The organism is Kribbella sp. NPDC051936, assembly GCF_040680955.1.
GTDB lineage: Bacteria > Actinomycetota > Actinomycetes > Propionibacteriales > Kribbellaceae > Kribbella.
Genome location: NZ_JBFAXS010000004.1, coordinates 114,072 through 170,730, shown reverse-complemented (window position 1 = coordinate 170,730; position 56,659 = coordinate 114,072). Strand labels below are relative to the sequence as shown.

53 protein-coding genes and 1 pseudogene (2 of these 54 only partly in view) are annotated in these 56,659 nt (G+C 70.3%); 12 read left to right on the top strand and 42 right to left on the bottom strand.

All coding sequences use genetic code 11. The features are described from left to right. The 9 genes from AB0L64_RS14835 to rimP all read right to left on the bottom strand — a co-directional run. Positions 1–509, bottom strand: the 5' portion of a protein-coding gene (locus AB0L64_RS14835; RefSeq protein ID WP_363710665.1) for an NAD-dependent protein deacetylase. The gene continues 388 nt to the left of window position 1, outside the view; 509 of the gene's 897 nt are visible here — the first part of the coding sequence; it begins with the start codon at positions 507–509; its stop codon lies off the left edge, out of view. Between the two features lie 22 nt (positions 510–531). Further along, positions 532–1,389, bottom strand: coding sequence for an LLM class flavin-dependent oxidoreductase (locus AB0L64_RS14830; protein WP_363710664.1), 858 nt, complete (start codon positions 1,387–1,389; stop codon positions 532–534). Positions 1,390–1,400: 11 nt separating this feature from the next. Next, positions 1,401–2,171, bottom strand: a complete 771-nt coding sequence (locus tag AB0L64_RS14825; RefSeq protein WP_363710663.1) for a methyltransferase domain-containing protein — start codon at positions 2,169–2,171, stop codon at positions 1,401–1,403. 21 nt (positions 2,172–2,192) lie between these two features. Continuing rightward, positions 2,193–3,083, bottom strand: coding sequence for a tRNA pseudouridine(55) synthase TruB (gene truB / locus AB0L64_RS14820; RefSeq protein WP_363710662.1), 891 nt, complete (start codon positions 3,081–3,083; stop codon positions 2,193–2,195). Between the two features lie 8 nt (positions 3,084–3,091). Beyond that, positions 3,092–3,529, bottom strand: a complete 438-nt coding sequence (gene rbfA, locus AB0L64_RS14815; RefSeq protein ID WP_363710661.1) for a 30S ribosome-binding factor RbfA — start codon at positions 3,527–3,529, stop codon at positions 3,092–3,094. A gap of 108 nt (positions 3,530–3,637) precedes the next feature. Further along, on the bottom strand, positions 3,638–6,787 hold the full coding sequence (gene infB, locus AB0L64_RS14810) for a translation initiation factor IF-2 (RefSeq protein ID WP_363710660.1): 3,150 nt from the start codon (positions 6,785–6,787) through the stop codon (positions 3,638–3,640). A gap of 181 nt (positions 6,788–6,968) precedes the next feature. Next, positions 6,969–7,262 (bottom strand): YlxR family protein, encoded by a 294-nt coding sequence (locus AB0L64_RS14805; RefSeq protein ID WP_363710659.1) that lies wholly within the window; start codon positions 7,260–7,262, stop codon positions 6,969–6,971. Between the two features lie 35 nt (positions 7,263–7,297). After that, on the bottom strand, positions 7,298–8,290 hold the full coding sequence (gene nusA, locus AB0L64_RS14800; protein WP_355689997.1) for a transcription termination factor NusA: 993 nt from the start codon (positions 8,288–8,290) through the stop codon (positions 7,298–7,300). A gap of 1 nt (position 8,291) precedes the next feature. Beyond that, positions 8,292–8,813 (bottom strand): ribosome maturation factor RimP, encoded by a 522-nt coding sequence (gene rimP / locus AB0L64_RS14795; RefSeq protein ID WP_363710658.1) that lies wholly within the window; start codon positions 8,811–8,813, stop codon positions 8,292–8,294. Between the two features lie 152 nt (positions 8,814–8,965). On the opposite strand from rimP, the gene AB0L64_RS14790 reads away from it, so the two are divergent. Together AB0L64_RS14790 and AB0L64_RS14785 are read left to right on the top strand one after the other, a co-directional pair. After that, on the top strand, positions 8,966–9,517 hold the full coding sequence (locus AB0L64_RS14790; protein WP_363710657.1) for a cell division protein FtsK: 552 nt from the start codon (positions 8,966–8,968) through the stop codon (positions 9,515–9,517). Next, positions 9,514–9,927, top strand: coding sequence for a ferritin-like domain-containing protein (locus tag AB0L64_RS14785; RefSeq protein WP_363710656.1), 414 nt, complete (start codon positions 9,514–9,516; stop codon positions 9,925–9,927). Before AB0L64_RS14790 ends, AB0L64_RS14785 begins: the two co-directional genes overlap by 4 nt. Before the next feature lie 189 nt (positions 9,928–10,116). On the opposite strand, the gene AB0L64_RS14780 is transcribed toward AB0L64_RS14785, so the two are convergent. The 5 genes from AB0L64_RS14780 to hisD form a co-directional block, all read right to left on the bottom strand. Beyond that, positions 10,117–11,508, bottom strand: coding sequence for an alkaline phosphatase PhoX (locus AB0L64_RS14780; protein ID WP_363710655.1), 1,392 nt, complete (start codon positions 11,506–11,508; stop codon positions 10,117–10,119). A gap of 92 nt (positions 11,509–11,600) precedes the next feature. After that, positions 11,601–12,242, bottom strand: a complete 642-nt coding sequence (gene hisH, locus AB0L64_RS14775; RefSeq protein ID WP_359933495.1) for an imidazole glycerol phosphate synthase subunit HisH — start codon at positions 12,240–12,242, stop codon at positions 11,601–11,603. Further along, positions 12,239–12,838: an imidazoleglycerol-phosphate dehydratase HisB gene (gene hisB, locus AB0L64_RS14770; protein ID WP_363710654.1), complete on the bottom strand. Its 600-nt coding sequence runs from the start codon at positions 12,836–12,838 to the stop codon at positions 12,239–12,241. The genes hisH and hisB overlap by 4 nt, the downstream gene beginning before the upstream one ends. Beyond that, positions 12,835–13,953, bottom strand: a complete 1,119-nt coding sequence (locus tag AB0L64_RS14765) for a histidinol-phosphate transaminase (protein WP_363710653.1) — start codon at positions 13,951–13,953, stop codon at positions 12,835–12,837. The genes hisB and AB0L64_RS14765 overlap by 4 nt, the downstream gene beginning before the upstream one ends. Then, the gene (gene hisD / locus AB0L64_RS14760) at positions 13,953–15,278 is read right to left on the bottom strand and encodes a histidinol dehydrogenase (protein WP_363710652.1); all 1,326 of its coding nucleotides are present in this window, start codon (positions 15,276–15,278) and stop codon (positions 13,953–13,955) included. The genes AB0L64_RS14765 and hisD overlap by 1 nt, the downstream gene beginning before the upstream one ends. A gap of 103 nt (positions 15,279–15,381) precedes the next feature. On the opposite strand from hisD, the gene AB0L64_RS14755 reads away from it, so the two are divergent. The 3 genes from AB0L64_RS14755 to AB0L64_RS14745 are packed head-to-tail and all read left to right on the top strand — an operon-like array spanning position 15,382 to position 16,632. Continuing rightward, entirely contained in the window at positions 15,382–16,053 is a 672-nt protein-coding gene (locus tag AB0L64_RS14755; protein WP_363710650.1) for an LON peptidase substrate-binding domain-containing protein, read from the top strand. A 40-nt stretch (positions 16,054–16,093) separates the two neighbouring features. Continuing rightward, positions 16,094–16,330, top strand: coding sequence for a YlcI/YnfO family protein (locus tag AB0L64_RS14750; protein WP_359933486.1), 237 nt, complete (start codon positions 16,094–16,096; stop codon positions 16,328–16,330). Beyond that, positions 16,330–16,632 (top strand): type II toxin-antitoxin system PemK/MazF family toxin, encoded by a 303-nt coding sequence (locus AB0L64_RS14745; protein WP_359933484.1) that lies wholly within the window; start codon positions 16,330–16,332, stop codon positions 16,630–16,632. Before AB0L64_RS14750 ends, AB0L64_RS14745 begins: the two co-directional genes overlap by 1 nt. Here the strand turns inward: AB0L64_RS14745 and ilvD are convergent. Continuing rightward, positions 16,629–18,479 carry a dihydroxy-acid dehydratase gene (gene ilvD, locus AB0L64_RS14740; protein ID WP_363710649.1) on the bottom strand — a complete coding sequence of 617 codons (1,851 nt, stop codon included), beginning with the start codon at positions 18,477–18,479 and terminating at the stop codon, positions 16,629–16,631. The genes AB0L64_RS14745 and ilvD overlap by 4 nt on opposite strands. A gap of 125 nt (positions 18,480–18,604) precedes the next feature. On the opposite strand from ilvD, the gene AB0L64_RS14735 reads away from it, so the two are divergent. From AB0L64_RS14735 to AB0L64_RS14725, 3 genes are all read left to right on the top strand, one after another. Next, positions 18,605–19,462, top strand: a complete 858-nt coding sequence (locus tag AB0L64_RS14735) for a helix-turn-helix domain-containing protein (RefSeq protein WP_363710648.1) — start codon at positions 18,605–18,607, stop codon at positions 19,460–19,462. Between the two features lie 10 nt (positions 19,463–19,472). Further along, a complete protein-coding gene (gene recQ, locus AB0L64_RS14730; RefSeq protein WP_363710647.1) occupies positions 19,473–21,308 on the top strand; it encodes a DNA helicase RecQ in 1,836 nt (611 codons plus the stop codon). Between the two features lie 80 nt (positions 21,309–21,388). After that, entirely contained in the window at positions 21,389–21,958 is a 570-nt protein-coding gene (locus tag AB0L64_RS14725; RefSeq protein WP_363710646.1) for a dihydrofolate reductase family protein, read from the top strand. A 19-nt stretch (positions 21,959–21,977) separates the two neighbouring features. On the opposite strand, the gene AB0L64_RS14720 is transcribed toward AB0L64_RS14725, so the two are convergent. After that, positions 21,978–22,847: a LysR substrate-binding domain-containing protein gene (locus AB0L64_RS14720; protein WP_363710645.1), complete on the bottom strand. Its 870-nt coding sequence runs from the start codon at positions 22,845–22,847 to the stop codon at positions 21,978–21,980. A gap of 101 nt (positions 22,848–22,948) precedes the next feature. Between AB0L64_RS14720 and AB0L64_RS14715 the strand changes: the two genes are divergently transcribed. Both AB0L64_RS14715 and AB0L64_RS14710 read left to right on the top strand, forming a co-directional pair. After that, a complete protein-coding gene (locus AB0L64_RS14715) occupies positions 22,949–23,650 on the top strand; it encodes an SDR family oxidoreductase (protein ID WP_363710644.1) in 702 nt (233 codons plus the stop codon). A 10-nt stretch (positions 23,651–23,660) separates the two neighbouring features. Beyond that, positions 23,661–24,422: an SDR family NAD(P)-dependent oxidoreductase gene (locus AB0L64_RS14710; RefSeq protein ID WP_363710643.1), complete on the top strand. Its 762-nt coding sequence runs from the start codon at positions 23,661–23,663 to the stop codon at positions 24,420–24,422. A 1-nt stretch (position 24,423) separates the two neighbouring features. Here the strand turns inward: AB0L64_RS14710 and AB0L64_RS14705 are convergent, their stop codons facing one another. From AB0L64_RS14705 to AB0L64_RS14655, 11 genes are all read right to left on the bottom strand, one after another. Then, on the bottom strand, positions 24,424–24,795 hold the full coding sequence (locus AB0L64_RS14705; protein ID WP_363710642.1) for a VOC family protein: 372 nt from the start codon (positions 24,793–24,795) through the stop codon (positions 24,424–24,426). Positions 24,796–24,918: 123 nt separating this feature from the next. Beyond that, complete coding sequence (locus AB0L64_RS14700) at positions 24,919–26,787, bottom strand: DUF3352 domain-containing protein (RefSeq protein ID WP_363710641.1); 1,869 nt, start codon at positions 26,785–26,787, stop codon at positions 24,919–24,921. Between the two features lie 48 nt (positions 26,788–26,835). Further along, on the bottom strand, positions 26,836–27,453 hold the full coding sequence (locus AB0L64_RS14695; RefSeq protein ID WP_363710640.1) for a hypothetical protein: 618 nt from the start codon (positions 27,451–27,453) through the stop codon (positions 26,836–26,838). Between the two features lie 33 nt (positions 27,454–27,486). Further along, positions 27,487–31,035 (bottom strand): DNA polymerase III subunit alpha, encoded by a 3,549-nt coding sequence (dnaE, locus tag AB0L64_RS14690; protein WP_363710639.1) that lies wholly within the window; start codon positions 31,033–31,035, stop codon positions 27,487–27,489. Between the two features lie 196 nt (positions 31,036–31,231). Continuing rightward, positions 31,232–31,558, bottom strand: coding sequence for a hypothetical protein (locus AB0L64_RS14685; RefSeq protein WP_363710638.1), 327 nt, complete (start codon positions 31,556–31,558; stop codon positions 31,232–31,234). Next, complete coding sequence (locus AB0L64_RS14680) at positions 31,558–33,198, bottom strand: alpha-amylase family glycosyl hydrolase (RefSeq protein WP_363710637.1); 1,641 nt, start codon at positions 33,196–33,198, stop codon at positions 31,558–31,560. The genes AB0L64_RS14685 and AB0L64_RS14680 overlap by 1 nt, the downstream gene beginning before the upstream one ends. Positions 33,199–33,349: 151 nt before the next feature. Further along, positions 33,350–35,662, bottom strand: a complete 2,313-nt coding sequence (locus AB0L64_RS14675; protein WP_363710636.1) for a LuxR C-terminal-related transcriptional regulator — start codon at positions 35,660–35,662, stop codon at positions 33,350–33,352. Between the two features lie 90 nt (positions 35,663–35,752). Then, a complete protein-coding gene (locus AB0L64_RS14670; RefSeq protein ID WP_363711134.1) occupies positions 35,753–36,661 on the bottom strand; it encodes an RluA family pseudouridine synthase in 909 nt (302 codons plus the stop codon). A gap of 14 nt (positions 36,662–36,675) precedes the next feature. Continuing rightward, a complete protein-coding gene (lspA, locus tag AB0L64_RS14665; RefSeq protein ID WP_363710635.1) occupies positions 36,676–37,272 on the bottom strand; it encodes a signal peptidase II in 597 nt (198 codons plus the stop codon). A 23-nt stretch (positions 37,273–37,295) separates the two neighbouring features. Then, positions 37,296–37,988 carry a TraR/DksA C4-type zinc finger protein gene (locus AB0L64_RS14660; RefSeq protein WP_359933454.1) on the bottom strand — a complete coding sequence of 231 codons (693 nt, stop codon included), beginning with the start codon at positions 37,986–37,988 and terminating at the stop codon, positions 37,296–37,298. A 185-nt stretch (positions 37,989–38,173) separates the two neighbouring features. Beyond that, positions 38,174–38,449, bottom strand: coding sequence for a DUF167 domain-containing protein (locus AB0L64_RS14655; RefSeq protein WP_359933452.1), 276 nt, complete (start codon positions 38,447–38,449; stop codon positions 38,174–38,176). A gap of 277 nt (positions 38,450–38,726) precedes the next feature. Between AB0L64_RS14655 and ileS the strand changes: the two genes are divergently transcribed. Continuing rightward, on the top strand, positions 38,727–41,876 hold the full coding sequence (ileS, locus tag AB0L64_RS14650) for an isoleucine--tRNA ligase (RefSeq protein WP_363710634.1): 3,150 nt from the start codon (positions 38,727–38,729) through the stop codon (positions 41,874–41,876). Positions 41,877–41,960: 84 nt separating this feature from the next. On the opposite strand, the gene AB0L64_RS14645 is transcribed toward ileS, so the two are convergent. The 7 genes from AB0L64_RS14645 to AB0L64_RS14615 form a co-directional block, all read right to left on the bottom strand. Beyond that, entirely contained in the window at positions 41,961–42,437 is a 477-nt protein-coding gene (locus tag AB0L64_RS14645; RefSeq protein ID WP_363710633.1) for a MarR family winged helix-turn-helix transcriptional regulator, read from the bottom strand. Positions 42,438–42,703: 266 nt separating this feature from the next. Further along, positions 42,704–43,453 carry a DivIVA domain-containing protein gene (locus tag AB0L64_RS14640; RefSeq protein WP_355480080.1) on the bottom strand — a complete coding sequence of 250 codons (750 nt, stop codon included), beginning with the start codon at positions 43,451–43,453 and terminating at the stop codon, positions 42,704–42,706. 135 nt (positions 43,454–43,588) lie between these two features. Beyond that, positions 43,589–43,894 (bottom strand): YggT family protein, encoded by a 306-nt coding sequence (locus AB0L64_RS14635; protein WP_363710632.1) that lies wholly within the window; start codon positions 43,892–43,894, stop codon positions 43,589–43,591. Positions 43,895–43,932: 38 nt separating this feature from the next. After that, complete coding sequence (gene sepF, locus AB0L64_RS14630) at positions 43,933–44,496, bottom strand: cell division protein SepF (protein WP_363710631.1); 564 nt, start codon at positions 44,494–44,496, stop codon at positions 43,933–43,935. 81 nt (positions 44,497–44,577) lie between these two features. Next, positions 44,578–45,291, bottom strand: a complete 714-nt coding sequence (locus AB0L64_RS14625) for a YggS family pyridoxal phosphate-dependent enzyme (RefSeq protein ID WP_363710630.1) — start codon at positions 45,289–45,291, stop codon at positions 44,578–44,580. Further along, positions 45,288–46,019 (bottom strand): peptidoglycan editing factor PgeF, encoded by a 732-nt coding sequence (gene pgeF, locus AB0L64_RS14620; RefSeq protein WP_363710629.1) that lies wholly within the window; start codon positions 46,017–46,019, stop codon positions 45,288–45,290. Before pgeF ends, AB0L64_RS14625 begins: the two co-directional genes overlap by 4 nt. 9 nt (positions 46,020–46,028) lie before the next feature. Then, complete coding sequence (locus AB0L64_RS14615; RefSeq protein WP_363710628.1) at positions 46,029–47,012, bottom strand: S41 family peptidase; 984 nt, start codon at positions 47,010–47,012, stop codon at positions 46,029–46,031. Positions 47,013–47,069: 57 nt separating this feature from the next. Here AB0L64_RS14615 and AB0L64_RS14610 point away from each other — a divergent pair, with 57 nt between their 5' ends. Continuing rightward, complete coding sequence (locus AB0L64_RS14610; RefSeq protein ID WP_363710627.1) at positions 47,070–47,588, top strand: ArsR family transcriptional regulator; 519 nt, start codon at positions 47,070–47,072, stop codon at positions 47,586–47,588. A gap of 639 nt (positions 47,589–48,227) precedes the next feature. On the opposite strand, the pseudogene ftsZ reads toward AB0L64_RS14610, so the two are convergent. The 8 genes and pseudogenes from ftsZ to murF form a co-directional block, all read right to left on the bottom strand. After that, positions 48,228–49,253, bottom strand: a pseudogene (ftsZ, locus tag AB0L64_RS14605) (cell division protein FtsZ); the annotation flags it as partial. A 101-nt stretch (positions 49,254–49,354) separates the two neighbouring features. Continuing rightward, positions 49,355–50,095 (bottom strand): FtsQ-type POTRA domain-containing protein, encoded by a 741-nt coding sequence (locus AB0L64_RS14600; protein WP_363710626.1) that lies wholly within the window; start codon positions 50,093–50,095, stop codon positions 49,355–49,357. Positions 50,096–50,113: 18 nt separating this feature from the next. Continuing rightward, the gene (gene murC, locus AB0L64_RS14595; RefSeq protein WP_363710625.1) at positions 50,114–51,574 is read right to left on the bottom strand and encodes a UDP-N-acetylmuramate--L-alanine ligase; all 1,461 of its coding nucleotides are present in this window, start codon (positions 51,572–51,574) and stop codon (positions 50,114–50,116) included. Continuing rightward, positions 51,571–52,659: an undecaprenyldiphospho-muramoylpentapeptide beta-N-acetylglucosaminyltransferase gene (gene murG, locus AB0L64_RS14590; protein WP_363710624.1), complete on the bottom strand. Its 1,089-nt coding sequence runs from the start codon at positions 52,657–52,659 to the stop codon at positions 51,571–51,573. The genes murC and murG overlap by 4 nt, the downstream gene beginning before the upstream one ends. 22 nt (positions 52,660–52,681) lie before the next feature. Further along, positions 52,682–53,929 carry a putative lipid II flippase FtsW gene (gene ftsW, locus AB0L64_RS14585; RefSeq protein ID WP_359933427.1) on the bottom strand — a complete coding sequence of 416 codons (1,248 nt, stop codon included), beginning with the start codon at positions 53,927–53,929 and terminating at the stop codon, positions 52,682–52,684. 4 nt (positions 53,930–53,933) lie between these two features. After that, the gene (gene murD / locus AB0L64_RS14580) at positions 53,934–55,367 is read right to left on the bottom strand and encodes a UDP-N-acetylmuramoyl-L-alanine--D-glutamate ligase (RefSeq protein ID WP_363710623.1); all 1,434 of its coding nucleotides are present in this window, start codon (positions 55,365–55,367) and stop codon (positions 53,934–53,936) included. Then, on the bottom strand, positions 55,364–56,446 hold the full coding sequence (mraY, locus tag AB0L64_RS14575) for a phospho-N-acetylmuramoyl-pentapeptide-transferase (protein ID WP_355480101.1): 1,083 nt from the start codon (positions 56,444–56,446) through the stop codon (positions 55,364–55,366). Before mraY ends, murD begins: the two co-directional genes overlap by 4 nt. Continuing rightward, positions 56,443–56,659, bottom strand: the end of a protein-coding gene (gene murF / locus AB0L64_RS14570; RefSeq protein WP_363710622.1) for a UDP-N-acetylmuramoyl-tripeptide--D-alanyl-D-alanine ligase. Its footprint extends 1,175 nt past the window's final position; the window shows 217 of its 1,392 coding nt (coding positions 1,176–1,392); its start codon lies off the right edge, out of view — the gene reads right to left on this strand; its stop codon occupies positions 56,443–56,445. Before murF ends, mraY begins: the two co-directional genes overlap by 4 nt.

Below are 56,659 nucleotides of genomic sequence, written 5' to 3'. Positions count from 1 at the left end.
GTGAACGCCTGGTTGGCCGCCCGGAGGCGGCGGTCGAGGACCTCGCGCGCCGACGTCGTACCGCAGTCCAGGCAGATCACGCGATCGAGGTTGCCGTGCAGCTCGACGACGTCGCGGGCGCCGGCCGCCTGGTGCAGGCCGTCGACGTTCTGGGTGATGATGCCGCTCAGGTACCCGCGGGCCTGGAGGGCGGCGACGGCACGGTGGCCGTCGTTCGGCGCGGCGCGGGCGATCGTGCGCCAGCCGAGGTGGCTGCGCGCCCAGTACCGCTGCCGGGCGGCCTCGGTCGCGGTGAAGTCGCCGTACGTCATCGGGGTGTGCGTGCGCAGGCTCCCGGTCTCGCCCCGGTAGTCCGGTATCCCCGACTCGGTCGAGATCCCGGCGCCGCTCAGGACGACGACCCGCCCGGCGGCCACGATGTCCGCGACCGGGCCGACATCCGTCCGGCCCGGCTCCAACGCCAGCACTTCCGGGCCCGGGGCCCACTCCAACGTCGGACGAGAACGCACCACTCCAGCGTACGGTGCGGAGTCAGTCGACGCGGGGCGGACCGGCCCTGAGCCGGCGCTCGGCGGCCGCGCGGACCTCGGCCGGGTCCATCGACGACCAGTCCGCGTCGATCCACCAGGTCGCACCCGCGTCGGCCCACGGGCGGACCGTGGCAGCCGGATCCGGGTCGTCGGCGGAGGTGGAGCCTTCGGCAACGATCTCGTACCCGTCCATGCTCAGGCCGTGACCGGCACGCTCGCGGCGGATCCACTCGACGCCTTCCCCCAGGAGCGCCGGTGTCCACTCGCCGCGCTCCTGGCCCGGCGCCACGACGTAGTTGGGCAGCCAGCCGTCCTGGAGCGCGGCCCGGCGCATCGACTTCGGCCGCGGCCAGGCCCCGACCACCCAGGTCGGGATCCGCGGCTGCTGGACCGGCGGCGGCGGTGCGGGCGGCATCAGCGCTGCGACCTTCGCCGAGCGGTAATGCCGGCCGGTGAACTCGAACGGCTGGTCACGCCACAGGTGCTGCAGCATCTGCAGCGACTCGTCCATCAGCTCCGCCCGGACCTTGCGCCCCGGGTCGTCCTCGAACAGCCAGAACCGCTCGTCGCCCGACACGCCCAACCCGACGGCGAGGATCACCCGGCCGCCGCTCAGGTTGTCGACCGTCGACGTCTGTCCCGCCACGTCCCACGGCTTGCGGCGCGGCAGTGGCGTGAGCATCGTCCCCAGCCTGATCCGCTCCGTCGTCATCGCCGCGGCGCCGAGCATCACCCAGGCGTCGATGCCCCAGATCGACTCCCACACGAAGAACCCGTCCCAGCCGTGCTCCTCGGCGAGCACCGCCAGCTCGGCCGCGTCCCGCGCATCGCCGTACGCCATCACGAACCCGTATTTCATGCCACTGCACGCTAACCTGCCGCACCGACAGATTTCGTCGCATGCAGCAGACGGGTGGTGACCTGGCGGGTGGTGAGCAGGTGCGACAGCTTGCGGCCCTGCTCCTCGGACTCGCGCCAGGCCCGGTCGCTCCGGTGCTGCTTCCGCAGCATCTCGTCCACCTGGTCCGCCTTCAGGACCCACTCGGTGGGCGTTGTTCGGTTCGGCGCCTCGGTCAGCGCCCGCAGGGTCAACCCGGCCCCGGCGATCAGGTCCCGCAGCTCGTCCGCCTCCGGGAACTCGTTCCCTTTCGGTACGGCGCTGTGCAACGCAGGATCCGCCACCAGCACGGTCATCCCGAGCGAGCCGCCCGGCCGCAGCACCCGCGCGATCTCGTGCAGCAACACCTGCTTCTCGTGCACCGTGCACAGCACCCCGACGCACCAGGCCACGTCGAACTGCCCGTCGCCGAACGGCAGCGCCTCCCCGCGTGCCCGGACCGCGTCCCACCCGAACATCCGCCGCGCCGCGCGGCAGGCCGCCTCCATCGGCTCGACCAGCGCCGCCCGGGCCCCGTACGTCTGCGCGACCCAGGCGGCCGCTCCGCCCACCCCCGCGCCGACATCGACCAGCGCTGTCTCGGGACCCACGCCACAGGCCTGAGCCAGCCAGTCGAGCACCGCCGGGTCCCCGCTCCCCCGGCAGCCCGCGACGATGGCGTACTCCGGCCCGAGTTCGTCGACGACGTCAGCGGTCCACTCGGCCACCACGCCGAACTCGGCCGTCAGCTCCTCGTGGCTCATGTCTCCCGGTACCCAGGAGCATCAGCTGACGAAGACCGCCGTCGGCTTGGCGAGCGGGCCGTGCGGCTCGTACAGGGCGAGGAACGTGCCGTCGGGGGCGAACATCGCGGTCTGACCGGCCTCCAGGTCGAGGCCCGGCAGCGGACGGCCCGTGCGGATCGCGGCCGACTGCGCCTCGTCCGCGTCGAATCGCGGGAAGGTGCCGGCGGCAACGTCCGCGATCGGCAGCCAGTCGAACGACTTCGCCAGCGACTCCAGCGAATGCGCGGCGGCCAGGCCGAACGAGCCGACCCGGGTGCGCCGCAGCGCGGTCAGGTGACCGCCGACGCCGAGGTCCGCGCCCAAGTCCCGCGCGAGCGCGCGGATGTACGTCCCGCTGGAACAGTCCACCGACACGTCGACGTCGATCCCGTCCGGGGCGACCCGCACGTCCAGCACGTCGTACCGCGAGATGGTCACGGCGCGCGCCTTGAGCGCGACCTCCTCGCCCGCGCGCACCCGCTCGTACGCCCGCTTCCCGTCGACCTTGATCGCGGACACCTTCGACGGCACCTGCGAGATCTCCCCGCGGTACGCCGCGACGGCCGTCGAGATCGCCTCGGCCGTCACGCCGTCGACCGCGGCGGTGGTGAGGATCTCGCCCTCCGCGTCGTCGGTCGTCGTGGTGGCGCCGAGCCGGATCGTCGCGTCGTAGGACTTGTCGGCGAGTTGCAGGTGGCCGAGCAGCCGGGTTGCCCGGTTCAGGCCGACGACCAGGACGCCGGTCGCCATCGGGTCCAGGGTGCCGGCGTGACCGACCTTCCGGGTGCCCGCCAGCCGGCGGATCCGGGCGACGACGGTGTGCGAGGTCATCCCGGCCGGCTTGTCGACGACCACGATCCCGTCCGACGCCGCCGTGAACTCAGAGCTCAACGCCGGCCTCAGTCCTGCTCGTCCTCGTCGTCGTCCTTGTGCTTGTACGGGTCGGCGTCACCGGCCGGCTTCGCGCCCGCGGCGGCCTTGGCCACCTCGGCGTCGGCCGTCCGGGCTTTCTCGAGCAGCTCCTCGATGTGCCCCGCGGTCTCCGGGACAGCGTCCAGGAAGAACGCCACGCTCGGCGTGTGCCGCAGCCCGAGCGCCTTGCCGACCTCGCTGCGGATCAGGCCGCGCGCCGACTCCAGCGCGGCCGCGGTGCTCGCCCGCGCCTGCTCGTCGCCGTACACCGTGTAGAAGACGCTGGCCTCGCGCAGGTCGCCGGTCAGCCGGGCGTCCGTCACCGTGACGAATCCCAGCCGCGGGTCCTTGACCCGGCGCTCGAGCAGCTCCGCGACGAGCACCTGGATCCGGTCGGCCAGCTGCTTCGCCCTTGCTTCACCCATCAGGGCTCACTCCCTCATTCATGAACAACGTCCGGAGAGACCGTGGTCTCTCCGGACGCTACTCCTAGGTGACCCAGGGCCGGGTCACCGCCTGCTGTCATTGCACTGTCAGCTGCGCGGCTTCTCGCGGAGCTCGAACGCCTCGACGACGTCGCCGATCTTGATGTCGTTGAAGTTGTTGATGGTCAGACCGCACTCGAAGCCCTCGCGGACCTCGGACGCGTCGTCCTTGAACCTCTTCAGCGACGACAGCTCGGTGTTGTCGAGGACGACCGAGCCGTCCCGGATCAACCGGACCTTCGCGTTGCGCTTGATCAGGCCGCTGGTCACCCAGCAACCGGCGATGTTGCCCACCTTCGAGGAGCGGAAGATCTCGCGGATCTCCGCCTGGCCGAGGGTGACCTCCTCGTAGATCGGCTTCAGCATGCCCTTCAGCGCGGCCTCGATGTCGTCGATCGCCGAGTAGATGACCGAGTAGTACCGGACATCCACGCCCTCGCGCTCGGCCAGGTCACCGGCCTTGCCCGCCGGCCGCACGTTGAAGCCGATGATGACGGCGTTCGACGCGATGGCCAGGTTGACGTCGTTCTCGTTGATCGCACCGACACCGCGGTCGATGATCCGCAAGGACACCTCGTCGCCGACCTCGATCCGGACCAGGGCGTCTTCCAGCGCCTCGACCGAACCGGACACGTCGCCCTTGAGGATCAGCAGCAGCTCCTGGGTCTCGCCCTTCTCCATCGAGGCCATGAAGTCCTCGAGGGTCCGGCGAACGCGACGCTTGGCGTTGGCGGCCGCCCGCGCACGGGCTTCCCGCTTCTCGGCGATCTGCCGCGCGCGGCGGTCGTCGTCGACCACCAGGAACTTGTCACCCGCTCCCGGCACCGCGGTCAGACCGAGCACCAGGACCGGACGCGACGGAGTCGCCTCCTCGACGCTGTTGCCGTGCTCGTCGAGCATGGCCCGGACCCGGCCGTACGCCGGACCGACCACCATCGAGTCGCCGACCCGGAGCGTGCCGCGCTGCACGAGCACGGTCGCCACCGGACCACGGCCCTTGTCGAGGTTCGCCTCGATCGCGATGCCCTCGGCGTGCATGTGCGGGTTGGCCCGCAGGTCCAGCGCCGCGTCCGCGGTCAGCACGACGCCCTCGAGCAGGCCGTCGATGTTGATCCGGGACTTCGCCGAGACGTCGACGAACATCGTGTCGCCGCCGTACTCCTCGGGCACCAGGCCGTACTCGGTCAGCTGACCGCGCACCTTGGCCGGGTCCGCCGCCGGGACGTCGATCTTGTTCACCGCGACCACGATCGGGACACCCGCCGCGCGGGCGTGGTTCAGCGCCTCGATCGTCTGCGGCATCACGCCGTCGTCGGCCGCGACCACCAGGATGACGATGTCGGTGGCCTGCGCACCACGGGCACGCATGGCGGTGAACGCCTCGTGACCCGGGGTGTCGACGAAGGTGATCGCCCGCTGCTCGCCGTCGACCTCGGTGGTCACCTGGTACGCACCGATGTGCTGGGTGATACCGCCGGCCTCGTCGGCCACGACGTTCGCCATCCGGATCGCGTCCAGCAGCTTCGTCTTACCGTGGTCGACGTGACCCATCACGGTCACCACCGGCGGCCGCGGAGCCAGGTCGCCCTCGTCGCCCTCGTCGTTGCCGAACTCGATGTCGAAGGACTGCAGCAGCTCGCGGTCCTCGTCCTCCGGCGAGACGATCTGGACGTCGTAGTTCAGCTCGGTGCCGAGCAGCTCGAGAGTCTCCTCGTTCACCGACTGGGTCGCGGTCACCATCTCACCGAGGTGGAACAGCACCTGGACCAGCGACGCCGGGTCGACGCCGACCTTCTCGGCGAAGTCCGTCAGGGACGCGCCGCGAGGCAGCTTCACGACCTCGCCGTCACCGTGCTTGACGCGCACGCCGCCGACGGCCGGAGCCTGCATGTTGTCGAATTCCTGGCGCTTGGCCCGCTTCGACTTACGGCCGCGGCGCGCCGGACCGCCCGGACGCCCGAAGGCGCCCTGCGTGCCGCCACGGCCGCGGTTGCCCGGACCCGGACGGCCACCGCCGCCACCGGGCGGGCCGCTGGGGCCGCCGCCACCCGGACGGAAACCGCCGCCACCGCCGCCGCCACCGCTGCGCGGACCGGCACCCGGACCGCCGCCGGGACGACCGCGGCCGCCACCGCCGGGACCGCCGGAGCCGCCACCGGGACGACCGGTGAACGTGCCGGCCGAGGACTTCGGCATCATCGCCGGGTTCGGACGCGGGGCGCCCGGCACACCACCTGAACGCGGACGGTCGCTGCCGCCACGCTCGCCGCCACGCTCACCGCCACGACCCTGCGGCGGACGCGGAGCCATCCCGGCCGGGCTCGGAGCGCCCTGCCGGTCGCCGCCGCCACCACCCGGGCCGGGGCGCGGTCCACCGCGCTGCATGCCCTGGGTCGAGCTGAACGGGTTGTTGCCCGGACGCGGAGCACCCGGACGCGGGCCGCCGCCACCCTGGCCGCCCGGACGAGGCGCACCGGGACGCGGGGCACCCGGACGGGGCGCACCCGGACGCGGGCCGCCGCCCGGACCGCCCGAACCACCCGGACGCGGGCCGGAACCCTGGCCGCCCGGACGCGGGGTCGCACCCGGCGCGGCCGGACGCGGACCCGGACGGGCCGCGGAGTCGCCGCCGGTCCGGCGCGGAGCCGGCGCCGGAGCCGCCTGCGCGGCCGGAGCCTCGAACGACGGGGCCGCCGGGGTCTCCGCCTTCGCCGCCGGAGCGGACTCGGCCGGAGCGGACGCGGCAGGAGCCGGCTCCACCGGAGCGGTCTCCTGGCGCGGACCCGGCTTCGGGCCCGGACGCGGACCCGGCTTGGCACCCGGGGCCGGAACGGACTTGACCGGCGCGGCCTCGGCCGCGGGCGCCTCGGCGGCCGGAGCCGGCTCGGTGCGCACCTCAGCGGCCGGCGCGGGGCGCTCGGCCGGAGCCTTCGGGGTCGCCGGCTGGGCCGGCTTCGGCGCCGGCGCGACCGGTGCGGTCGCCTGCGGCGCGGCAGACGTGCTCGCGGCGGCCTTCTTGGCCGCGCGCTTCTTCGGCGGGTTCTTCTCGAACTCCTCCGCCAACCGCCGAACGACAGGAGCCTCGATGGTCGAGGATGCCGATCGGACGAACTCGCCCATGTCGTTCAGTCTGGTCAGAACGACCTTGCTGGTAACTCCGAGCTCCTTCGCGAGCTCGTAGACCCGGACCTTTGCCACTACTCTCCCTCTGGTCCGAGCCTGGGCGCGGACCGTTAGTTGACGTACGTGCTCATCGCTTTGCACTCATCGGTAGACACTCATCGAGTGGTCATGAGTCGATGACCCGCCTTCATGTCGGTCACGGACGATCCGGTCGGACCGCCGCGGACGGCCTGCCGGCCGCCATTTGCACTGCTTCTTACTTATCACGCTGCGCGACGTGGTCCCGCAGCCCGGTCACGTCGAGCGGCCCCGGGACCCGGAAGGCCCGTGGGAACGCCTTGCGCCGGACGGCGAGGTCGAAGCACTCGGTCGTGGGGTGCAGGTGCGCCCCGCGTCCGGGTGCCCGGTGCCCGGGATCCGGAAGGACGAGCCCTCCGGAAACCGTCATCCGCAGCAGGTCAGCCGGACCGGATCGCTTCCGGCACCCGATGCAGGTGCGCTCCCGAGGCTTGCCTGGGCGCGCGTCTGCCGTCTCTGTCACGTGTTTCATGGGTGTGGTTGCGACTCAGTCGACCGACCGAGAGATCAGTCTACCTTCTCGCTCTCGGCAGTCACATCGGTATCCGGGCGGATGTCGATCCGCCAGCCGGTGAGACGGGCGGCCAGGCGGGCGTTCTGCCCCTCCTTGCCGATCGCGAGCGACAACTGGTAGTCGGGTACGACGACGCGCGCCGCACGGGCCGCGGCGTCGACCACCTCGACAGACGTAACCTGCGCCGGGGACAGCGCATTCCCGACGAACGTCGCCGGATCGTCGCTGTGGTCGATGATGTCGATCTTCTCACCGTGCAGCTCGTGCATGATGTTGCGCACCCGCTGGCCCATCGGCCCGATGCAGGCGCCCTTGCCGTTCACCGACGGGTTCAGAGTCCGGACCGCGATCTTGGTCCGGTGACCAGCCTCACGGGCGATCGCGGTGATCTCGACGGTGCCGTCGGCGATCTCCGGGACCTCCAGCGCGAACAGCTTCTTCACCAGGTTCGGGTGGGTGCGGCTGACGGTGATCTGCGGGCCCTTGAAGCCCTTCCGGACGCCGACGACGTACACCCGCAGGCGGGAGCCGTGCTCGTACTTCTCCCCCGGCACCTGCTCGGGCGCCGGCAGCACGGCCTCGATCTTGCCGAGGTCGACCATCACCGAGCGCGGGTCGCGGCCCTGCTGGACGACGCCGGAGACGATGTCGCCCTCCTTGCCGGAGAACTCGCCGTACCGGACCTCGTCCTCGGCGTCGCGCAGCCGCTGCAGGATGATCTGCTTGGCCGTGGTGGCCGCGATCCGGCCGAAGTCGGCCGGAGTGTCGTCGTACTCCCGGGCCAGGGTGCCGTCCTCGGCGAGCTCGCGGGCGAAGACGGTCACGTGCCCGGTCTTGCGGTCCAGCTCGGCGCGGGCGTGCTGCTGCGCGCCCTCGGTGCGGTGGTACGCGACCAGCAGCGCCTGCTCGATCGCCTCGACGACCACGTCCAGGGAGATGTCCTTCTCCCGTTCCAGCGACCGCAGCACGGCCATGTCGATGTCCATGTCAGTTCTCCTCCACCGTGCCGTCGGCAGGTGTTTCTGGTTCGTCGTTGCCGGCAGCCCGGTTGAACTCGATCTGGACCTTGGCCTTGGCCACGTCGGCGTAGGCGACACTCTGCCGCTTGCCGTCGACGTCCAGTTCGGCCGCCTCGTCGGAGGCGGACTTGATCCGGCCTGTCACTTTGCCGCCCGCGGTCAGCGTGACCGCGACCAGCCGGCCGGTGTTGCGGCGCCAGTGCCGGGGCAGGGTGAGCGGGCGGTCGACGCCGGGGCTGGAGACCTCCAGCGTGTAGGCGCCCTCGCCCATGATGTCGTCGGCGTCGAGCGCCTTGGAGACGGCCCGGGTGACCTCGGCGACGTCGTCGAGACTGATGCCGCCGTCCCGGTCGACCAGGACGCGCAGCAGGCGGCGGCGCCCGGCCGGGGTGATGTCCGCGGCCTCCAGGTCGCAGCCGAACTGCTCGACGATCGGCCGCAGGAAGTTCTCGAGGCTCGTGGTGTCCGTGTGGTCAGTCCGTCGGCTCACAGTTTGACCTGCCTCTCTCTCCAGTTGTGCACCCGTCACCGCCCCGGCGGTCGCGCCAAGGGCAGTAGCCCACCATATCCGGCCGACGCCCCGATCCCTGTCACCGCCTCGTCCCAGGCGGTCGTGGGCGCGTCACCAGGTATCGTTCCGCCGTGCCTGAACGCCGCCTGAGCCGACGTACCGTCTTCGTGACCGCTGCCCTCGTACCGGGCGCGGCCGCGCTGAGCGGCTGCAAGGACGACCCTGCCGCCGGGGCCGGTACGCCGGGTGCCGTGAACGGCAAGCCGTCGACGTCGCAGGGACCGGCGGAGGAGACGCCAACCGTCGATCCAGCGGTCGTCGCGGCTCTCAGCGGCGCTGCGACCCTGGTGACTCAATTGTCCCAGCTCTACGCAACCGCCGCCCGCAGGTTCCCCGCGCTGCGGGCCCAGCTCGCCGCCGGCGCGAAGTACCACGTGAGCCACCTGGCGAAACTCAAGGAGACCCAGGGCGTGGCCGCGCAGGCGACGAAGACCGCGGTCCCGGCGAGTTCGCAGGCCGCGCTGGCCGCGATCGCCAAGCAGGAGAAGGCCGCCGCCGTCGCCCACGCGGCAGCCGCGGCCAAGCTGTCCGGCGCGCCCGCTCGCCTGCTCGCCGAGATCGCCGCCGCCGAGACCCAGTTGGGCACGACCCTGGCCCCCGCCAAGAAGAAGGACAACACGTGAACCAGGTGGAAGCCCTCCAGGCGGCCCTCGCGGGTGAGCATGCGGCGCTGTACGGCGTCGGCGTGGCCGGGGGCAAGCTGAGCGGCGCCCGGTTCCGCGCGGCGAACGACACGTTCGAGAGTCACCGCGACAATCGCGACCGCCTGAGCGCGCTGCTGGTCGCCGCCGGTGAGACCCCGGTCGCGGCCGAACCGGCGTACGACCTTCCCCTCGCGGTCAACACCGCCGCCACCGCGAGCGCGCTGATCCTGATCATCGAGCGCCGGATCGCGGCGGTGTACGGCGACCTCGTGGAGGCCGCCGAACAACCGGCCGTCCGCGCGTTCGCGATCGAGAGTCTGCTCGCGGTCGCCGCCAGCCAACTCACCTGGGGCGGCGCGCCGGTCGCCTTCCCCGGCGCGACGCCCTAGCCCGGCCCGAACCGCGCGCACCGCCACAACCCACCGGCCAACCGCACCATCGAACACGAGGGCTCTCCACGCGTGTTGGGGGTTCTCCGGTGGTATACGAGCGAAGAACCCCCAACGGGGACGGATATCCCCTCGTGTGACTGGCCTGCAGGCGGCAGGACACAGGTGGGCGGGTGGGGTGGAGGGCAGTTAGCGCCGCCGGCGCCAGGGGCCGGTGATGGCGTAGGTGATGCCGGGGTTGTAGACGTTGAAGAACATCGTTCGGCCGTCGGCGGAGAAGCCGACACCGGACAGTTCGCCGTACTCCGGGTCCTCCGGCGTGCCGAGGTTGACGCGGTTCCGGGCGAACTTGAAGACCTCGCCGTCCTCCGTGGTGCCGAGGATGTGCTGCTCGCCGAGGCCGTCCTCGCACATCATCAGCCCGCCGTACGGCGACATCGTGATGTTGTCCGGGGCGTCGAACTCGGGGTCGTCGGAGCCCGGCTTCGGACGGGTGAAGATCACCTCGAGACGGAGCGTGCGCTTCCGCGGGTCCAGCTTCCACACCTGGCCGTCGTGGTCGACCTTCGGGCCGAGCTCGGTCCGCGCGAACGACGACACGAAGTACACGCAGCGGTCCAGGTCGCCCCACCAGCAGCCCTCGAGCTTGTAGCCGCCGGTGATCGGCTTGGCGTAGTCCTGCGCGCGGACCGACTCGGTCTTCGCCAGCGGATCCGGCACCGTCACCCACTGGACGTCGTGGAACTCCGCACCCGCCTCCTGGACCACCGAGAGGTCCGGCAGGCCCGGGACGTGCATCGCCTGCAGCTCGCCGCCGGCCCGCAGCGAACCCCAGCCGCCGCGCGGCCGGTTCGGCAGGAAGCGGTAGAAGCCGCCGAGCGGGGCGACGAACGCGTCCTCGGTCTCGTAGACGATCCCGGTCCGCGGGTCGATCGCGACCGCCTCGTGCTGGAAACGGCCCATCGCGGTCAGCGCGAACGGGCTGACGTTGCGGCGGTCGTCGTACGGGTCGACCTCGAAGATGAAGCCGTGGTCCTTCGTGTAGCCGCTCTGACCGGCCTTCAGCTCGGTCTCCTCGCAGGTCAGCCAGGTACGCCAGGGCGTGGGACCGCCGGAGCAGTTGATCGCCGTACCGCCGAGGCTGACGAACTCCTTGGAGGCCGCATTGTGCCGATCGACCGCCAGCGTGCTGGTGCCGCCCGCGGCGGCCGGGTCGTACGTCCGCTCGGCCGGCGCGACGACCTTGATCTTCGAGGTCGGGCTGCACTCGTGGTTGCGGACGAGGCGGGAGCCGCCGTCGCGGTCCGGGAACACGCCCATTCCGTCGAAGCGGCTCGGCGTCGGGAGTCCGTCCGGCCGGACGGTGCCCTCGCGGGACAGGATCTTGTAGCTGAACCCGCGCGGCAGGTCGAGCATGCCGTCCGGGTCCTCGATCAGCGGGCCGTAGCCGATCTTCGGGCCGGACGTACCAAGTGCCGGCTGCGCCGTGTACAGCGCGTCGACCGAACCGGCCACACTGACCGCGACACCCGCCGCGGCCGCACGGCCGACGAACTGACGCCTGGACAAAGAACTGGTCATGGGGCGGTCTCCCTAGCTCGACGACAAGCAGTGGTGACCAGTGAACGTACGGTAAACAACAACCCAACGGCAAGTGAACGCGTGTCACTCATTCACAGCGAGCGGACCCAGTTCTCCAGCAGCGTCGCGCCGGCGTCGCCGGACTTCTCCGGGTGGAACTGGGTGGCCGACAGCGGGCCGTTCTCGACCGCGGCGACGAACCTGTCCCCGCCGTACGTCGTCCAGGTGACGCGCGGCGTGACGGACTCGCGGGTGTCGGTCAGCTCCCAACTCCGCACGCCGTACGAGTGCACGAAGTAGAACCGCTCCTTCTCCAGCCCGTCGAAGAGCGTCGTGCCGGACGGTACGTCGACCGTGTTCCAGCCCATGTGCGGGACCGGCTCCCCGTCCACCGGCTGGAGGCGCTCGACGGTGCCGGGCCACTGCTCGCAGCCCTCGGTCTCGACGCCGTGCTCGATGCCGCGGGTGAACAGGATCTGCATGCCGACGCAGATCCCGAGCACCGGACGGCCGCCGGTCAGCCGCCGGTCGACCGCGACGTCGCCGCGGACCGCCTTCAGCCCGGTCATACACGCCTCGAAGGCGCCGACGCCCGGCACCAGCAGACCGTCGGCGTCGCACGCCGCGTCGAAGTCCGCGGTCACGGTGACGTCCGCGCCGACCCGCCGCAGCGCGCGCTCCCCCGACCGGATGTTGCCCGAGCCGTAGTCCAGGAGCACGACCTTCTTGCTCACAGAGCACCCTTGGTGGACGGGATGCCCGGCTGCCGCGGGTCGAGCTCGGCAGCGGCCCGGAGCGCGCGGGCGAAGGCCTTGAACTGCGCCTCGACGATGTGGTGCGGGTCGCGGCCGGACAGCACCCGGATGTGCACGCAGATCGCGGCGTTGAAGGCCAGCGTCTCGAAGACGTGCTGGGTCAGCGAACCGGCGTAGTCGCCGCCGATGATCGCGTACACCTGCCCGTCCGGCTCGCCGGTGTGCACGCAGTACGGACGGCCGGACAGGTCGACGGTGCAGTGCACCAGCGCCTCGTCCAGCGGCACGGTCGCGTCGCCGAAGCGGCGGATCCCGCGCTTGTCGCCGAGGGCTTCCTTGAGCGCCTGCCCGATCCCGATCGCGGTGTCCTCGACCGTGTGGTGCGCGTCGATCTCCAGGTCGCCGACCGTGTTCACGTGCAGGTCCAGCAGCGCGTGCTTGGCGAGCGCGTTGAGCATGTGGTCGTAGAAGCCGACCCCCGTGGAGATGTCCGCCCGGCCCTCGCCGTCGAGGTTCAGCTCGACGAGGACCTTCGACTCGCTCGTCTCCCGATCAACCCGCGCAGTGCGGCTCATGACAACCTTCCTACGTCGCTCTTGAGGATGCGCTCCAGCGAGGCGCGGAACGCGGCCATCTCCTCGCCGGTGCCGATCGACACCCGCAGCCAGCCGTCCGGGCCGGTCTCCCGGATCAGGACGCCGTCGTCGAGCAGCGCCTGCCAGACCGCGTGCCGGTCCGCGAACGTGCCGAACAGGACGAAGTTGGCGTCCGAGTCGACCGCGCGCAGCCCGAGCGACCGCAACCAGTCGACGGTCTCGTCGCGCTCGACGCGCAACTGCTCGACCCGGCCGAGCAGCTCGTCGGAGTGCCGCAGGGCGGCCCGCGCGACCGCCTGGGTCACGGCGGACAGGTGGTACGGCAGCCGGACGATCCGCAGCGCGTCCACGAACTGCTTGCTGGCGGCAAGGTACCCGACCCGGCCGCCGGCCATCGCGAACGCCTTCGACATCGTCCGGGCGACGGCGAGATTCGGGTACGACGGCAGCAGGCTGACCGCGCTCGGCGTCCCGGTGCGGCGGAACTCGGCATACGCCTCGTCGACCACCACGACCGCGCCGTGCGCGGCGGCGTGCGCGACGATCGCCTCGGTCACGTCGATCGGCAGCGCCGTCCCGGTCGGGTTGTTCGGCGAGGCGAGCAGCACGACCGACGGGCGGTGCCGGGAGATCGCGGCGATCGCCTTGCTCCGGTCGAGCGTGAAGTCCTCGGCCCGGCGGCCGGTGACCCAGGCGGTGTTCGTGTCCCGCGCGTACTCCGGGTACATCGAGTAGGTCGGCGCGAACGACAACGCCGTGCGGCCGGGGCCGCCGAACGCCTGCAGGACGTGCAGCATCACCTCGTTGGACCCGTTCGCCGCCCAGAGCTGCTCGGGCTCCAGGTGCGCCCCGGACTCGCGGGCCAGGTACGCCGCGAGGTCCGCGCGCAGCCCGAGGAACTCGCGGTCGGGGTACCGGTTCATGCCGCGAGCGGCCTCGGTCACCGCGGCGGCGATGTCGGCGACGGTCGCCTCGCTCGCCGGATACGGGTTCTCGTTGACGTTCAGCAGCACCGGGACGTCGAGCTGCGGGGCGCCGTACGGCTCGAAGCTCTTGAGCTCCTCGCGGATCGGCAGCCCGTCGAAGCGGCCCATCACTGCTCCTCGGGGAATCGGACGGAGACCGCGGCGCCGTGGCCGGGCAGGTCCTCGGCGTCGGCGAGCGTGACCACGTGACCGGCGACCTCGCGCAGCGCGTCGCGCGAGTAGTTCACGACGTGCACCGCCTTGAGGAAGCTGCGCACCGACAGGCCGGACGAGTGGCACGCGCAGCCGGCCGTCGGGAGCACGTGGTTCGACCCGGCGCAGTAGTCGCCGAGCGACACCGGCGACCAACTGCCGACGAAGATCGCTCCGGCATTGGTGATCAGGCCGGCCCGCTCCTCGGCGTCCGCGGTCTGGATCTCCAGGTGCTCGGCGGCATACGCGTCGACGACCGCGGTGCCCTGCTCGAGGTCGTCGACGAGCACGACGGCGGACTGCTGACCGGACAGCGCCTCGGTGACGCGGTCCCGGTGCTTGGTCCGCGCGACCTGGAGCGGCAGCTCGGCCTCGACCGCCTCGGCGAGCGACTCGCTCGGGGTGACCAGCACACTGGCCGCCATCGGGTCGTGCTCGGCCTGGCTGATCAGGTCGGCGGCGACGTGCTTGGGGTCAGCGGTCGCATCGGCCAGGACCGCGATCTCGGTCGGTCCGGCCTCGGAGTCGATGCCGACCTCACCGAGCAGGTTGCGCTTGGCGGCGACGACGTAGATGTTGCCCGGGCCTGTGATCAGGTTGACCTTCTTGCAGCCCTCGAAGCCGTACGCGAAACCGGCGATCGCCTGGGCGCCGCCCATCGCATACACCTCCTCGATCCCGAGGAGCGCGCACACCGCGAGCACGGTCGGGTGCGGCAGCCCGCCATAATCCTTCTGGGGCGGCGAGGCGACGGCGAGCGACGGCACGCCGGCGACCTGGGCCGGTACGACGTTCATCACGACGCTCGACGCCAGCGGCGCGCGGCCGCCTGGCACGTAGAGACCCACGCGCTGGACCGGGACGAACCGCTGCGTCACCCGCCCGCCCGGTGCGGGCTCGGAGGTGACATCGGCGGTGAGCTCGTCCTGGCTGACCTCGCGGACGCGGCGGATCGACTCCTCGAAGGCACTGCGCACCTGCGGGTCGAGCTCCTCCAGCGCGGACTTCAGCGCCGCGGCCGGGACCCGGATGTCCTCGACGCGCACATGGTCGAACGTCTCACCGTAGTCCCGGATCGCCTCGAGGCCGCGATGGCGGACGTCCAGGCAGATGGGTCGGACGACGTCGAGAGCCTTCTCGACGTCGAACACGGCTCGGGGAACGAGGGCATTCACTTCGGCTTGGAGGTCGGAGACCTCTCCGGCCGCCACTCGGCCCCGCAGGTCGACGCGGCGAATCATGGGAGTCAGTCTAGTGGTCACGCCCCGCACCCCCGACGCCATATCCACAGGCCGGCCGGTCACCACAGGTGATCAGGGGCAGCGATGCCCTAGGCTCGTCGGCATGGACTCCCGCCTGCCGTTGCTCACTGTCGACACGGTGATCTTTCCCGGCCTGGTGGTCTCGATTCCGGTCACCGACGTGCAGGGCCGCGCGGTGGTCCGGGACCTGGTCGAGAACGGCGGCGAGCTGATCTGCGGCGCCCTCGCGGTCCGGGACGGGTACGAGTTGGGCGAGCGGGTGTTCCGGTCGCTGTACGGGACGGGCTGCTCGGCGACGATCTCCGAGATCGCGGTGGACGCCGACGACGAGGGCCCGATCGAGGTGACGCTGACCGGGAACCGGCGGTTCAAGGTGACCGAACTGGACGGCACCGGCGACTACCTGGTCGCCGACGTCGAGTGGCTGCCCGACGACCTCGGCGACGACCCGTTGGGGACGGCGACGGTCGCGCTGGAACGCTTCCGCAGGTACGCCGCGGCGGTCAGCGAGATCAGCCGCCCGGGCCTGCACCTCGGCGACCTCCCCGACGACCCGGGCACGCTGTCCTACCTGATGTCGGCCGCGATGAAGCTCATGACACCGGACCGCCAGAAGCTCCTCGAGGCCGAGGACGTCACCACCCGCCTCGCGCAACTCGTCGGCCTGATCGACACCGAACTCTCCGCCATCGCTGCGCTCCCGTCCCTCCCCGCCACGGACCTGATCAGCTGGTCCGCCCTCTCCCCCAACTGACGCGCTACCGGATTGAATCCCGGGGCGGTATGGTTTTGGTATGAGCAAGCAGATCACCGTGCGGTTGCCGGACGAGCTGGTCGACTTCATGGACGAACTGGTCGCCACCGACAAGGCGACCAGCCGGGCGTCCGTGGTCGCCCGGGCGATGGAGCGTGAGCGTCGCCGCGAGCTGGCCGCGCGCGACCTCGCCATCCTGAACGAGTACGGCGACTACCCGGACCTCGAGGGTCTCGCCCCCGCGGCCGCCGGGACCGTGCTCAGCGACCTCGACTGATGCGCCCGATCCACATCGCGCGGCTCGACAAGCCGCGCCCGGTGGTGGTGCTCACCCGCGAACTGATCCGCCCGCGCCTCACCAACGTGACGGTCGCCCCGATCACCAGCACCATCCGCGGCCTGTCCACCGAGGTCCGGGTCGGCCCGGAGAACGGCCTCGACCACGCCAGCGCGATCTCCTGCGACAACATCCAAACCATCCCGAAGTCCCAGCTCGGCCGCCTGATCGGCCACCTCCACCCCGACCAGGAACCCGCCCTGGCCGAGGCAATCAACCTGGCGTTCGACCTGGAGCTCTAGCCCAGCTTGCTGATGTCGCGGACGGCGCCCTTGTCGGCGCTGGTGGCCATGGCGGCGTAGGCGCGGAGGGCGGTGGAGACCTTGCGGTCGCGGGCCTTCGGGGCGTAGTCGCCGTTCAGGGCCGCCTTCCGGGCGGCGAGTTCGTCGTCGGCGACCAGCAGTTCGATCGAGCGGTTCGGGATGTCGATGCGGATCCGGTCGCCGTCCTCGACCAGGGCGATCGTCCCGCCGGACGCCGCCTCGGGCGAGACGTGGCCGATCGAGAGTCCCGACGTACCGCCCGAGAAGCGTCCGTCGGTGATCAGGGCGCAGACCTTGCCGAGGCCGCGGCCCTTCAGGTACGAGGTCGGGTACAGCATCTCCTGCATCCCCGGCCCGCCCTTGGGGCCCTCGTACCGGATCACGATGACGTCGCCGGGCTGGATCTGCTTGGCGAGGATCTTCTCGACGGCCTGCTCCTGCGACTCGCACACCACCGCGGGACCCTCGAACGTCCAGATCGACTCGTCCACACCGGCCGTCTTCACCACGCAGCCGTCGACGGCCAGGTTGCCCTTCAGCACGGCCAGGCCGCCGTCCTTGGAGTACGCGTGCTCGCGGTCCCGGATGCACCCGTTCGCGGCGTCGGTGTCCAGCGTCTCCCACCGCTCGGACTGCGAGAACGCCTGCGCGGACCGCTTGCAGCCCGGCGCGGCGTGCCACAGCTCGACGGCCTCCGGCGACGGCGAACCGCCGCGCAGGTCCCAGGTCTTCAGCCACTCGTCGATCGAGTCGCTGTGCACGGTGGTGACGTTCTGGTTCAGCAGGCCGGCGCGGTGCAGCTCGCCGAGGATGGCGGGGATGCCGCCGGCGCGGTGCACGTCCTCCATGTAGTACGTGCCCTGCGGCGCGACGTTCGGCGCGACCTTCGCCAGGCACGGGACACGGCGCGAGACCGCGTTGATGTCGTCGAGGTCGAAGCCGACCTCGGCCTCCTGCGCGGCGGCCAGCAGGTGCAGGATCGTGTTCGTCGAGCCGCCCATCGCGATGTCCAGCGCCATCGCGTTGCCGAACGCCTCCTTCGAGGCGATCGAGCGCGGCAGCACGGTCGCGTCGTCGTTGTCGTAGTACCGGTGGGCCAGCCCGACGACGGTCTCGCCGGCCTTCTCGTACAGCGCGCGGCGGGCGGTGTGGGTGGCCAGCACCGACCCGTTGCCGGGCAGCGACAGGCCGATCGCCTCGGTCAGGCAGTTCATCGAGTTCGCGGTGAACATGCCGGAACAGGAACCGCAGGTCGGGCAGGCGTTCTCCTCGATCCGCAGGATGTCGGCGTCGGAGACGTTCTCGTTGACGGCCTCGGACATCGCGTCGATCAGGTCGAGCTTGCGGACCGTCCCGTCGACCAGCGTCGCGCGGCCGGCCTCCATCGGGCCGCCGGAGACGAACACGGTCGGGATGTTCAGCCGGAGCGCGGCCATCAGCATGCCCGGGGTGATCTTGTCGCAGTTGGAGATGCAGACCAGCGCGTCCGCGCAGTGCGCCTCGACCATGTACTCGACCGAGTCGGCGATCAGGTCCCGCGACGGCAGGCTGTAGAGCATGCCGCCGTGGCCCATCGCGATCCCGTCGTCGACGGCGATCGTGTTGAACTCGCGCGCGATCCCGCCGGCCGCGTGGATCGCCTCGGAGACGATCCGGCCGACCGGGGCCAGGTGGGTGTGACCGGGCACGAACTCGGTGAAGCTGTTCGCCACCGCGATGATCGGCTTCCCGAAGTCCTCGCGGGCTACCCCGGAGGCCTGCATGAGCGCGCGAGCGCCCGCCATGTTGCGGCCGTGGGTGACAGTGCGGGACCTCAGAGCAGGCACGACGAACATCTCCTAGCTAGGTGTGGCGTATCTCCTGATAGTGCCACGCCCGTCCGAATGACGGTATGCGGGTCCCGGATTCTGGAGCCGCGGTTTCTGTCGGTGGACGGTCCTAGCCTGGACGCATGGCAGGACTGGGCCATCACACCCGCGCGGCGCACCCCGCGCTGCGCCCCTTGGTGCCCGATATCACCGGGTATGCGTACGCCGGTGATCCCCCGGCATTGCACCGCGGCCTGCCCTCGCGCCACCTGACGCTCGTCATCACGCTCGACGAGCCCCTCGGCGTGGCCTGGCCCGGCGGCCCGGTGGACAAGTACGACGCACTCGTCGGCGGGCTGCACTCGCGGGCGGTCCACATCGGTCAGACACCGAGCCGCGCCGGCGTACAGGTCTCGCTCACTCCCCCGGCCGCTCGAGCGCTCCTCGGACTGCCGCCGGGCGCCCTCGCGTCGACGGTGGTCGGTCTGGACGAGGTCCTCGGCCGGCCCGCGCGCGAGCTGACCGAGCAACTGCGCGAGGCGCCGACTTGGGAGACACGCTTCGACCTGCTCGAGGCCCTGCTGCTGCGGCAGCTCGGCGGGAGCCGTCCCGGTGCTGTGCGGCCCGAGCTCGGCTGGGCCTGGCAGCGACTGTGCGGCGCGAGCGGCTCGGTCGGGGTCCAGGAGTTGGCGACCGAGGTCGGGTGGAGCCGGCGGCATCTCACCGATCGGTTCAGGTCGGAGTTCGGTCTGCCGCCGAAGGTCGCGGCCCGCGTGCTGCGGTTCGAGCGCGTCACCGGACAACTGCGCCGGCAGCCGCGGACCCGGCTGGCCGAGCTGTCGGCCGCCGCGGGGTATGCCGACCAGGCGCATCTGACCAGGGAGTTCCGCGCGATCGCGGGCTGTTCACCGCGGCAGTGGATCCGTGAGGAACTCCCCGACCTGTCCGGTAATCCACAGGGATCGGCGATCGCGCCAGCATCGTCGGCGCGATCTCACTAGACTCGCCGGGGTGAGTGAGACGACCGAGCTGCCCGATTCCGAAGCCCTTCAGGTCCTCCGGCGGGTGTTCGGGTACGACGCCTTCCGCGGCGAGCAGGGCGACATCATCGACACCGTCGTCGCGGGCGGCGACGCGCTGGTGCTGATGCCGACCGGCGGCGGCAAGTCGCTGTGCTACCAGATCCCGTCGCTGGTGCGATCCGGCGTCGGCGTGGTCATCTCGCCGCTGATCGCGTTGATGCAGGACCAGGTGGACGCGCTCACCGCGCTCGGCGTCCGGGCGGGATTCCTCAACTCCACGCAGGACTTCGAGCAGCGGCGCGAGGTCGAGCAGGCGTTCCTGGCCGGCGAGCTCGACCTGCTGTACCTGGCGCCCGAGCGGCTCCGGGTGGAAGCGACCGTGCGGCTGCTCGACCAGGGCAAGATCGCGCTGTTCGCGATCGACGAGGCGCACTGCGTGTCGCAGTGGGGCCACGACTTCCGGCCCGACTACCTGATGCTGTCCGAGCTGCACGAGCGCTGGCCCGACGTGCCGCGGATCGCGCTCACCGCGACGGCGACCGAGGCGACCCACCAGGAGATCGCGACCCGGCTGAAGCTCGGCGACGCGAAGCATTTCGTCGCGAGCTTCGACCGGCCGAACATCCAGTACCGGATCGTCCCGAAGGACAATCCGCAGCGGCAGCTGCTCGACCTGCTGCGCACCGAGCACGCCGGCGACGCGGGCATCGTGTACTGCCTGTCCCGCAACAGCGTCGAGAAGACCGCGGCCTTCCTGACCCAGAACGGGATCGAGGCCCTGCCGTACCACGCCGGCCTGGACAGCCGGACCCGCGCCGCGAACCAGGCCCGGTTCCTGCGCGAGGACGGGCTGGTCGTGGTGGCGACGATCGCGTTCGGCATGGGGATCGACAAACCGGACGTCCGGTTCGTCGCGCACCTCGACCTGCCGAAGTCGGTCGAGGGCTACTACCAGGAGACCGGCCGCGCGGGACGTGACGGCCTGCCGTCCACCGCCTGGCTGGCGTACGGACTGCAGGACGTCGTCCAGCAACGGAAGATGATCGACACGTCCGAGGGCGACCTCGCGCACCGGCGGCGGCTGAGCGCGCATCTCGACGCGATGCTCGCGTTGTGCGAGACCGTGCAGTGCCGGCGCTCGCAACTCCTGGCGTACTTCGGCCAGCAGGGCGACGCGTGCGGGAACTGCGACACCTGTCTGACGCCGCCGGAGTCCTGGGACGGCACGATCGCGGCGCAGAAGCTGCTCTCGACGGTGTACCGGCTGCAGCACGAGCGCGGGCAGAAGTTCGGCGCCGGGCAGCTGATCGACATCCTGCTCGGCAAGGAGACCGACAAGGTCAAGCAGTTCCGGCACGACCAGCTGACCGTGTTCGGGATCGGCACCGAGCTGACGGACACCGAGTGGCGCGGCGTGATCCGGCAGTGCCTCGCGCTGCGGTTGCTCGCGGTCGAGGGCGACTACGGCACGCTCGTGCTCACCGAGGACAGCGGCGAGGTGCTCGGCCGGCGGCGCGAGGTGATGATGCGCCGCGAGCCCGAGCGGGTGCGTTCCAGGAGCAGGTCGTCCAGCGGCAAGAAGGCGGCCGCCGCCGATCTCGCGCCCGAGGCGGCGCCGGTGTTCGAGCGGTTGCGCGCGTGGCGGGCGGCGGTGGCCAAGGAGCAGGGCGTCCCGGCGTACGTGATCTTTCACGACGCGACGCTGCGCCAGATCGCCACCGACCGGCCGACGTCGCTGGCCGAGCTGGGCACGATCAGCGGCATCGGCGAGAACAAGCTGACCAAGTACGGCGACGGCGTCCTGGAGACACTGTCCGCGGAATGATGTCGAATCGGCGGTAGCGTCTTCGACGCGAAGGCACAGGGCGCGGACCGACCGCGCCACCGGAGCGAGGGAGCACGCTCATGTCTTCATCCGTGCTGTTGATGTCGATGTCGGCCGACGGCTACATCGCGGGACCGGACGACCGGCCCGGCAACCCCGGCGGCGACGACTTCATGCGGTTGCACGAGTGGTACCTGGACGAGGCCGGCGAAGTCGGTCGCCCGGACGGCGAGGCCGGCGAGATCTGGGACGAGCTGCACGCCACGGGCGCGGTCCTGGTCGGCCGCCGTACGGCGGAACAGGTCGACTACTACGGCGGGCACCACCACGGCGTACCGATCTTCGTCGTCAGCCACGACCCGACACCGGTCGGCTACGAGAACGTCCACGTCGTCGGCGACATCGAGACCGCGATGGCGCAGGCGAAGGCGGCCGCCGGCGACAAGGACGTGCTGGTCCACGGCGCCGTCACTGCGCAGCAGGCGCTGGCGGCCGGTCTCCTCGACGAGCTGCAGCTCAGCCAGGTGCCGGTCCTGTTCGGCAGCGGTCTGCGGCTGTTCGACGTCCTCCCGCACCGCGTCGAGCTTGAGGTCGTCCGCGTCATCGACACGCCCCGCGCGACCCACATCCGCTACCGGGTCCTCAACTGAGCACGGCTGAGGACACCGCCTAAGGCGTCCAAGTGACCGTTGGAGCAAGGCCGGCGAAGTCCTGGAGCAGGCGGGAGCGACGGGTGGCGATCCAGGCCAGGGCGACGGTGTTCGGCGCGAGGTTGTCGACGGGGACCGTGACGACGTCGGGGCGCTGGTAGAACGTGGCGACGGACAGCGGGACGATCGAGACACCGCGGCCGGCGGCGACGTGTTCGAGCTTCTCCTCGACGCTGTGCAGCACGGGGATCGGTTTCGCCGTCCGGGTCCGGAGCTCGACGGCGATGTCGCGCCACTCCGGTACGGCGTCGGGGTCCTGCAGGAGATGCTCGTCGGCGAGGTCGGTGATGTCGACGACGGGCTTGCCGGCCAGGCGGTGACCGGCCGGCAGCGTCGCGACCCGGGGCTCCTCGAAGAGCGGTCGAACGGTGAGGCCGGCCTGGTCGATCGGCAGCCGGACGATACTCACGTCCACCCGGCCGTCGTGCAGTACGTCGACCTGGTCGTCCCACGTGGTGCGGATCAGCTCGATCTCGAGCTCCGGATGCGTGGCGCCGAACGCGCGGACCGCCTCGGTCACGGTCAGGCCCGGCATGAAGCCGATCGTGAACGTCGTCGAGCCGCGCGCGGCCCGGGCCACCCGGCGCCGCGTGGCGTCGGCGGCGGCGAGCAGCGGCCGCGCGTCGTCGAGCAACTGGCGACCGGCCGCGGTCAGTTCGGTCGATCGCCGGGTGCGGGCGAACAGCTGGGCCCGGAGCTCGTCCTCGAGCGCCCGGATCTGCCGGGACAGCACGGGCTGCGCGATGTGCAGCCGCTCCGCCGCGCGGCCGAAGTGCAGTTCCTCGGCGACGGCGACGAAGTACCGCAGCTTGCGGAGATCGAGATCCATAATACCTTCAGGGTATTACAGACAGCGGAACAGGTCTTGGACGGCGGCGCCTCGGCCGCCGCATCGTGGAAGCGAGACTCCCCACCACGAAAGGCAGTTCCGTGACTCTGCAGGACCACCGCGTCGTCCTTCTCGGCGGTACGTCGGGCATCGGCCTGGCCACCGCACAGCTGGCCGCCGCCCAGGGCGCGACCGTGATCGTTGCCTCGAGCAACCCCGAGTCCGTGAAGGCGGCGCTCGGCGCGCTGCCCGCGTCGGCCGCCGGCGAAGCGGTCGACCTCACCGACCCCGCCGCCGTCCGGGCGTTCTTCGCCGGTCTCGATCCGTTCGACCACCTCGTCTACACCGCCGGCGAGGCGCTGACCTTCCTCGAGGTCGGTTCGATGGACCTGGCGCAAGCGCGGCAGGCCTTCGACCTGCGGTACTTCGGTGCCCTCGGTGCCGTGAGCGCCGCCGTACCGAAGCTCCGCGCGGCGGGCTCGGTCGTCCTCACGACCGGCGCCGCCGGCGACCGCCCGGGCCCCGGCTGGTCGGTCGCCGCGAGCATCTGCGGCGCGATGGACTCCCTGACCCGCGCCCTCGCCGTCGAGCTCGCCCCGCTCCGCGTCAACGCCGTCAAGCCCGGCGTCGTCCGGACGCCGATGTGGCGCGGCGGCATCGACTACGACGAGACCGCGCAACACCTCCCGGTCGGGCGCGTCGGCGAGCCGGAGGACATCGCGGCGGCCTACGTCTACCTCATGAACCAGCCTTACGCCACCGGCTCGATCGTCTCCGTCGACGGCGGCCACGTCCTGGTGTGAGACTCCAGTCGTGACACGCATACTGATCACCGGTTCGGCCGACGGACTGGGGCAGCTGGTCGCGCGGGAACTCGTCGCCCAGGGCCACGACGTCGTCCTCCACGCCCGCAACGAGCGGCGCGCCGACGACGCGCTCCGGGCGGTGCCGGAAGCGACGGCGGTGCTCGTGGGCGATCTCGCGAGCATCGACCGGACGCGGGACCTGGCGGCCCAGGCGAATGCGTCCGGGCGGTTCGACGTGGTCGTGCACAACGCGGCCGTCGGGTACCAGGAGCCGCGGATCGAGACGGTCGACGGTCTCGAGCACGTGTTCGCGATCAACGCGCTGGCGCCGTACCTGCTGACCGCGTTGATCGAACGCCCAGATCGCCTCATCTACCTCAGCTCCGGTATGCACGAAGGCGGTGACGTCGCCCTCGACGACCTGCAGTGGGTACGGCGGCGGTGGCGCGGAGCGCAGGCGTACTCGGACTCCAAGCTGCACGACGTCCTGCTGGCGTTCGCGGTCGCCCGGCTCTGGCCGGACGTGCTGGCGAACGCGGTGGACCCCGGCTGGGTCCCGACGAAGATGGGCGGACGCGGTGCGCCTGGTGATCTCGGCCAGGCGCACCTGACGCAGGTCTGGCTGGCCACCTCCCCCGAGACCGGAAGCGGCGGGTATTACTACCACCGGCGGCCGCACCGAACTCATCCGGCCGCTTCGGACCGCGAGACGCAGGACGCCTTTCTGGACGCCTGCGCCTCGCTGACCGGCGTACGACTGCCCCGCTGACTCAGGCCTGCGAGATGTAGAGACGGTTGCCGTCCGGGTCGTGCAGGCTGAACATCGGGGGTACGCCGGGCCACTCGAGCAACTCGTCGGTGTCGACGCCGCTGGTGAGGAAGTACTGGTGCGCCGCCTTCGCGTCCGGGCTGGCCATCCGGATCCCGGTGTCGACGCCTGCCGGGTTGCTCTCGCTCGCGGGGACCAGCGCGATGCTCGCCGACGAGCCGGCCGGTGCGACGACGATCCACCGGCCGCCGAGCTGCGGCAACGGCGCGTCCATCAGCACCTCGAAGCCGAGCGCGCCGGTGTAGAACGCCAGCGCGCGGTCCTGGTCGGTCACCGGTACGCCGACGGTCCGGATCTCGCTGATGTGGGTCATGGTCCTTCTCCTTCGTGACGAGGTGCTTTCACCCGGGAGGTAGAACCCGATCCGCCGTTTTCGACATCAGCCACGAAGAAAGCCCCGGACAATTCTGTCCGGGGCTTTCGTTCGCTGTGCTGACTACTTCGCGACGACCCGCAGCGTGACCTCGGCCTCGCCGTCGCCGGTGGAGCGGGTGACGACGCCGGCCGAGCGGAGCGCGGCCAGGTTCTTGTCGTCGGCGAACCGGTCGCTGACCGATCCGGCCGCCTCGAAGTCGACGTACCCGATCATCACCGCGCCCTTGACGTCTGGCAGCGCCTGCTTGAAGTTCTCGGTCTGGCCGAGGCCGCCGTCCTTCAGCACCTGCTCGGCGTAGTCCTTGCTGGTCGAGACGACGAGCGTGTCGCCGTCCTTCGCGCTCTCGATCGGGATGTTCGCCGAGGACCGCTCGCGGAGCAGCGTGGTCAGCTTCTGCACCACCGGCTCGGCCTTCGCCGGGTCGGTCTCCATCCGGGCCGCGATCTTCGGGCCGTCGGCGGTGTCCTTGTCGATCGAGACCGACAGGTTCTTGCCGGCCAGGGTCTTCAGGTCGTCCGGCAACTTCAATCCGGTCTCCTGGGCGATCTCGTCGATCATCGGCTGGAGGTTCTCGCCGCCCGCCTTCTGCACCTGCGCCCAGGCGGTGTCGATCAGGCTCTCGCCGCCGGAGATCGCGATCGCGCCGGCCGTGGTCTCCGGCAGCTTGGTGACCAGGTCGGCGGCGTCGGCGGAGCTCACCTTGACGCTCTTGTCGCCGTGCGCGATGCCCTTCAGCTCGACGTACGACGCGTCGAACCGCAGCGCCACCGCGGCGGTCGCGTCACCGAGCCCGGCGATCTGGCTGGACTCGACCTTGCCGCTGATCGAGGCCAGGCCCTTGGCGTCCGCCCAGCCCGAGATGAAGCCCTGCTCGCCGAGCTTGTCCATGTCCGCGCTGAACTTGGCGTTCTTGCTCAGCGGGTTGTCCTTGGCCGTGGCGACGGCCGCGTCCACGGTCGCCTGGTCGTCGCCGAGGATCATGTAGCCGTCGGTGAACGCGCGGCCGGGCTTGTCGTCCTCGTTCGCGAGCAGCTTGTCCATGCCCTTGTTGGCGGCGTCCTCGTCCTTGATCTGGACGGCGACGACCGGGATCGGCTCGTCCTTGCCCTCGGCCGGCGGGAGCGCGGCGAACCCGGCGCGGTCGCCCAGCCAGGGCTTGACGTCCTTGTCGAAGTCGACGTCGGCGAGGTCGTCGCCGGCGGACTTCTTGATCTGCTCGAACAGCTTCTGCCGCAGGTCGTCCTGCTCACCGGTGAGGCCGAGGTTGTCCTTCACGGACGGGAACTTCATCAGGAACCGGACCGCCGCGACCTTCTGGCCGGCCGACGGGTTCAGGTCCACCCGGGCGTAACCGACCGCGGTGCCGGGCAGCACGTCGGCCGGCTGCTTGCCGCCGCCGCCGAGCTTGCCGTAGGCAAAGATTCCGCCGCCGGCGACCACCAGCACCATCGCCACCGCGGCGATGATCGGGATCAGCTTGCCGCGCTTCTTCTTCGGCTCCGGCTGCCACTGCTGCGGACCGCCGTACCCGGGGCCCTGCGGCGGCTGACCGCCGATGTGCATCTGCTCGTACGACGCCTGACCCGGCTGACCGTGCTGCGGAGGGTACTGCTGCCCGCCCTGGCCGTAGTACTGCGCACCGCCCTGCTGAGGACCACCGTGCTGAGGAGCGCCCTGCTGCGGGCCCGGGCCCTGCGGACCGCCGTACTGCGGACCACCCTGCTGGGGACCGCCCTGCTGCGGGCCGCCGTACTGCTGGCCCTGCTGCGGGTGTTGCTGTGGGTAACCGTGCTGGCCGGGCTGCTGGCCCTGCGGCCTCCCCGGCTGCTGACCCTGCTGGGGCCAGAGGTTCTGCCCTTGCGGCGGGCCGTACTGCGGCTGCTGACCACCGGCACCTGGGTACTGGGGTGGTTGGTTCTGGTCGGACATATGCTCCCTCGCTGGCTCCGATGGCCTCACCACCGGATCTGCAAAAGGCTAGTGGACCGGCGGTGCAGATTCTGACGCAGCAGGTTGCGAAGTGGTTGCAACAGGCTCAGCGCGCCACGTCGCGGCGGCGATGATCGCGCAGGCCAATGCGGCGCCGATCAGCCAGGAGACCGCCGGCGTCCAGGTGTGCAGCTCCAGCGGCGCCGCGACCAGATCACCGGGGTGAGCGGCCCGCAGCCGCGGCTCGATCGGGTCGTGCCCGAGCAGCATGCCGACGCCCCAGCACACTCCGGATCCCAGGCAAGCACCGAGAGTGACGATCGCGACCGACCACGGACCGTAGTTGCGCAGCCACCAGAACAACGCCCCGCCGAGCACCACCGCGGCCACGAAGCCGATCGCGGTGAACGTGCCGTCCGGCCCGAAGATCCGGGTCATCTGCTCCTCGCCGAGCGCCCCGCCCTGCTCGTCCACGGTGTACTTGGCCAGCGGCGAGAACTGCTGCCAGGCCCACCCGGCCACCACACCCGCGACCAGGAACACCACCACCGTCACCAGGACCGCCTTCGCCCACGGCAGCCGCGGCTCCTCGACGGCCGGCCTCCCGAACGGGTTCATCGACGGGGGTGCCAGGTACGGCGACTGGGAGGACTCCGGTTGACTCACGACGCCAGTGTGACGCATGGGTTGCACCGCCGGTCAGCTGGCCAGGCAGGAGGGACCGAGGAGCGCTTTCAGGTCGGCCATCAGCGACGAGGTGGGGGTCACCCGGAAGCGGTCGCCGATGCGCATGACGGTGGTCTTCTGGCGTGCCTGCAGGCGCAGGTGAACCTCTGTCATGCCGGGGTGCGAGGTCAGGATGTCTCGCAGCTGATCGACAACCGGTGGGGTGCAGCGGTTGACCGGCATCGTCAGGACGACCGGGCCGCTCGGGCCTTCGGTCAGATCCGGTACGACGACCTCGTCGCCGCTCAGCTCGAGCCGGTCCTCGCGGCGCCGGACCCGGCCCTTCATCAAGATGATCGCGTCGTTGGTGAGCAGGTGCGCGTGCAACTGGTACGCCGAGGAGAACATCATCACCTCGATCGAACCTTCGAGGTCCTCGATGGTGACGATCGCGTAGATGTCGCCGCGCTTGTTCACCTTCCGCTGGACCGCGGTGACCAGGCCGCCGATCGTCACCCGGCTGCCGTCCGGCCGGTCCTCGTCGGCGAGCAACTGCCCGATCGTGCAGTCGCTGCCGTTGGTGAGCACGTGCTCGACACCGAACAGCGGATGGTCCGACACGTACAGCCCGAGCATGTCGCGCTCGTGCGCCAGCTTGGTCGCCTTGTCCCACTCCTCGATCTCGGGGACCGTGACGGTCAGGCGGCTGTTGCCCTCGCCCTCGTCCGCGTCGTCGTCACCCATCGAGAACAGGTCGAACTGGCCGTGCGCCTCGTTCCGCTTCAGGTCGATGGCCTCGTCGACGGCCTGCTCGTGCACCGCGACGACCGCGCGCCGGGCGTGGCTCATCGAGTCGAACGAGCCGGCCTTGGCCAGCGACTCGATCACGCGCTTGTTGCAGACCGGCAGCGGCACCTTGTCGATGAAGTCGACGAAGTCGGTGAACCGGCCCTTCTCCTCGCGGGCCGCGACGATCTCGGCGACCACGTTCACGCCGACGTTGCGGATCGCGGACAGGCCGAAGCGGATGTCGGTGCCGACCGGGGTGAAGTTCGAGTCCGACTCGTTGACGTCCGGCGGCAGCACCTTGATGCCCATCCGGCGGCACTCGTTCAGGTAGATGGCCATCTTGTCCTTGTCGTCCTTCACCGACGTCAGGACGGCGGCCATGTACTCCGCCGGGTAGTTGGCCTTCAGGTACGCCGTCCAGTACGAGACCAGACCGTACGCCGCCGAGTGCGCCTTGTTGAACGCGTAGTCCGAGAACGGGACCAGCACGTCCCACAGCGCCTTGATCGACGCCTCGGAGAAGCCGTTCGCCTTCATGCCCTCGGAGAAGCCGACGTACTCCGCGTCGAGGACCTCGCGCTTCTTCTTGCCCATCGCCCGGCGGAGCAGGTCCGCCTTGCCGAGCGTGTAGCCCGCGAGCTGCTGGGCGATCGCCATCACCTGCTCCTGATACACGATCAGGCCGTACGTCGTGCCCAGGATCGGCTCCAGCGCGACGGCGAGCTCGTCGTGCGGGTAGCTGATCTCCTGCTGCTTGTTCTTGCGGAGGGCGTAGTTGGTGTGGCTGTTCGCGCCCATCGGGCCGGGGCGGTAGAGCGCGCCGACCGCGGAGATGTCCTCGAAGTTGTCCGGCCGCATCAGCCGCAGCAGCGCCCGCATCGGGCCGCCGTCGAACTGGAACACGCCGAGCGTGTCACCGCGGGCGAGCAGATCGTACGTCGGTTTGTCGTCGAGGGACTTGGCCAGCTCGTCGAGGTCCAGCGTGACACCGCGGCTGGCCTCGACGTTCTTGACCGCGTCGTCCATGATCGTCAGGTTCCGCAGGCCCAGGAAGTCCATCTTGACCAAGCCGAGCGTCTCGCAGCTCGGGTAGTCGAACTGGGTGATGACCTGGCCGTCCTGCTCGCGGCGCATGATCGGGATCAGCTCGATCAGCGGCTCGCTGGACATGATCACGCCGGCCGCGTGCACACCCCACTGGCGCTTCAGGTTCTCCAGGCCGCGGGCGGTGTCGACGATCTTGCGCACGTCCTGGTCGGACTCGTACAGCGAGCGGAACTCGGTGGCCTCGGAGTACCGCTTGTGGGTCGAGTCGAAGATGCCCGACAGCGGGATGTCCTTGCCCATCACCGACGGCGGCATCGCCTTGGTGATCCGGTCGCCCATCGCGAACGGGTAGTCCAGCACCCGGCCGGCGTCCTTGATCGCCTGCTTGGCCTTGATCGTGCCGTAGGTGACGATCATCGCGACCCGGTCGTCGCCGTACTTCTCGGTGACGTAGCGGATCACCTCGGGGCGGCGGCGGTCGTCGAAGTCGATGTCGAAGTCGGGCATCGACATCCGCTCCGGGTTCAGGAAGCGCTCGAAGATCAGGCCGTGCTGGAGCGGGTCCAGGTCGGTGATCTTCATCGCGTACGCGCACATCGAGCCGGCGCCGGAACCACGGCCCGGACCGACCCGGATGCCGTGCTCCTTGGCCCAGTTGATGAAGTCCGCGACGACGAGGAAGTAGCCGGCGTACCCCTTCGAGGTGATGACCTCGATCTCGTACTCCGCCTGCTTGCGGACCTGGTCCGGGATTCCGGCCGGATAGCGCTTGTGCAGACCGGTCTCGACCTCGGCGACGAACCAGGACTCCTCGTTGTGGCCCTCGGGGCAGGGGAAGCGCGGCATGAACCGGCCCTCGCCCTCGGTGAAGCTGACGTCGCACTGCTCGGCGATCAGCAGCGTGTTGTCACACGCCTCCGGGAGCTCCTTCCACACTTCGCGCATCTCGGCGGCGGTCTTGACGTAGAACTCGTTCGCGTCGAACTTGAACCGGTTCGGGTCGGACAGCGTCGAGCCGGACTGCACGCACAGCAGCGCCGCGTGCGCCTGGGAGTCCTCGGGCTTGGTGTAGTGCAGGTCGTTGGTCGCGACCAGCGGCAGGCCGAGCTCGCGGGCCAGCTTCAGCAGGTCCTTCTGGATGTCCCGCTCGATGCCGAGGCCGTGGTCCATCAGCTCGCAGTAGTAGTTCTCCTTGCCGAAGATGTCGCGGAACTCGGCGGCGGCCTCGACGGCCTCCTTGTACTGCCCGAGGCGCAGGCGGGTCTGGACCTCGCCGGACGGGCACCCGGTGGTCGCGATCAGGCCCTGGCCGTAGGTGTTCAGCAGCTCGCGGTCCATCCGGGGCTTGAAGTAGTAGCCCTCGAGGCTGGCCAGCGAGCTCATCTTGAACAGGTTGTGCATGCCGGAGGTGTTCTTCGCCAGCAGCGTCATGTGGGTGTAGGCACCCGAGCCGGAGACGTCGTCGCGGCCGGAGTTCGCGTCGCCCCACTTGACCCGCTTGCGCTCCGAGCGGTGGGTGTGCGGCGTCAGGTACGCCTCGACGCCGATGATCGGCTTGACGTCGTACTTCTTCGCGGTCCGCCAGAACTCGTAGGCGCCGAACACGTACCCGTGGTCGGTGGTCGCGATCGCCGGCATGCCCATCTCCTGGGCGGTTTTGAACAACTCGTCGATCCGCGCGGCGCCGTCCAGCATCGAGTACTCCGTGTGCACGTGGAGATGCACGAAACTGTCGCTGGACGCCATATCGACGCAGACCTCCCAGGGCGTGATTCAGGTGGACTGAGACAGCCTATGCTCGGCCCACCGACAGTTTCCGGCGACCCTCCGGCTGGTCCTTCCCGGGTCAGTGAAATCGCCCGATATCCGGTCAGCACGCACCGGATGGAGCGGCAGACCTGGCGCCGAGGCAGGGGTCTCTCAAGACGCCAGGCCCACCGGTCTAGGGGGCCGGCGCGGCGACGACGAGATGCACCGTGCCGTGGTGTTCGAGCTGTCGTCTCATCGCCCGGAGACCACCGTCGGTCACCTGATGGGCGGCCGGCAGGATCACCGCCCAGACCTCGTTGTCCCGCCGGACCTCGTCCAGCATCGCCTCGAACGCGGCCGGTGCGGTGTTCGGGTGTTCGAGGTAGACGGCGCCGAGCGTGTAGCCCTCGGCCAAGGCGAACGCGGCCAGGCCCACCCGCTCCGCGGCGAGGTCGTCGGCCGTCATGACGACCCCCGTCCGGATGTAGCCGAGAGCCAGCGGGCGCGTGCAGCCGTCCATCACGCTTCGACCTCCAGCAGGACCCAGGCGGCGCTGTTCGGTGGCAGCTTCTCGCCGGCCTCGGGATCGCTGGCGAGAAGCGTCGTGCTGCGCTCCGGCAGCAGGACCGGACGCGGCGAGCAGTTGACGAAGCAGGCGAACCCGTCGCCACGGGTGAAGGCCAGGACGCCGGGCTCGGACGGCAACCGGCCGAACTCGGCTGAGCCGAGCGCTGGGAGCCGGCGACGGAGCGCGAGCGCGTCGCGGTACAGATGCAGCGTCGAGTCGGCGTCCGCGCGCAGCCGGTCGACCGCATGATGCGCGAACCATTCCGGTTGCGGCAGCCACGGCGTACCGGGCGAGCCGTCCGGGGAGAAGCCGAAGAGGTCGTGTTCGGCCGTCCACGGCAGCGGGACCCGGCAGCCGTCCCGGCCCCGCCGGACACCACCGGTGCGGTGGAACATGGGGTCGGTCAGGACATGGTCCGGCAGGTCGGTGACCTCGGGCAGGCCCAGCTCCTCGCCCTGATAGAGGTACGACGATCCCGGCAGCGCGAGCATCAGCAACGCCGCTGCCCGGGCGCGGTCCCGGCCGAGCTCGAGATCGCCCGGTCCGGCACCCGGTGCGCCGCCGGCATACCGGGTGACGGAACGCGGCATGTCGTGATTGTTCAGCACCCAGGCGACGGAGGACCCGGACCCGGCGATCGTCTCGAGTCCCCGGCCGATCACGTCGGACAGCGACAACTCGTCCCACTCGGCGCGGAGGAAGTCGAAGTAGAAGGTCTGGTGCAGCTCGTCCGGCCGCTGGTACTGGGCGAGCAGCGTCGGGTCCAGCAGCCCCACCTCGCCGACCAGGACGCGCTCCCGGCCGGTCCGCCGGGTGTACTCGTCCGCGATCGCCCGCCAGCTGCGCCATACGTCGTGCACCTCGGGCTGGTTCCAGGCGTGCGGGTTGACCGGGTCGCCGGTGAGCTCATCCAGGCCCGCGTGGTCGTGGTCCGGCAGGCCGTCCGCCTTGTGCAGTCCGTGCGCGACGTCGATCCGGACGCCGTCGACGCCGCGGTCGAGCCAGAAGCGCAGCACGTCTTCGAACGACGACACGACGTCCGGATGCCGCCAGTTGAAGTCGGGCTGCTCGGCGGCGAAGGTGTGCAGGTACCACTGGCCGTCGTCGACCCGCCGCCACGCGGACCCGCCGAAGATCGATCGCCAGTTGTTCGGCGGCAGGTCGCCGTCGCCGGCCGCGAAGTGGAACCGCCGGCGTTCCGGACTGCCGGGTCCGGCCGCGAGCGCCGCCCTGAACCAGGGGTGCTCGGTCGAACAGTGGTTCGGTACGACGTCGACCAGGACGCGGAGACCGAGCCGGTGGGCGTCCCGGATCAGCCGGTCGAACGACTCGAGGGTCCCGTACTCCGGGTGGACGTCGCGGTGGTCGGCGACGTCGTACCCGTGATCGTGCTGCGGCGACGGGTAGAACGGGTTCAGCCAGAGGCCGTCGACCCCGAGACCGCGCAGGTACGGCAGCCGGGCACGGACACCGTCGAGGTCGCCGATGCCGTCGCCGTCGGAGTCGGCGAAGCTGCGGACGTACACCTGATAGATGACGGCCGTCCGCCACCAGCCGCGCGGGCCGGCGGTCAGGCAACTCGGTTCAGGCATCGGGACCTCGGCAACGGTGTGAGGGGACAACGTTGTCAGCAAGGATCCCGGTCCGGCGCGGTCACCGCTATCGGGACACCTACGGATTTGGCTACGTACGTCGCTGTGTCTGTCCAGGGACTTTCGGCCCTGATCGAGGCGCCGAGGGTCCTCAGTCGAGCCGATGCTCCGCGACCCAGTGGGCGACCTGGGCGCGCGAGCCGAAGCCGAGTTTGCTCAGGATGTGCTCCACGTGGGTCTCGGCGGTGCGCTGGGAGATCACCAGACGCGCGGCGATCTCACGGTTGCTGAGGCCCGTGCTGATCAGCACCGCGATCTCCTGCTCACGCCGCGTAAGCCGCCCGGCCGGGCCCGGCTTGGACGCGGCCTCACGCTCCTCCCCCAGTGCGAGAGCGGCGGCCTGCTCGAACGAGTACGCCGCCCCCACCGCGAACGCAGCGTCGAACATGGCGTCGCCGGTGCGCGCACGGATCCGCTGTTCGGTCATCTCGTCGAACTGGCTGTACGGCGTCGTATCGTCGACGTGGGCGCCGCTCGACCGCCACACCGCTCGCGACGCGCCCATCAGCCGGGCCGCGTGCTCGTCCGGCGCCGCCGTCCCGGCACACCAGGACAACGCCTGGACGCAGAAGCCGATCCCGGTCCGGTCGTTCAGCGGCAGCCACAACCGGATCGCCTCCCGGAACGACCGCGTCGCCTCCTCGCACTGGTCGTGGTCGCGCCACTGCACGATGCCGACCGCCCACAGCGCGTAGGCCTTGGAGGAGTCCGCGCCGCGGGATGCCGCCAGCTCCAGCGCCTGCCGGCTGAACTCCTCGACCCGCGAGTCACCCGAGAAGAAGGTTGCCGCAGACAACAGAATCAGCACGTCGAACTGACCCAGCTCATCGCCCACCGTCCGGAAGCCGGCCAGCCCACGCTCCAGCAGCCCGACCGCGGCCGCCAGGTCTCCCTGGTAGATCATCGCGTGGCCCGACACCTCGGCGATGCGGGCCCGGAGCCGGTTGTCGTCGTACCGCTCGGCCAGCTCCTCGCACTCGGCCAGCAAGGCCGCGAGCTGGCCGGCCTCGCCGAGGAACATCGCCAGGTAGCTGCCCGCCCAGAGGCCGAGCGCCCGGACCGGGGTCTGCTCAGGTGCCGCGTCGAGAGCTCGGCTGAGATAGCGGTGCCCCTCGCGGAGGTAGCCGGCGAACCAGAAGTTCCAGATCGGCGCCGCGATCTCCAGGGCGGCGGGGGCCTCGCCGGGCTCGGCCAGGCAGAAGTCGAGTGCGGCTCGGAGATTGTCGTGTTCGCGGCGCAGCCTGATGTACCAGTCGGACTGGCGGGGGCCGAAGCTGTCGGCGGCCCATCGCCCGGCCAGTCCCCGGTAGTAGTCGCGATGCCGGAGCTGGAACTCGCGGGTGCGGCCGGCCTCGGCCAGCCGCATTCCGCCGTACTGGCCGATGGTGGAGAGCATGTCGTACCACGCGACGGTGTGGCTGGTGGCCATCGTGCGGGTGATGATCGACTTGCTCAGCAGGCCGGCCACCAGGTCGAGCACCTGGTCGCGCGGAATGCCGTCGCCCGAGCACACGTCCTCGGCACTGTCGAGATCGAAGCCGCCCGAGAACACCGAGAGCCGTTCCCAGAGCAGCCGTTCGGCCGCCGAGCACAGGTCGTAGCTCCAGTCGACGGCGGCCTGCAGGGCCTGCTGGCGCGGTGGTGCCGCCTGCCGGCCGGTGGCCAGCAGCCGAAACCGGTCGTCGAGCCGGTCGAGGATCTGCGGCAGCGACAGCGTCCGCATCCATACCGCCGCGAGCTCCAGCGCGAGCGGTATGCCGTCCAGCCGGCGGCAGACCTCGATCACCTGGCGCCGGTTGGTCTCGTCGATCCGGAACTCCGGAAGCACAGCTCGGACGCGATCCGTGAACAGCACCAGCGACTCGTACTGATCGGCGTCGTGGGCGGACGCGTCGCCGGGAGGCGTCGGCAACGGAGGCACCGGCAGCACCTGTTCGCCTTCGACACCCAGCACGTGCCTGCTGGTGGCGAGGATCCACAGCCGAGGGGCAGCCGCGAGCAGTTTGCCGACGACGACGGCGCACGCCTCGGCTAGGTGCTCGCAGTTGTCGAGCACGAGCAGCAGGTGTTTGTCCTCCAGGTATTCGGCCAGGTCGGCGGTCGGATCGGCAGACACCTGGCTGAGTTGGAGCGCCTCGGCCAGCGTCAGGCCGAGCAGCGCCTGATCTCGCAGCGCCGCCAACTCGACCAAGCACACTCCGTCGGTGAAGGTCCGCCGTACCTCCGCTGCCATCCGCAGCGCCAACCGGGTCTTGCCGACCCCGCCGACGCCGAGCAATGTCAGCAGGCGGCTGCTGGACAACAACCGTCTGGTGTCCGCCAGCTCACGCCGTCGCCCGACGAAACTCGTCACCTCGGCCGGAAGCCGCCCTTCACCTGCGGTCGCGGGCCTGGCCTCGCCCATTGCCTCAGCCTACGGCGGGATTCGGCCTCCCTGCGCGCTCCGAAGGCAAGTGTTCCGAACTCGCCTCCGGCCTCGCCGGCACGGGGTGGGTCACTGGGTGTCGACGAGGAGGTCGAGGGCGTGGTCGAGGTCTTCGGGGTACTCCGAGGTGAACTCGACGTAGTCGCCGGTGCCGGGGTGGGTGAAGCCGAGGCGCATCGCGTGCAGCCATTGGCGGGTGAGGCCGAGGCGTTCGGCGAGGATCGGGTCGGCGCCGTACGTCAGGTCGCCGCAGCACGGGTGGCCGATCGCGGACATGTGGACGCGGATCTGGTGGGTGCGGCCGGTCTCCAGGGTGATCTCCAGCAGCGTCGCGTACCGGAACGCCTCGAGGGTCTCGTAGTGCGTGACGCTCGGCTTGCCGCCGGCCACCACGCCGAACTTGTAGTCGTGGTGCGGGTGCCGGTCGATCGGCGCGTCGACGGTGCCGGTGAACGGGTCGGGATGACCCTGCACCAGCGCGTGGTAGATCTTCTTGACCGTGCGCTCCTTGAAGGCGCGCTTGAGGACCGTGTAGGCGTACTCGGTCTTCGCGACCACCATCAGCCCGGACGTCCCGACGTCCAGCCGGTGCACGATGCCCTTGCGCTCGGCGGCGCCGCTGGTCGAGATGCTGAACCCGGCGCCGGCCAGGTGCCCGATCACGGTCGGGCCGGTCCACCCGGGCGACGGGTGCGCGGCGACGCCGACCGGCTTGTCCACCACGACGATCTCGTCGTCGTCGTACACGATCCGCAGGTTGTCCACGGTCTCCGGGACGACGGTCACCTCGGACGGCGGCGGTGGCAGCTCGACGTCGAGCAGGACGCCGGCCGCGACCCGGGACGACTTCGGCGCCGCTACGCCGTCGACCTGGACCAGGCCGGACTCGATCAGCTCGGCCGCCTTCGTCCGGGACACGCCGAACAGGCGGGACAGTGCCGCGTCCAGCCGCTCCCCCGCGAGACCGTCCGGCACCATCACGGTCCGGGAGCTCACTTCCGCTGCTCCCGGGTCCCGTCGAGCCGGATCCCGCGCAGCGTCTGGATCACCAGCAGGACGGCGGCCGACGTGACCGCCATGTCGGCGACGTTGAAGATCGCCCAGTGCGGGGTCTGCAGGAAGTCGACCACGTGCCCGTGGAACGGGGACGGCTCCCGGAAGATCCGGTCCAGGATGTTCCCGACCGCGCCGCCGAACAGCAGCCCGAACGCGACCGCCCAGCCCGCCGAACCGAGCCTGCGGGACAGGTAGACGACGCCGAGCGCGACGGTGATCTGGATGACGCTGATGTACGGCGTGTAGCCGGAACCGAGGCTGAACGCGGCACCCGAGTTCCGGATCAGGTTCAACTTCAGCAGCGAACCGATCACGTTCACCGGCTCGCCCGGCGTCAGGTGCGCCAGCGCCAGCGCCTTGGTCAACTGATCCAGGAAGAGGATCAGCAGCCCGACTCCGGCGAACACCACGGTCCACTTCCACGACCGGTTACCGGGCGTCGTCCCGCCGCCGCCGTCCGCGACAGCGTCATCGGACGACGGAGAACCGGCCGACGCGGTGTCGGCCGGTTCCGGTGTGTCTTCGTCCCCCACCTGGTGAGACGAGGCAGGGTCGTTCAGCGGCGTTCCTGGCGTTCTTTGCATGAGACGCACAGTGTCGCACGCGGGAACGCCTGCAGCCGACCTTTGCCGATCGCGTTGCCGCAGTTCTCGCAGACGCCGTACGTGCCGTCGTCGATCCGGGTCAGCGCGAACTCGATCTGGTTCAGCATGTCCCGGGCGTTGTTGGCCAGGGTCAACTCGTGGTACCGCTCGAGGGTGGTGGAGCCGACGTCCGCCTGGTCGTTGCCGGCGCCGTCGCTGCCGTCCCGGAACAGGCCCGCGATCTCCTGCTCGGCGTCCCGGATCTCCTGCTTGAGGTGCTCGACCTCACCCTCCAGCTCCGCCCGCAGCTCGGCCAGCTCGGCAGCGGTCCACGGGTCCTCACCCGGCTTCACCTTGAAGGTCTCGGCCGTGTGGGCTGCGGACTTCCCCGGCGCCGTCGCCGGAGTCCTGTTCTCGTTCGTCTTCATGGCCACCCTCTTCGTTGTCGCTTTCCTGGCAGGGGTCTTCTTGGCCGGAGCCTTCTTGGCCGCGGAGCCGGCGGCGGTCGCCGCCTGCTTCGCGGAAGTCTTGGCGGCCGGCGAGGTCTTCTTCGCCGGCGCCTTGCGGGCCGTCGTCGTCTTCTTCGGCTCGCCGGATGCCGGGGCGCTCTTCTTGGCCGCGGCAGAACGTTGGGGGGCGGACTTCTTCCGTGCCGATGTAGCCATGGCGGCTACCCCCTGCCTTAGTCGGAGACTGAAGCGGACTGGTCGCAAGACAGTAGGCCACGCGCACATCACGTGCCAGTCTGACGCGCAGACCGTGGACATACGGTAGTCGGTTCTTCAAGCCCGCTCGATGTTCTGCGCGTCACAACCGCATTGCGGACGTCACTGTCCGTAACAGTCCCAGGTCAACCGAGCAGCCGCTCGAGCCGCGCCCGGATGTCGTTCTCCTCCCCCTCCACCTCGACCAGCTTGTCCCTGCTGGTCGCCCCACGCACCAGGGTCACCGCGGAACGCCGTACGCCGAACTCCGCCGCGACCGCCGCCAGGACAGCCTTCGTCGCCTGTCCTTCCACCGCACGGGCTGCCACCGCGACCACCAGCGCCGGCCCGGACGGACCGTCGTACCGGCCACCGACCGCGGTCCTGGAGGCCCCCGGCCGGACCCGCAACAGAATTCTCATCCTCGAATTCCTACCGCACCACCGATTAACGATTCGTAGCCATCTGGTACGACGCCGTACACTGAGGACCGCGAAGCGCAAGGCAGTGATGAGGCCATCACCTCGGAGCCGCCGGAAGAACAGTCCGTAGGGACCTATTAGAACCGGCAGCGTCTCGTTAAGGAAGTGGGCAACCCGCACAAGGTTGCCAAGGAGGGTGGTACCGCGCGGTAGCCGGCTCGGTCCGGGTGCTTCGTCCCTCGTCCAGCACAGCAGGACGCGACGAAGGACGCAGAAGATGGCGGCAAACACCCCCTGGCGGCAGGTTCCCGCCCAGGTCGACTTCCCCGCGCTCGAGCGCGAGGTGCTCACGCTCTGGGAGGAGCAGGACACCTTCGCCAAGAGCCTCGAGCAGTCCGCCGGCGGCACGCCGTGGACGTTCTACGAGGGTCCGCCGACCGCGAACGGCATGCCCGGCACCCACCACATCGAGGCCCGCGTCTTCAAGGACGTGTTCCCGCGCTACCGGACCATGAAGGGCTTCTGGGTCGAGCGCAAGGCCGGCTGGGACTGCCACGGCCTCCCGGTCGAGGTCGCGGTCGAGAAGGAGCTCGGCTTCAACGGCAAGCCCGACATCGAGGCGTACGGCATCGCCGAGTTCAACGCGAAGTGCCGCTCGTCCGTGCTGCGGCACGTCGACGCGTTCAACGAGCTGACCGTCCGGATGGGCTACTGGGTGGACCTCGAGCACCCGTACAAGACGATGGACCCGGAGTACGTCCAGTCGGTCTGGTGGTCGCTGAAGCAGGTCCACGAGAAGGGCCTGCTGGTCGAGGACTACCGGATCACGCCGTACTGCCCGCGCTGCGGCACCGGTCTGTCCGACCACGAGCTCGCCCAGGGCTACGAGACCGTCGTCGACCCGTCGGTCTACGTCCGGTTCCCGCTGACGTCCGGCCCGCTGGCCGGCAAGGCGTCGCTGCTGGTCTGGACGACCACACCGTGGACGCTGGTGTCGAACACCGCCGTCGCCGTGCACCCCGACGTCGAGTACGTCGTGGCCACCGACGGCAACGAGTCTCTGGTCATCGCCAAGCCGCTGCTGGACCGCCTCGGTGAGGGCTGGACGGTCACCGGCGAGTACGCCGGCCGCGACATGGAGCGCTGGACGTACCAGCGGCCGTTGGAGCTGGTGCCGTTCGACGAGCCGGCGCACTACGTCGTCCTGGCCGAGTACGTGACCACCGAGGACGGCACCGGTCTGGTGCACCAGTCCCCCGCCTTCGGTGCGGACGACCTCGCTGTGGGCCGCGCGTACAACCTGCCGGTGGTGAAGCCGGTGGACACGACAGGTCACTTCGACGCCGACGTACCGCTGGTCGGCGGGCAGTTCTTCAAGAAGGCCGACGAGGACTTGGTGAAGGACCTCAAGGACCGCGGCCTGCTGTTCAAGCACGTGCCGTACGAGCACCCGTACCCGCACTGCTGGCGCTGCCACACCCCGGTCATGTACTACGCCCTCCCGTCCTGGTACATCCGCACCACACAGGTGAAGGACGCGCTGCTCCGCGAGAACGAGAAGACCAACTGGTTCCCGGAGTCGGTCAAGTGGGGCCGGTACGGCGACTGGCTGCGCAACAACATCGACTGGGCCGTCTCCCGGTCCCGCTACTGGGGTACGCCGTTGCCGATCTGGCGCTGCGGCGAGGACCACCAGGTGTGCGTGGGGTCGCTGGCGGAGCTCGGCGAACTGGCCGGCCGCGACCTGAGCGCGACCGACCCGCACCGGCCGTACGTCGACGACATCACCTTCGACTGCCCGACCTGCGGCGCCGAGTCGCGGCGCGTGCCCGAGGTCATCGACGCCTGGTACGACTCGGGCTCGATGCCGTTCGCACAGTGGGGCTACCCGTGGGTGGAGGGCTCGCAGGAGAAGTTCGCGCAGACGTACCCGGCCGACTTCATCTCCGAGGCGATCGACCAGACCCGCGGCTGGTTCTACACGCTGATGGCGATCGGCACGCTGGTGTTCGACGAGTCGTCGTACCGCAACGTCGTCTGTCTCGGGCACATCCTCGCCGAGGACGGCCGGAAGATGTCCAAGCACCTGGGCAACATCCTCGAGCCGATCCCGCTGATGGACGACCACAGCGCCGACGCGGTGCGCTGGTTCATGGCCGCCTCCGGGTCGCCGTGGAAGGCGCGCGGCATCGGGCCGAACGTGCTGAACGAGATCGTCCGGAAGGTGCTGCTCACCTACTGGAACACGGTCGCGTTCCACGCGCTGTACGCCCGGCTGGCCGACTGGTCGCCCGCTGACGCGCCGGCTGTCGAGGAGCGTTCGGTGCTGGACCGCTGGCTGGTGAGCGAGACGCACCGGCTGGTCCGCGACACCGACGAGGCGTACGCCGCGTTCGACACGCAGCGGCTCGGTCTGCTGATCAACTCGTTCGTCGACGTGCTCTCGAACTGGTACGTCCGCCGTTCGCGCCGCCGGTTCTGGTCCGGTGACGCGGGCGCGCTGGCCACCCTGCACGAGACGCTCGACGTGCTGACCCGGGTGATGGCGCCGCTGACGCCGTTCGTCACCGAGCGGGTCTGGCAGGACGTGCTCCGCCCGGTCACGCCCGGCCTGCCCGAGTCGGTGCACCTGGCGAGCTTCCCGACGTACGACGAGACGCTCGTCGACGACACCCTGGCGCGGCACGTGGCGATGGCCCGCCGGGTCGTCGAGCTCGGCCGGTCGGCCCGCGCCGAGGCGAAGGTGAAGACGCGGCAGCCGCTGGCCCGGGCGCTGGTCGGGTCGGCCGCGATCGCGGACCTGTCGCCGGAGCTGCTGCAGGAGATCGCCGACGAGCTCAACGTGGGCACCGTCGCGCCGCTGTCCTCGGCGGGCGCGGACCTGGTCGAGTTCTCCGCCAAGGGCAACTTCCGGGAGCTCGGCAAGCGGTTCGCCAAGCAGACCCCGGTGGTCGCCGCCGCGATCGCCGCGGCCGACGCCGGCGCGCTGGCCGCCGCCCTGAAGGAGTCCGGGACGGCGACGGTCGTGGTCGACGGCGAGCAGGTCCAGGTCTCCGCGGCCGAGGTGCTGGTGTCCGAGCGGCCGAAGGAAGGCTGGTCGGTGGTCAACGAGCAGGGTGAGACCGTTGCCCTCGACCTCGAGGTGACGCCGGAGCTGAAGCAGGCCGGCCTCGCCCGCGAGGTCGTCCGCACCCTGCAGGAGGCCCGGAAGAACGCCGGCCTCGAGGTGTCCGACCGGATCACGGTCTGGGTGACCTCGACCGACGCCGAGCTCAGTGATGCCCTCGGCAAGCACGCCGAGGAGATCGCCCGCGAGGTCCTCGCCGTCGAGCTCCACCAGGAGGCACCGGTCGGCGTCACCCTGGTCGACGTTGCCGAAGGCACCGAAGAGGACCTGCAGCTCACGTACTGGCTGGTCAAAGCCTGACGTTGAGACGTCTTCCGGTAGGTGGAGACCTGAAATAACAGGTCTCCACCTACCTCTGCCGGTCTCAGGTCGCCGCGGTCCCCGTCAGGCGGGTGGGCGGATGGCGCGGGCTCGTGACGACGGGCCCGCGCCGAGCCGGTCGATGACGTCGACCAGGAGCAGTCGCGTCTGCTCCACTGCGTCGTCGCCGAGCGCCTTCCGCAGCTCGGCGTCGATGGCCGCGCGGTGTCTGCGGGCGGCGGCGATGATGGCCTCGCCGCGGTCGGTGAGCACGACCTGGCGTGCCCGCGCGTCCGACGGGTCCGGCCGGCGGTTGACGTAGCGACGGATCCACAGGTCGGCAACCGTCGTCGAGGCGGCCTCCTGGGTGACACCCAGCTGCTCCGCGAGTGTGCTGATCGTCACCGGCCCGGCGACCAGATGCTGGAACACCACGCCGTCGGAGAAGCGTGAGTCCTCGAAACCCTCGGCCGCGAGCCGGCGCTGCAGCTCGTCGGCCAGCGCCCAGCCGGCGAAGAGCGAGGCCAGGGACAGATCGGCAGCGGCAGGATCGAACTCCATGCCACGGAATATAAAACCTTGGTTGTGCATCGGCCGGGAGCCCGGTGGAGTGTGTTCCCCGATGGTCCCTCCGGGGAATCACCCTCACTCCTACGGCCGGCGCCGTAACGGCTGCGGCTTGCTGATGTCGAGACGCTCAGCGGCCGGAAGGTTGCTGCTGCCTGGCCCTGACTCCCTGTCACTACCGGGAGACCCTGTGTCAAAAGTGGCCAGACATGGCGAAGAGGCGGTGCCGCCGGAAAGCACCGCCTCTTCGATCAGGTCTGTCAGACGCCGTGACCGTGCGCCTGCGCACGCGCCTCCGGCCGGAAGCCGTTGCGCGGGCTGAGCGTGTCGTCGCCGTTGCCGAGCGCCTTCAGCTGCTCGGTGAAGTAGGTCTTCAGGCGGCTGCGGTACTCACGCTCGTAGGCGTGCAGGTCGTCGATCGTGCGCTCGAGCTGACCCTTCTGCTTCTCCAGGGTGCCGAGCATCTGCGCGCGGCGCTCGGCGATCTCGCCGTCGAGCTTCTCGGCGCGGGCGCGGGCCTCACCGGTCATCCGGTCGGCCTTGCCGCGGGCCTCGTTCTCCAGGCGCTCCGCCTTGGCGCGGGCCTCGCCGATGATCTTGTCGGCGGTGTCCTTCGCCTCCTGGACCAGGTCGTCGGAGTGCTTGGTGGCCATCTCCAGCAGCCGCACCGCGGAGCTGGAGGCGTCGCCGACCGTGCCGGCCGCCGCGGCCGCACCCGGAACCGCCACCGGCGGCTTGGGCTCCTCGGGCTTCTCGACCACGACCGGGGGCTTCGGCTGCTGCACGACGGGCGGCAGCGCGGCGGTCTGGTCGACCGGCCGCTGCTGGTCGGCACCGGCACGCTGAGCCGCCGCGAGCTTGGCCCGCAGCTCCTCGTTCTCGGCGAGGAGTCGCTCGAGCTCGGCCTCCACCTCGTCGAGGAAGGAGTCGACCTCTGTGACGTCGTAGCCCTCCCGTAGTCGGACGGGCGTGAATTGCTTCGAGCGGACGTCATCCGGCGTCAGCGGCATCTTTCACCTCGTTTGTCTGTGTCTTGGCGGAGTCCCCGTGGCCCTCGCCTTGGCGACTCAGTAGATCACGTTATCGCTTCGTTGTCTTATGACGGAATCCGGGCTCTACCTACCCGGTCTTCGCGGTCCTCACCCTCACAACGATCGAAGGGCCGTCGAGTTGATCGCCATCGCCACCGACACCATGACGAACAGCATCAGCATCGACAGGTCGATCCGGATACCGCCGGCCCCGATCGGGGGCAGGATCCGCCGCAGCGGCTTCAGGAACGGATCGGTGATCGAGTAGATCAGCTCGAAGAGCAGCAGCAGCGGACCCTTGGGGTGCCACTGCGGAGCGAACATGACGATCAGGCTGAGCACGAACCGCGCCACCAGCACCAGGAAGAAGGCGAGCAGAACCCAGTAGAGAACGATGAGGACGAGCGCTAGAGCATCCATGTCGACAACGAGTGTAGAAGACGGCGGAAGCGCCGGCCTCAGCTCTGGTTGTAGAACCCGTCCGCAGCGATCTTTTCCTTCTCCTCCGCGGCCACCGTCACGTTCGGCGGGCAGACCAGGAACACCTTGGTGGTGATCCGCTCGATCGAGCCCCGGCAGCAGAAGATCAGGCCGGCCGCGAAGTCCACCAGCCGCTTGGCGTCGGCGTGGTCCATCTCGGTCAGGTTCATGATGACGGGCGTCCCGTCGCGGAAGTGCTCACCGATGACGCGCGCCTCGTTGTAGCTGCGCGGGTGCACGGTGGTGATGCGGGCCAACTCGGTAACCTCCGGGGACGGCGCGACCCCGCGCCGGTCTGGGAACTTGCTGACCGTGGCGCCGCCCAGGTCCGTGCGGTCCTGGCGATCCTCGCGATGGTCACGCGGCTCGCGGCTCTCCCGGCCGGCGGGCGCCGGCTCGGCCTCGTGGGAGTCCCCGTCGACGGCTTCGTCGTACTCGTCGTCGTACTCGTCGTCGTACGTGTCGTCGTAGCGGGCGTTGTAACGCTCCCCGTCTTCGACCAAGCCGAGGTACACACCCATCTTGCGCAGCGCGCCGCTCATGGCCCTCCAGCACCTCGATCCGGTTCTACGGCAACTCGACGACAACAGTGAGCAGGAAGCAAAACCCGCTCGATGTCGACACTAACCCAGCGGAGTGCGCGTACCGAGTAATGCGCGCCCGAGCCGGACGTGTGTCGCACCGTGCTTGATCGCGGCCTCCAGATCGCCGGTCATCCCGGCCGAGATCCAGTCCGCGCCGGGGTGTTCGGAGCGTAGCCGCGAGGCTACGTCACGCAGCCCGGCGAAGGCTTCGTCCGGGTCCGATCCGAGCGGCGCGACCGCCATCACTCCCCCGAGCTCGAGACCCTCCGCCGCCGCGATCCGCGTGGCCAGCGCCGGTACGGCGGACGGCTCGACGCCGCCGCGGATCGCACCGCTCGCCGCGTCCGCGGAGCCGTACGCCGCGAGGCTCACCTGGATCAGGCACCGCACCGTCTTCGCTTCCGCGACGGCCGCCTTCGACAGCGCGTCGACGAGCGAATCCCGGTCGACCGAGTGCACGACCGACGCGTAGCGCACGACCGACCGGGCCTTCTTGGACTGCAACTGGCCGACGAAGTGCCAGCTGAGGTCCGGGCAGTCCGGCGCCTTCGCCTTCAGCTCCTGCTCACGGTTCTCCCCGACGTCGGTCACCCCGAGGGCCGCGAGCGCCCGTACGTCGCTGATGGGGAAGGTTTTGGTGATCGCCACGAGGGTGACCTCGTCCCGGCCCCTCCCGGCCGCCTGACAGGCCTTCTCGATCCGCTCCTGCACCTGCTCCAGGTTCGCCCGGAGTTCGTCGGCGCGAGTGCTCACGGCGTGACCCGCTTCCGGATCAGTCCCGCCATCCGCCCGCTCTGCGGACCTTCGCGGCGGTACGAGTACAGGTGCGGGGATTCGATCGTGCACGCGGTCGCGTCGATCACCTCGACGCCGAGCTCGGCGAGCTGTGCCTGGACGCCGGCGGCAACGTCGATCGCGGGCGTCCCCCAGCTCGTCTCCGAGTACGACGCCGGCACCCGCTCGGCGACCTCGGCGCGCATCTCTTCGGGGACCTCGTAGCAGTTGCCGCACGCGTACGGCCCGAGCACGGCGGTGATCCGCGAGGCACCGAGCTCCCGCATCGCGTCGACGGTCGCCGGGACGATGCCGACGTACATGCCCTTGCGGCCGGAGTGCGCGGCGCCGATCACGCCGCCGCCGGACAGCAGCACCGGCAGACAGTCGGCGGCGCGGACCGCCAGGACGACGTCGGAGCGGGTCGTGACCAGCCCGTCGGCCCGCGGCATCGGCTGGATCGGCAGCTCGTCGTCCGGTCCGACGACATGGACGTCACGGCCGTGCACCTGGCTGACCCGCACGACGTTCTCCGCCGGCACACCGAACTCCGCCGCGACCAGCCGGAAGTTGGCGGTGACGCCCTCGACGTCCGGACCCGAGGCACTGCCCAGGTTCAGTTCGCCGTACGGCGGTTGGCTGGCGCCACCGAAACGATCGGTGAAGGCGACCCGGGCGGCGGAGAGTTCCTCGTCGTAGCCGAACACGACTGAAGATTACCCAGCGGCGACCGCCGGACTCAGCACCGTCCGCGCCTCGTCGGTCACATCATTGCGCGCACTGTCCGCCGGCAGCCCGATCACGTGCTCAGCTGCCCGCCGGTAAGCCTCGGTCAGGGCCAGGTCCGCAGGCACGTCGACGTCGGGCGTGATGCCGGTGCCTTCCCAGTTGGTTCCCGACACCGCGTTCACCGACCGCACCACCGGCACCGTCGCTTCGAGCTGCTCGTGCAGCTTGAATCCACGACGAGCATGCGCGCCGCCACCCGTCCGCTCACCGACGACGACCGCGCGCCCGAACTGCTGCAGGTTGTACGCCAGCTCCTCGCCGCCGGAGAAGGTCGCCGAGCTGGTGAGCACCCAGATCGGCTTGCTGCCGTCGTAGCGCGGACCCGGCACGTACGGCGCGGTCCAGAACTGCCGGATCGTTCCGTCGGCCGGCGTGAGCAGATCCTGCAGATGGATCGGCTCGTCGGACGCGAGGAGATAGCTGCAGACGAGGGCGACCTGGTCGGGCGACCCGCCCACGCAGCGGCGCAGATCGATCACCAGCGCGTCGGTCGACGCGAGCAGCGTCATCGCCGCCGTGATCACCGGGGCGGCGTGCTCGGGCGGATACAGCAACGGCCGGATCTCCAGCAGGCCGATATTGCCGTCCAGCCGCTCGACCCGGGCCATCCCGCCGGCGTCGAGCTCTGCCCTGCGGCGCCAGTGCGCTTCCTCCGCCACCGGATCGGTCTCGTCCGGCAGCCCGTCGCGGTGGTACTTGAGCCGCAGATGCTTGTCCTGGTTGCCGATCTGCAGGTCGGCGGTGACGCGCTGCGCGAGCTCCTCCGGCGCCCCGAACGCGTCGTAGCGCCCTTCGGCGGTCGCCGCGGCGAGCCGGTCCGCGATCTCGCGGCCGGTCTCGGGAAAGACGTAGTGCAGGGCGACCAACGCGCCCAGCCGGTCCAGCACTGCCCTGATCTCTTCGGTTCGCATGAGCAGGAGTGAAGCACGGGGTTTGACAAAGCGTCAATAATCTTCGACGCTTTCGTCATGAGCGAGATCTCCGACCACCTGGAGGTGTCGACGGCCGCGCAGTTCAAGGCTCTCGGGCACCCCTTGCGGCACCGTCTGCTGTTCGCGCTCGGGCAGGAGGCGGCCACGATCAGCCAGCTCGCCGCGGCGCTGGGCACGGCGAAGGGCAACGTCGCCCACCATCTGGGGGTGCTGCGTGACGCCGGGATGGTGCACGTAGCCGAGACCCGGCAGGTGCGCGGCGGGACCGAGCAGTACTACCGGCGTTCGGTGCGACGGTTCGACTTCGTCGGTGAAGGCGCCCGGGCGAGCCATGCCGTGTCGCTGCAGGCGGTCGCGGCCGAACTGGAGACGGCCGATGACGTCCCGGCGTTCACCGTGCGGAACCTGCGGCTGACCGCCGAGCAGGCCGCGGAACTTGCAGCGACGCTGGACCGGATGGTCGGTGAGCTCGAGGACGCCGGTGCGGGTGCGTCGCGCTACGGCGTCGTCGTGTCGGTGTATCGGCCGCGGCAGCCGTCGTCCGGCACAAAGTGAGCGCCCACCGGCCGTCTTCGCGATGGCTGGTGGGCGCTCGGGTGGTGCGGCGTCCTACTTGAGGAAGTCCGGGATGTCGAGGTCTTCCTCGGGCTCGGGCTTCTTGGGCTTGGGGGTGGCGGCGCCGCTGGTGGAGTTGCTGGGGCCGTGCGTCGGCCAGGAGTGCTGGGTCGACGGCGAGGCCGGGGTGTGCGGGGCCGGCTGGGCGGACTGCTGACCGTTCTGCACGGGGCGGGCCGAGTTCGTCGTACCCACGCGCGGTTCGGTCGGGGCCGGGACCGGGATCGTTTCGTCTGTCGGGGCGGACGAAGGTGCTGGAGCCTGCTGCTGACCCTGGGGTGCTGGTGACGCCGGAGAAGGCTGGGTCGGGGCTGCCTGGGAGGGCTGGCCTCCGGTCCCTGCCTGCCCCGCGCCCGGCTGCCCCGCGCCGGGCTGACCGGCGCCGAACTGGCTCGCGCCGGGCTGGCCCGCAGTGGGCTGGCTCGTCGCGGGCTGGCCCGCCGGCGGCTGGCTGGTGGCCGGCGGTGGCGTAGTGGGCTGGCCCGCTTGCTGGACTGCCTGCTGGGCCGGTGGGGTCGCGCCGCCGGACATCGGCGCCGAGTAGGTCGGGCGGGTGGCCTGCGGTCTGGCCTGGTTCATGGCCTGTTCGCGGCGCTTCGGCATCCCGCCGTCGAAGCCGGCCGCGATCACCGTGACCCGCACCTCGTCGCCGAGGGCGTCGTCGATGACCGCGCCGAAGATGATGTTCGCGTCCGAGTGCGCGGACTCCGACACCAGTTGCGCCGCCTCGTTGATCTCGAACAGGCCCAGGTCGGAACCGCCCGCGATCGACAGCAGGACGCCGTGCGCGCCCTCGATACTTGCCTCCAGCAACGGTGACGAGATGGCCGCCTCGGCGGCCGCGACCGCGCGGTCCTCGCCGCGCGACGAGCCGATGCCCATCAGCGCCGAACCGGCGTTCGACATGACCGCCTTGACGTCGGCGAAGTCCACGTTGATCAGACCGGGCGTGGTGATCAGGTCGGTGATACCGGAGACACCCTGCAGCAGCACCTGGTCGGCCTGCTTGAACGCGTCCAGCACGGACACGGCGCGGTCGGAGATGGTCAGCAGCCGGTCGTTCGGGATCACGATCAGCGTGTCCACCTCCTCGCGGAGGGTGCTGATGCCGTCCTCGGCCTGGGTGGCGCGGCGCTTGCCCTCGAACGAGAACGGCCGGGTCACCACACCGATGGTCAGCGCGCCGAGCGACCGGGCGATCCGCGCCACCACGGGCGCGCCGCCGGTGCCGGTGCCGCCGCCCTCGCCGGCGGTGACGAAGACCATGTCGGCGCCCTTCAGCGCCTCCTCGATCTCCTCCGCGTGGTCCTCCGCGGCCTTCTGCCCGATCGCCGGGTTCGCACCGGCGCCCAGGCCGCGGGTCTCCTCGCGGCCGATGTCGAGCTTGACGTCCGCGTCGCTCATCAGCAACGCCTGTGCGTCGGTGTTGATGGCGATGAACTCAACGCCCTTCAGACCGTGCTCGATCATCCGGTTGACGGCGTTCACGCCGCCTCCGCCGATGCCGACGACCTTGATGAGTGCCAGGTAGTTCTGCGGTGCCGCCACGTCCGCGCCTCTCGCCTCGTTGCTTTCCCGTTGTCCAGCGAAAAGACTGAACCTCAAGTGGATGCTTAGACTTATGTCAACTTTAGATTACGCCGCACGATACGGGACGCTTCGCGCCAAAATCCACGCGCCTCGCCGCACGGTGCCGATGTGTCCCGTCACCGCTTTTCGCCTTTGGTGACAGGGAGATCGGGCGCCGAGACGTCGTACACCTTCGCCTCGCGCTTCATCAGCACGCTCAGTACCCCGGCCTTGCGCTCGCTGTCATCGGAACTACCCCAAACGACCTTCACGCCGGAGCTGAGGTTGAGGGTGATCGAGTCCGGCGACGCTGCCGAGATCGACCCCACCTGCGCCCGCAACGTGTCCGGCAGAGCGGCCGAGACCGTCACCACCGAGTGGATCGTGACGTCGCGCCGCGCACCGGTCACCTTCGCCTCCGGCAGTCCGGCCGGCCGGTCCGGCACCGTCCGGTACGACGTACCGGTCGCGTCCACCAGCTCGTACTGCGAGCCGTCGGTGACCACCACGACCGGAACCCGTTCGGTGACCACGATCACGATCTTGCGCGGCCACGCCCGGGTCACCTGCGCGTCCGCGACGGCCGGGACGGTGCGCACCCGCTCCGCGATCGACCGCAGGTCGACCTTCGCCAGCGGGGTCCCGATCGGCGCGGCCGCGACCTGCTCGATCGTTGCCACCGGCACCGTGTCGGCGCCGCTGATCCGGACCCCGGAGACCGCGAACGCCGTGGAGAAGTAGAACAGCCAGACGACCAGACCGGCCAGCACGACCAGTCCGCCGCCGACCGCCCACGGCAACCAGCTACGCCACCGCACCAGCCGTTGCCGGCGCGCGAACCGCTGCTGTGCCCGAGCGAGATCGACGCTCTGGCTCATTCGACGTACCCCACGCTTTTACTTCACCACAGGCTCGGGGGTCTCCTGCGCAGACTCGCGGGTGGCAGCACGTTCGGCCAGCAAACCAACGACTTCCGGGCCGATCAGCGTCACGTCGCCCGCGCCCAGCGTGACGACGAGGTCGCCCGGCTCGGCGAGATCCGCGACCAGCTGCGGTACGGCGGACCACGACGGCTCGAACCGCACCTGCTCGGGCTTCAGCGGCACGTGGTTGGCGATCAGCGCGCCGGTGACGCCGGGCTCCGGGTCCTCCCGGGCCGCGAACACGTCCATCACCACGACCTCGTCGGCCAGCGCCAGCGCCTCGGAGAACTCGGTCGCGAAGATCCGGGTCCGGCTGAACAGGTGCGGCTGGAAGCACGCGACGACGCGCCCCTCCCCCGCGACCTGACGGGCCGCGGTCAGGTCGACGGCCAGCTCGGTCGGGTGGTGCGCGTACGAGTCGAAGACCCGGACGCCGTCCTCGAGGCCCTTGAACTCGAACCGCCGGCCGGTGCCGGTGAACGACGCCAGGCCCTCGGCCAGGTCGGCCGCAGAGAACCCGAGCCCGAGCCCGACGGTCAGCGCCGCGGATGCGTTCAGCGCGTTGTGCTTGCCCGCCTGCTGCAGCCGGACGACCGGCAGCTTGCGGCCGCGGTACACCGGCACGAACGACTGGGTCGCCCCGGTCGCGGTGATCTCGGTGACGTGCAGGTCCGCGTCGTCGGCCTCGCCGTACGTCCGGACGTCGATGCCGCGGTCGCGCGCGAACGACGCCAGCTGCCGGGCGCCCGCGTCGTCCTGGCAGATCACCATGAACCCGCCGGGCAGCACCCGGCCGCAGAACTCCTCGAAGGCCTGGCGGTAGCTGGCCTCGTCGCCGTAGTTGTCGAGGTGGTCCGGCTCGACCGACGTGACGATCGACACCTCGGGCGAGTAGGTCAGGAACGACTTGTCCGACTCGTCGGCCTCGGCGACGAAGAGGTCGCCGGTGCCGTCGTGCGCGTTCGACCCGGACTCGTTCAGGTTGCCGCCGATCGCGTACGACGGGTCGGCGGCGCAGTGCTGCAGCGCGACCGTGAGCATCGACGTGGTGGTGGTCTTGCCGTGCGTGCCGGCCACGGCCAGCGTCCGGCGGCCGACCATCACCGAGGCGAGCGCGGCGGCCCGCGGCAGGATCGGGATCCCGGCCGCGCGGGCGGCGACCACCTCGGGGTTGGTCTCGCGGATCGCGGTCGACACCACCACGGTGTCGGCGTCCTTCACGTGCTCGGCGGCGTGGCCGACCCAGCAGGTCGCACCGAGCGCCCGGAGCGCGGCGAGCACCTTGCCGTCCTTGGCGTCCGACCCGGACACCTCGATGCCGCGGGAGGCCATGATCCGGGCGATCCCGGACATGCCGGCGCCGCCGATACCGACGAAGTGCACCCTGCCCAGCTTCTCGGCCGGTAACAGCGTGTCAGGAGCGGTGACGATCACGAAGCAGACCCCACCACATCGAGGATGATCCGCGCCAATCGGTCGTCGGCGTCGGTCCGGATGACACCGGTCGCAGCTGTGGACATAGCTGTCAGACGCTCGCGGTCGAGCAGAAGTTGGGGCACGTTCGCGCGCACCCAGTCCGCGGTCAGCTCGGCGTTGTCGATCAACACACCACCCCCTACGTCGACGACCGGCTTCGCGTTCAGCCGCTGCTCACCGTTACCGATCGGCAGCGGAACGTAGATCGCGGGCAGGCCGACACCGGACACCTCGGTGACAGTGTTCGCACCCGAGCGGCACACCACCAGATCCGCAGCGGAGTAGGCGAGGTCCATCCGGTCGACGTAGTTCAGCACCACGTACGGGTACCCGCCCGTCTGCGGCACCTCGAGGGTGTTCTTCGGGCCGATCGCGTGCAGCACCTGGATCCCGGCCGCGGCCAGGTCGGCGGCCGCGCCGGAGACGGCCTCGTTGATCCGCTGCGCACCCTGCGAGCCGCCTGTCACGAACAGCGTCGGAGCGTCCGGATCCAGGCCGAAGAACTGCCGGGCCTCCGCGCGCCGCGCGGCCCGGTCCAGCGTCGAGATCGCCCGCCGGATCGGCAGGCCGACGTACTCGGCGTGCGGCAGGTCGCTGCCCGGGAACGACGTCTTCACGTGCTCGGTGCAGTACCGGGCGGCGAACTTGTTCGCGATCCCCGGCACCGCATTGCCCTCGTGCACGACGATCGGCGTCTTGCGCCGCCAGGCGGCGACGTACGCCGGGGTGGACACGTAGCCGCCGAAGCCGACCAGGACGTCCGCCTTCGCCTCGTCCAGGATCCGGCGGGCGGCGCTCACCGAGGACAGCATCTTCCCGGGGACGGCGAACAGGGCCGGCGTGGGCTTGCGCGGCAACGGCACCGGCGGGATCAACTCCAGCCGGTACCCGGCCTCGGGGACCACGCGGGTCTCGAGGCCGCGCTCGGTCCCGAGGGCGAGGATCTCGACCGTCGGGTCGATCCGGCGCAGGGCGTCTGCGGTGGCGATCAGGGGTGAGGTGTGGCCGGCGCTACCGCCGCCGGCCAGAACGATGCTGGGCACAGCTTTCAACGCTCCCGCGGGTTCACTGGTACGACGTACGTCGCGAAGGCAGCCAGCCGAAACGCGGCCGCCGGGTTTCTTTCAGGGCGGCCTGCGCGCCGGGCTCGGCCTTCGCGAAGGACAGCAGCATGCCGATCGCGATCAGCGTCGGCAGCAATGCGGAACCACCGTACGACAAAAGCGGGAGCGGGATACCCACGATGGGTAGCAGTCCGATCACGGCGCCGAGGTTGACCAGCGTCTGCGCCATGATCCAGATGGTGATCCCGGCCGCCGCGTAGCGGACGAACGGCTCGGTGTTCCGGGTCGCGATCCGCACCCCGGCGTAGGCCAGGGTGAGGAACAGGGCGAGCACGGTGAGCGACCCGACCAGGCCGAGCTCCTCACCGATGACCGAGAAGATGAAGTCGGTGTGCGCCTCCGGCAGGTTGCCCCACTTCTGCCGGCTGTTGCCGATCCCGACGCCCCACCAGCCGCCGGTCGAGAGCGCGTAGAACGAGTGGTACGCCTGCCAGCCGATCCCGGACGCGTCGCCGAACGGGTTCATGAACGACGTGACCCGGTCGAGCCGGTGCTGGGCCGTCATCACGAAGTACGTCGCGATGGTGCCGACGACCGCGATCGTCGCGACGAACAGGCGGGTCGGTGCGCCGACCACCCAGATCAGCCCGATCATGATCGCCATCAGCACCAGCGCCGTGCCGAGGTCGTGCTGCCCGACGACCAGCGCGATCACCAGACCGCACACCGGCACCATCGGGACCAGCAGGTGCTTCCACTGGGTGAGCAGCTTCTCCTTGCGGGCATACAGGTCCGCACACCACATCACCATCGCGAGCTTGGCGAACTCACTCGGCTGGATCTGCAACGGGCCGCCGAGGTTCAGCCAGTTGGTGTTGCCGTTCACCCCGACGCCGAGACCCGGGATGTAGGTGAGCACCAGCAGGAACACGGAGCCGAGCAGCGCGACGTACGCGAGCATGCGGAAGTGCCGGGGCGTCATCCGCGAGGCGACGTACGCCATCGGGAGGCCGACGCCGACCCAGATCAGCTGCCGGACGAAGATCGTGTAGCTGTTCCCGTTCGCGCGCAGCGACAGCACGCTGGACGCCGACAGCACCATCATCAGGCCGAGCACCAGCAGCAGGCCGGTCGCCCCGAGCACGATGTGGTACGACGTCAGCGGGCGGTCGAGGACCTCCTTGATCGCCGCGATCCACGGGCGCTCGCTCTGCTTCTTCTGGTCCGGCTGATCCGCGATCGACGTCACGCGATCACCCCAGTCGGCGTACGGCTTCGGCGAAGGCGTCGCCGCGGGCTCCGTAGTTGGCGAACATGTCCCAGGACGCGCAGCCGGGCGCGAGCAGCACGGTGTCACCCACCTGTGCGAGCTTCGCCGCCTCCCCCACCACGATCTCCATGGCACCAGTGTCGGTTGACTCGACGACGATCCTCGGGACATCCGGTGCGTGTCGCTCCAGAGCTTGGGCGATCACGTCCCGGTCCTGCCCGAGCAGGACAACCGCACGCAAACGCTTGCGCGCCGCGATCACCAGCTCGTCGAACGTCGCGCCCTTCGCCTGACCGCCGGCGATCCACACCACGTGCTCGTAGGCCAGCAGCGACGCCTGCGCGGCGTGCGGGTTGGTGGCCTTGGAGTCGTCGACATAGTTGACCCCGGCAACGTCCGCGACGTGTGCGATCCGGTGCTTGTCGGGCCGGAACCCGCGCAGCCCGTCGCGGATCGCGGTCGCCGGGACGCCGAACGCGCGGGCCAGCGCGGCGGCTGCCAGCGCGTTCGCGACGTTGTGCGGAGCGGGCGGCGTGACGTCGCCGATCGAGGCCAGCTCCAGCGCCGACGTCTTGCGCTGCTCCACGAACGCGCGGTCGACGAGCAGGTCGTCGACCAGGCCGAGCATCGACAGTCCCGGCGTACCGAGGGTGAAGCCGATCGCCCGGCAGCCCTCGATCACGTCGGCTTGTTCGACCAGGTGCTCGGTGGCCGGGTCCGCGACGTTGTACACGCACGCGACCTGGCAGTTCTCGTAGATCCGGCCCTTGTCCTGCGCGTACGCCTCGAGCGACCCGTGCCAGTCGACATGGTCCGGCGCGATGTTCAGGACGGCGGCCGCGTGCGCCGACATCGAGTGCGTGTAGTGCAGCTGGTAGCTGGACAGCTCGACCGCGATCACGTCGTACGGCTCGGGGTCCATGACCGCCTCCAGCAGCGGCAGCCCGACGTTGCCCGCGGCAACGGCACGGTGGCCGGCCGCCGCCAGCATCGCGGTCAGCATCTGCACGGTCGTGGTCTTGCCGTTGGTGCCGGTGATGCACAGCCACGGCGCCGCGTGCTCCGGGTCGCGCAGCCGCCAGGCCAGCTCGATCTCGCTCCAGATCGGCACGTCCCGCTCGGCGGCCTGCGCGAGCAGCGGCGCGTGCGGCGGAACGCCGGGCGACGTGACGACCACGTCGACGTCCTTCGGCAGCTCGGCCGTGCTGCCCGGGCCGAGCGTGATCGTGGCCCCGAGCGTCTCCAGGATCTGCGCCTTCTCGCGCAGCGCCTCGGTGTCGCGGTCGTCCAGGACGACGAGGTGCTCGGCGCCGGCCTGGATCAGCGAGTCGGCGCAGGCATAGCCCGCCGTACCGAAGCCGAGCACCACGAACCGGGCCGTCGCCCAACCGTCGGACGTGCGGGTCTCGAGACTCATCCGGTCACCCATTCCGCGTAGAAGACCCCGAGTCCGATCACGACGCACAGGCCCTGGATGATCCAGAACCGGATCACCACGTTCACCTGTTCCCAGCCGAGCATCTCGAAGTGGTGATGCAGCGGGGCGATCAGGAACAGGCGTTTACCGACGCCGGTGGCCTGTTTGGTGATCTTGAAGTAGCCGACCTGCAGGATCACCGAGGCGGTGATGACGACGAACAGGCCGCCGAGCAACAGCACCAGCAGCTCGGTCCGGGTCATCACGGCCATGCCGGCCAGCGCGCCGCCGAGCCCCAGCGAACCGGTGTCGCCCATGAAGATCTTGGCCGGCGACGCGTTCCACCACAGGAAGCCGAACAGCGCACCGGTCAGGGATGCCGCGACGACGGCCAGATCGTGCGGATCTCGTACTTCGTAACACTTCGCGCCGACGCCCTGGGCGGTCGCGCAGCTCTGGTTGAACTGCCAGATGCAGATCAGCGTGTAGGCGCCGAACACCATCATCGACGCGCCCGTGGCCAGGCCGTCCAGGCCGTCGGCGAGGTTCACGCCGTTCGACATGCCGGCGATCAGCAGCAGGATCCAGATGATCACCAGGATGGCCGGCAGCTCCAGCCAGCCGATGTCGCGGATGAACGAGATGAACGGCGACGCCGGCCGCTGGCCGCGCTCGTCCGGGAACTGCAGCGCGAGCACCGCGAAGATCACCGCGACGAGCGTCTGGCCGGCCAGTTTCGCCTTGCTGCGCAGACCGAGGCTGCGCTGCCGGAAGATCTTGATGAAGTCGTCCAGGAACCCGACCGCGCCCATCCCGGCGAACAGGAACAGCACCAGGATCGCCGAGGCGCTCGGCGGCGTCATCGTGAACAGCTTCGCCGCGAAGTACCCGACGATGGTCGCGATGATGAAGACGAAGCCGCCCATGGTCGGCGTACCGCGCTTGATCTGGTGGGACTTCACGCCGTCGTCGCGGATCTCCTGGCCGTACCCGCGCCGGGCCAGCCACTTGATCGCGTAGCGGGTGCCGAGCAGCGTCAGCACCATCGCGACGGCGCCGCCGAACAGGATCGAGATCACTGCTGTTCCTCCAGCAGGGCGTCGGCGAGGCTGCGCAGTTTGGCGGCCTTCGAGGACTTCACCAGCACCACGTCACCGGCGCGCAGCTCCTTGCGCAGCAACTCCAGCGCCTCGGGGATGGTCTCCACGAACGCGGACTCGTTGCCCCACGAGCCTTCCAGCGATGCGCCGAGGTGGATCGGCTTCGCGCCCTCGCCGACCACGACCAGCCGG

Coding starts and splice junctions, on each gene's coding strand:
- AB0L64_RS14830 (WP_363710664.1), bottom strand. CDS start 1,389: ATGAAATACGGGTTCGTGATGGCGTACGGCGATGCGCGGGACGCGGCC.
- AB0L64_RS14825 (WP_363710663.1), bottom strand. CDS start 2,171: ATGAGCCACGAGGAGCTGACGGCCGAGTTCGGCGTGGTGGCCGAGTGG.
- rbfA (WP_363710661.1), bottom strand. CDS start 3,529: ATGGGTGAAGCAAGGGCGAAGCAGCTGGCCGACCGGATCCAGGTGCTC.
- AB0L64_RS14805 (WP_363710659.1), bottom strand. CDS start 7,262: ATGAAACACGTGACAGAGACGGCAGACGCGCGCCCAGGCAAGCCTCGG.
- nusA (WP_355689997.1), bottom strand. CDS start 8,290: ATGGACATCGACATGGCCGTGCTGCGGTCGCTGGAACGGGAGAAGGAC.
- AB0L64_RS14780 (WP_363710655.1), bottom strand. CDS start 11,508: ATGACCAGTTCTTTGTCCAGGCGTCAGTTCGTCGGCCGTGCGGCCGCG.
- hisB (WP_363710654.1), bottom strand. CDS start 12,838: ATGAGCCGCACTGCGCGGGTTGATCGGGAGACGAGCGAGTCGAAGGTC.
- AB0L64_RS14765 (WP_363710653.1), bottom strand. CDS start 13,953: ATGGGCCGCTTCGACGGGCTGCCGATCCGCGAGGAGCTCAAGAGCTTC.
- hisD (WP_363710652.1), bottom strand. CDS start 15,278: ATGATTCGCCGCGTCGACCTGCGGGGCCGAGTGGCGGCCGGAGAGGTC.
- AB0L64_RS14755 (WP_363710650.1), top strand. CDS start 15,382: ATGGACTCCCGCCTGCCGTTGCTCACTGTCGACACGGTGATCTTTCCC.
- AB0L64_RS14750 (WP_359933486.1), top strand. CDS start 16,094: ATGAGCAAGCAGATCACCGTGCGGTTGCCGGACGAGCTGGTCGACTTC.
- AB0L64_RS14745 (WP_359933484.1), top strand. CDS start 16,330: ATGCGCCCGATCCACATCGCGCGGCTCGACAAGCCGCGCCCGGTGGTG.
- AB0L64_RS14735 (WP_363710648.1), top strand. CDS start 18,605: ATGGCAGGACTGGGCCATCACACCCGCGCGGCGCACCCCGCGCTGCGC.
- AB0L64_RS14725 (WP_363710646.1), top strand. CDS start 21,389: ATGTCTTCATCCGTGCTGTTGATGTCGATGTCGGCCGACGGCTACATC.
- AB0L64_RS14720 (WP_363710645.1), bottom strand. CDS start 22,847: ATGGATCTCGATCTCCGCAAGCTGCGGTACTTCGTCGCCGTCGCCGAG.
- AB0L64_RS14705 (WP_363710642.1), bottom strand. CDS start 24,795: ATGACCCACATCAGCGAGATCCGGACCGTCGGCGTACCGGTGACCGAC.
- AB0L64_RS14700 (WP_363710641.1), bottom strand. CDS start 26,787: ATGTCCGACCAGAACCAACCACCCCAGTACCCAGGTGCCGGTGGTCAG.
- dnaE (WP_363710639.1), bottom strand. CDS start 31,035: ATGGCGTCCAGCGACAGTTTCGTGCATCTCCACGTGCACACGGAGTAC.
- AB0L64_RS14685 (WP_363710638.1), bottom strand. CDS start 31,558: ATGGACGGCTGCACGCGCCCGCTGGCTCTCGGCTACATCCGGACGGGG.
- AB0L64_RS14680 (WP_363710637.1), bottom strand. CDS start 33,198: ATGCCTGAACCGAGTTGCCTGACCGCCGGCCCGCGCGGCTGGTGGCGG.
- AB0L64_RS14675 (WP_363710636.1), bottom strand. CDS start 35,662: ATGGGCGAGGCCAGGCCCGCGACCGCAGGTGAAGGGCGGCTTCCGGCC.
- AB0L64_RS14670 (WP_363711134.1), bottom strand. CDS start 36,661: ATGGTGCCGGACGGTCTCGCGGGGGAGCGGCTGGACGCGGCACTGTCC.
- AB0L64_RS14660 (WP_359933454.1), bottom strand. CDS start 37,988: ATGGCTACATCGGCACGGAAGAAGTCCGCCCCCCAACGTTCTGCCGCG.
- AB0L64_RS14655 (WP_359933452.1), bottom strand. CDS start 38,449: ATGAGAATTCTGTTGCGGGTCCGGCCGGGGGCCTCCAGGACCGCGGTC.
- ileS (WP_363710634.1), top strand. CDS start 38,727: ATGGCGGCAAACACCCCCTGGCGGCAGGTTCCCGCCCAGGTCGACTTC.
- AB0L64_RS14645 (WP_363710633.1), bottom strand. CDS start 42,437: ATGGAGTTCGATCCTGCCGCTGCCGATCTGTCCCTGGCCTCGCTCTTC.
- AB0L64_RS14640 (WP_355480080.1), bottom strand. CDS start 43,453: ATGCCGCTGACGCCGGATGACGTCCGCTCGAAGCAATTCACGCCCGTC.
- AB0L64_RS14635 (WP_363710632.1), bottom strand. CDS start 43,894: ATGGATGCTCTAGCGCTCGTCCTCATCGTTCTCTACTGGGTTCTGCTC.
- sepF (WP_363710631.1), bottom strand. CDS start 44,496: ATGAGCGGCGCGCTGCGCAAGATGGGTGTGTACCTCGGCTTGGTCGAA.
- AB0L64_RS14615 (WP_363710628.1), bottom strand. CDS start 47,012: ATGCGAACCGAAGAGATCAGGGCAGTGCTGGACCGGCTGGGCGCGTTG.
- AB0L64_RS14610 (WP_363710627.1), top strand. CDS start 47,070: ATGAGCGAGATCTCCGACCACCTGGAGGTGTCGACGGCCGCGCAGTTC.
- AB0L64_RS14600 (WP_363710626.1), bottom strand. CDS start 50,095: ATGAGCCAGAGCGTCGATCTCGCTCGGGCACAGCAGCGGTTCGCGCGC.
- murD (WP_363710623.1), bottom strand. CDS start 55,367: ATGAGTCTCGAGACCCGCACGTCCGACGGTTGGGCGACGGCCCGGTTC.